Source organism: Sneathiella sp. D3-11, assembly GCF_055809395.1.
The window spans coordinates 1,619,943-1,677,613 of the sequence record NZ_CM147911.1 but is presented as its reverse complement, the minus strand read 5'-3'; the positions used below and the strand labels follow the sequence as shown (position 1 = coordinate 1,677,613).

The following is a 57,671-nucleotide window of genomic DNA, read 5'->3' as shown; positions in this document are numbered from 1 at the left end:
GAGTAACGGACAAGTAGAAATTACGCTCCCCGACGGGAGCAAACGAGTTTTTGATAATCCGGTTTCAGGCGCAGAGTTGGCGCAGGATATCGGACCGGGTCTTGCCAAGGCAGCTCTCGCCCTAAGAATTGATGGCGAGATGAAGGATCTGAAAATGATCCTTGATCAAGATACTGCCGTTGAGATTGTCACGTCGCGCAATGAAGACGAGGAAGTGTTGGAACTTTTGCGTCATGACGCCGCACATGTGATGGCAGAGGCTGTGAAGGAGCTTTATCCTGAAACTCAGGTAACGATTGGCCCGTCCATTGAGAACGGATTTTACTACGATTTTGCCCGCAAGGAACCCTTTACTCCAGACGATCTCGAGAAGATTGAAAAGCGGATGCATGAGATTGTCGATCGGGATGAGGAAATTACACGCGAGGAATGGGCGCGCAGTGAAGCAGTCGAGTTCTTTAAGAATAACGGCGAGCATTACAAGGCAGACATTATTCACGAAATCCCGGAAGATCAGCCAATTGGTATTTATCGCCAGGGCGATTTTCAGGATTTGTGTCGGGGTCCACATCTTCCCTCGACCAAGAAGCTTGGCCATGCTTTCAAGCTGATGAAGCTTGCGGGGGCCTATTGGCGCGGTGATTCCCGAAATGAGATGCTGCAGCGAATATATGGCACCGCTTGGCGCAGCGAGAAGGAACTGAAAGCATATCTCCACCGGCTGGAAGAGGCAGAACGACGCGATCATCGTAAGCTCGGCCGTGAAATGGACCTGTTCCACTTGCAGGAAGAAGCTGTCGGCATGGTGTTTTGGCATGAAAAGGGTTGGACCCTTTACCGCACGCTGGAAAATTACATTCGCCATAAGCTGGAGATTGCCGACTACAAGGAAGTGAAAACCCCGCAACTTGTCGATCGTAAGCTTTGGGAGGCTTCAGGGCATTGGGAGAAATTCGGGGAACATATGTACACCGCCGAATCGGAAGAGCGTACTTTGGCGCTTAAACCGATGAATTGCCCATGTCATGTGCAGATCTTCAACCAGGGCATTACCAGCTATCGGGATTTGCCTCTCCGGATGGCGGAGTTTGGTTCCTGCCATCGGTATGAGCCTTCTGGAGCCTTGCACGGCATTATGCGGGTACGTGGATTTACGCAGGATGATGCGCATATTTTCTGCACCGAAGATCAGATCATGTCGGAAACAGAGGTTTTCTGTGAGCTTCTGTTGGAGATTTACAAGGATTTCGGTTTTACTGAGGTGAAAGTAAAATTCTCTGATCGTCCAGAAGTCCGCGCTGGAGAGGATGCTATTTGGGATAAGGCGGAGGGCGCCCTTCGCGACGCGATTGAGGCGACCAATATTGCTTACACTATGAACCCCGGTGAAGGTGCTTTCTATGGACCGAAACTGGAATTCGTGCTGACGGATGCCATTGGTCGGGATTGGCAGTGCGGAACTTTGCAGGTTGACTTTGTGTTACCGGAACGTCTGAACGCCAATTATATTGGTGAGGATGGCGCGAAGCATCGCCCGGTTATGTTGCACCGGGCCATTTTCGGGTCAATGGAGCGCTTTATAGGCATCCTGATCGAGGAGTATGCAGGACGCTTCCCGCTCTGGCTTGCGCCGGAGCAGGTTGTGGTTGCCACTATTACCGACGAGGCCGATGATTATGCCCGCGAGGTTTTGACGGCCCTTAAAGCGAAGGGGATTCGCGCGAGCCTTGATCTTCGAAACGAAAAAATCAATTACAAGGTCCGGGAGCACAGTCTCGCAAAGGTGCCGGCCTTGCTTGTAGCCGGAAAGCGTGAATCGGAGGAGAAGACAATATCTGTCCGCCGGTTGGGGGAAAAACACCAGAAAGTGTTACCGCTTGATGATGCAATTGCCGCACTTGTCGAGGAAGCAAAGGTGCCCGGGCGATGAATTGCGCGGGTTCCTGAAACTAGCTGTGGCAATAAATTATTAAAAAATATAAAATATCATGCCTAAACCCTTCCAGGAGGAGGGGGACTGGATCAACTATTTAAGGAGAAAGTAAATAGCTCGCCCACAAAGAAACACCGTTCCAACAAAGGACGGACCGCGCACGAATGAAGATATCAATGTTGCCAATGTACGTTTGATCAACGACGAAGGCGATAATATCGGTCTGGTTTCCATTCAGGCCGCGATGGGTCTGGCTGATGAAGCAGGGCTGGACTTGGTGGAAGTTTCCCCGGGGGAAACGCCTGTCTGTAAGCTTATGGATTTTGGACGGGCCCGATTTGAGGCACAGAAAAAAGCCGCGAAGGCCCGCAAAAAGCAGAAGACCTTTGAAATCAAGGAAATCAAGATGCGCCCTAACATCGACCAGCATGACTATGATGTCAAAATGCGGGCGGTGAACAAGTTTTTGGAAACGGGTGACAAGGTGAAGGTCACGATGCGTTTCCGTGGCCGCGAAATGGCTCATCAGGAACTCGGCATGAAACTGCTGCATAAGGTTCGTGATGAGACGGAAGAATTAGCGAAAGTCGAGCAGCACCCCAAAATGGAAGGCCGTCAGATGACAATGGTCATCGCGCCGACGAAATAGGGCTACTCTAAGTTTGTAATTATAAGGCCTGCATCTGTTCTCGGACAATGCGGGCTTTTTATTGTTCAGAACGCGCCATTTATTGACTGGAGTCAATGTTTCGTCACGGCGAGAAGTTATTTTGTGAAATCTCATCCCATTGAATTTCATAAAAGAGGTGTAATCATGTCTAAAAATGTTCCTGTGCATCGCACCACTGACTGGTGGCCGGATATTTTTGAGCCATTTCGTTCTTTCGGATATCGCGTTCAAGATTTTTCTCACCCACGGCAGAAGCTGGCTCGACAGAGAATGACTATGATATTTCCATTGAATTGCCGGGCGTTAAGGAAAAGGATGTGGATATTTCTCTTGATGACAACATGCTCACAATCAAGGGGGAGAAGCATTCTAAAAAGGAAGAAAAAGACGAAACCAGATATTTTTCGGAAAGAACTTATGGGTCATTCCAGAGAACTTTTCGGTTGCCGGCGGAGGTCAAGGCCGAAGCTATTGAAGCGCATTTTGATGACGGGGTTTTGCATATTAAAGTACCGAAGTTAAAAGGATCGGCCAGTTCAATAAAAAAATTCCAATCGGCAAGAAAAGTTGAAATTTTGAGTGTCAGGGCCGCCTTGAAGCAAATTTCAAGGCGGCCCTTTTTATATGCGAGATCACAGGCATCATATCCAGATTAACAAACATGGTCAGGGGGGCTCTTTTCTGTAAGGGAGGTGAAATGGAAGGGGGTTGGTATATACGACGGATCAACGGTTATCACAGCGGCGTCAATTAGTCCGTAATCCCCTGTTGAGTTAAATCGCCACAGGTTTGGTGCGGCGATCCCGCCAAAGCCTTTATCCAGACAGTAGGGGTTGGTGTCTCCATGCATCAGGAGAACAGGCTTTGCATATTTCGCCGATAAATACCTCAGGCGCAGGCTAATTGCAGCGAAGGCGTTGCATTTCTGGCGAACTTCTGTCGTGCAGGGCGTCTGATATTTATGACGCGTTACATCAGCTTGGGTCGCTATGACTATTGCGGTAGCGCCAATTCTTGCTGCCTCGGCAAAGGCGCTGTCCAGCCAGATCAGGTTCGCCCTGTCCCGTGCATCAGTGAGCGTCAGCGCGAGTCGCGTATCATCAAGCAGTATCTCATCGCGCCCGTTGTTGGTGGAGACAAGATGCACCGTCGCAAAAAGTACATTTTTGTATACCCAGCGCATATTCTCCGGGAACAGAGATTGCCGGGCGTAAGACCACTCGGGCGGTAGTTCCATAGGCTTATTGAAGAAAAGCCGCCGCAAGAGGTCGAGACGGTTCAGTTCAGAAAAACGCTGGCGGATTTGTCGGCGGTCACAGTCCGTCCAGTCATTGTCTCCCGGTGTGTAGAAGACGCGCCCTGGATGCAGGCCCAGAATCTGATCGCGGCGCCGGGTCATCAGAGCGGCCGTACAGGGAAGCTTGGCGTTCTTGAAATCTCCCATGAAAATAACAAAGGGGAATTCGCTGGCTTCGATTGCGGGGCGTGTGCGTTGGCGCAAGGTGTAATCTTCCTGTGCTGTGTAGGGCATATCGGAAATGGCGAGGAACGAAAATGCCTCAGCCGATTGAGCAACTGCTTTATTGTTGGTTGCGCTGGCCTGTATCAGGAAGGCTAGACTGCCTATAGTCGCATAGAATCCAAATCTCGATAAAATAATCCTCATTTTCTCCTCGCGTTGCTGTTAAATCGGCCGCCTGAAAAAGGTTGTTTGAGTGCATGGGAGACGACGGGGAAACTCGTTTGTGACAACGGCGGAAATAAAGCCATTCAAAGGGCTTGAATTTGGCATAAAGCAAAGGTATAACCCTCGCTTCGCTGAGCATTCCGGCCAATTGGGGCTGCCGAGTTTGCTCAATCGCTTCAACGGTTATTTTAGAGGAAGCCAAAATGCCCAAGTTAAAAACAAAGAGCAGCGTGAAAAAGCGTTTCTCTCTCACGGCGTCCGGGAAGGTTCGTGCCAACCAGGCTGGTAAACAGCATGGTATGATCAAGCGAACCAAGAAACAGATCCGTAATCAGCGTGGCACGACCATTCTTGCTGATCAGGATGCCCGCATCGTCAAAAAATTTATGCCTTACGGCTAAGGAGAGAGAACCATGGCACGTGTAAAACGCGGCGTCACGACGCACGCCCGCCACAGAAAAGTTATCAAGGCAGCCAAGGGTTACTATGGCCGCCGCAAGAATACGTTCCGCGCCGCGGTACAAGCGGTTGAAAAAGCCGGTCAGTATGCATACCGGGATCGCCGGACCAAGAAGCGGAATTTCCGCGGCCTGTGGATTCAACGCATCAACGCAGCTTCGCGCGAGTTGGGCATGACTTACGGAAACTTTATGCACGGCCTCAAGCTGGCTGGCATTGAAGTGGACCGCAAGGTTCTTGCCGATATTGCCGTACGCGAGCCTGAGGCCTTCAAGGCATTGGTTGATGCAGCACAGCAGGCTGCCGCCAAAGCCTGATAATCCGGGCCCTCGAAAACCTAGACATTTTCGTAGACCACTTTATTAAAAGGGGGCCCAGTTTGTGGCCCCTTTTTTATTGCGAGTTGTAATGCAGGATATTGAAAAGCTTGAACAGGAATTGCTGACAGAGATTGGCAATGTAACCGATTTGGATGCGCTGGAAACATTGCGGATTTCCGCGTTAGGCAAGAAGGGCAGTGTCAGTCTGATGATGCGCGGACTTGGCCAGATGGATCCGTCGGAACGTCAAGTGGTCGCGCCAAAACTCAACAAGCTGAAGAATACTGTTGGCGAGGCGATTGAAAACGCTAAGGCGGGGCTTCATGCGGCAACGCTGGATGCAAAGCTGACGGAAGAACGAATTGATATCACTTTGCCGGTGCGGCCCGAGACAATCGGCCGAATTCACCCCATAAGCCAGGTGATGGATGAAATTACCGAGATTTTTGCCGGCATGGGCTTCGATGTCGCGGAAGGTCCGGATATTGAAAATGACTTCAATAATTTCACGGCGCTGAATATCCCGCCCGAACATCCGGCGCGGCAAATGCATGACACATTCTATCTGCCAGAGAAGGAGGATGGCTCACGGCAGCTGCTCCGGACCCACACTTCAACGGTGCAAATTCGGACCATGATGTCGCAAAAGCCTCCTCATCGCATCGTTGTGCCCGGCCGGACCTTTCGCAGTGATTCCGATCAGACCCATACCCCCATGTTCCACCAGATTGAGGGGCTGGTTATTGATAAGACGAGCCATATGGGACATCTCAAGGGCGTGTTGGCGGAGTTCTGCAAGGCATTTTTCGAGTTGGACGAAGTTACTATGCGGTTCCGCCCGTCCTATTTCCCCTTCACCGAACCGTCGGCGGAAATGGATATCCGCTGCACGTTCGCAGGCGACCATGTGAAGGTTGGTGAAGGCGATGACTGGCTGGAAATTCTCGGTTGCGGCATGGTCAACCCGAAGGTTTTGGAGCATTGCGGCCTTGATCCGGCGGAATATCAGGGGTTTGCGTGGGGCATGGGCATTGACCGGATTGCTATGCTGAAATATGGCATCCCGGATTTGCGTGCCTTCTTTGATTCAGATTTGCGCTGGCTTAAACATTACGGATTTGTCCCACTGGATGTTCCGACTTTGGGCGGAGGGCTGTCACGATGAAATTTACAGTATCCTGGCTGAAAGAGCATCTTGAGTATAATGCTTCGTTGGAAGATTTGTCTGACCGTTTGACGGCAATCGGTCTTGAAGTTGAAGAAATCACTGACCGTGCGAAGGATTTGGCTGTCTTCCGTGTCGCCCATGTGATTGAGGCAATTCAGCACCCGGATGCGGACCGGCTGCGCGTTTGCAAGGTCGATACGGGTGAGGGCGTGGTTCAGGTCGTGTGCGGTGCGCCGAATGCGCATACTGGTATGAAGGGCGTGTTTGCGCCATCTGGCGCCTATGTGCCGGGCACGGACCTCTGGCTGAAACCAACAAAGATCCGCGGTGTTGAAAGCAATGGCATGCTTGTTTCCGAACGGGAAATGGGCATCTCAGATGAGCATGACGGTATTATTGAAATGCCGGAGGATACAGAGATTGGCGCGTCGTTCGCGGCTCTTGCCGGTCTGGATGATCCGGTTGTGGAAATTGCGATTACGCCTAACCATCAGGATGCACTCGGTGTTTATGGTATTGCGCGTGATCTCGCCGCGAGCGGTTTCGGTACGCTGAAATCGCTGGACACCAGTGCGGTTGCCGGAGCGTTTGAAAGCCCGATCAAGGTCAAACTCAATTTTGATAATGCTGACCCGCTGCCCTGCTCGAAATTTGTTGGACGCTATGTGCGCGGCGTTAAAAACGGACCGAGCCCGAAATGGCTACAGGATAAATTGCGGGCAATTGGATTGCGCCCTATTTCGGCGCTGGTCGATATTACGAATCTCGTCACATTTGATCTGGGCCGTCCGCTCCATGTGTTCGATGCGGACAAGATAAACGGCAGTATTCAGGCCCGGCTGGCCAAGGACGGGGAAAAACTGCTGGCGCTTGATGGCGAGGAATACAAACTCGATGGAGATGCCTGCGTCATTGCTGATGATGACAGTACTTTGGGCCTTGGCGGTATCATGGGCGGTGAATTGAGCGGCTGTTCCGAGGTGACCACTAATGTCTTTATTGAGGCGGCGTTGTTCGATCCGATCAGTATTGCAACAACGGGACGCAAGCTCGGTATTGAATCAGATGCGCGCTATCGTTTCGAACGCGGTGTCGATCCGGCCTTTGTCGAACCGGCTATGGAAATTGCGACCCGCCTCGTCCTTGAGCTTTGTGGTGGCGAGCCAAGCGAAGTCGTAATCGCGGGCGATGGTCCAGATTGGCAGAAATCGGTGGAACTCCGCAAGTCCCGTGTCAAGGAGCTTGGCGGGATTGAAATTCCCGTGCAGGAGATGGTGACAATCCTGGATAAGTTGGGATTTGCTCCTGAAGACTCTGGTGACGTGATCCGAACTGAAGTGCCGTCATGGCGCATGGATGTGGAAGGAGAAGCTGATCTGGTTGAGGAAGTCCTCCGGATGCATGGATATGATAATATCGAGCCGGTAGCCCTGCCGCTTGAAAATGTTGTCGCAAAGCCTGCGGTGACGGCAAAGCAGCGTCGGGTCCGTATCGCAAAAAGAGCGTTGGCTGCCCGGGGTATGATGGAGGCGGTGACATGGTCCTTTCTGCCAAGGGCCCATGCGGATCTTTTCGGCGGCGTTCCGGATGAGATTGTTCTCGTTAATCCGATCAGTGCCGATTTGGACGCAATGCGGCCGTCACTATTGCCGAACCTGATTGCGGCAGCAGGGCGCAACCACGCGCGTGGTTTCTCGGATATCTCCCTTTTCGAAGTGGGATCAGAGTATCATTCCGATCAGCCTGAAGGCCAAGTGATGGTCGCGGGCGGTATTCGCGGCGGGCAAACGTCATCACGCCATTGGGCTGGCAGCGGGCGTAAGTTTGATGCCTATGACGCGAAGGCGGATGCTCTTGCTCTGCTGGAGGCTGTGGGTGGCCCCGCAAGTTCTGTTCAGGTCGTGACAGGTGCGCCGGAATGGTATCATCCCGGCCGCTCCGGTGTGATGCAGCTCGGCCCAAAAAACCGTCTTGCTTCTTTCGGGGAAATTCATCCTCGTGTTCTAGAGGCCATGAAGGTGAAGGGGCCCATAGTGGGCTTTGAGATTTATCTTGATAATATACCGCTTCCGAAGTCGACAGAGACTGCGCGGCCGCCGCTGGTTGTTTCCGATTATCAGTTTGTCGAGCGTGATTTCGCTTTTGAGGTGGACGTGGATGTTGCCGCCGATACGATTATCCGTGCAGCACGCGGTAGTGACAAGAAGCTGATCACGGATGTGTCAATTTTTGATATCTACCAAGGGGATAAAATAACAGCGGGCCGGAAATCCGTCGCCCTTTCAGTTCGCCTCCAACCAATGGACAGGACCTTGACGGAAGAAGAAATTGATGCTGTGGCGGCGAAGGTGATTGGGAATATTGAGAAAGCAACAGGCGGCAGCTTACGTCAATAGTGCACACTAAACTCAGACATGAAGGGGAGCCTAGTGTGCTCCCCTTGTTCTGTTTCTGGAGAAGAAGAAATGACACTGAATATACCAGAAGGGTTTAAGAAATTCGAAGGGCATGTCGGCTTTGTTGAGCTAACTGGTCCGCTATGGATAAAAAGAACGGAAGACGCGGCCTATCTCGGCCTTCGGGTGGAAGAAAAACATTGCAATATTGGCGGCATTTGTCACGGCGGCCTGCTGATGTATTTTGCCGATATGCAGCTTGGCGTCGGGGCACAGGCGGCATCGGAGTTGCGGAAATTTATCCCAACGATCCAAATGTCCTGCGATTTTGTATCTGCGGTGTCCGAAGGTTCCTGGCTGGAAGGGCGCACCGAGCTTATTAAGCAAACCCGGAATTTGCTATTTGCAACCTGCATCCTGACTGCAGATGGCAAGAACGCTTTCAGTGGCTCCGGAATCATGAAAATCCCGTCAGATAAGGGGTGTTATTCCGATGTCTTTCTTCCGCGGGAAAGTTAGCAATTGTATTTACCGGCAAACCTGTTAGTTGGAAGATCAGAATTCCAGAATTAAAAGGGCTTCAATGACCGATCTCGATAAAATTCGCAATTTCTCGATCATCGCCCATATCGACCATGGGAAATCGACGCTCGCGGATCGTCTGATCCAGATGTGCGGTGGGCTGGATGATCGCGAGATGCATCAGCAAGTGCTGGATAGCATGGATATCGAGCGTGAGCGGGGCATCACTATCAAGGCACAGACGGTGCGGCTGCTTTATAATGCCAAGGACGGTGAGACCTATACCCTTAATCTGATTGATACGCCTGGCCATGTGGACTTCGCCTATGAGGTGAACCGTTCTCTTTCCGCCTGCGAAGGGTCGGTACTTGTCGTTGATGCTAGTCAGGGTGTTGAAGCCCAAACGCTTGCCAACGTTTATCAGGCGATTGAAGTTAATCACGAGATTATCCCGGTTCTGAACAAAGTTGATTTACCCGCGGCGGACGTTGACCGCGTGGTTGAGCAGATTGAGGAGGTTATCGGCATCGATGCAAGTGGTGCACTTCCAATTTCCGCAAAAACCGGCAAAGGCGTGGATGAAGTACTGGAGGCTGTAGTCGCCCATATTCCTCCGCCCGTTGGTGATCGAAATGCGCCACTGCGCGCCCTGCTGATTGATAGTTGGTATGATGCCTATCTCGGTGTTGTTGTCCTTTTCCGGGTGCGCGAAGGCGTCATTAAGAAGGGCCAGAAAATCCGCATGATGGAGACAAGGGCGAGCTATCTTGTCGATCGTGTCGGTGTTTTCACGCCAAAGGGACTGGTTGTGGATGAGCTTGGTCCCGGTGAAATCGGTTTTATGACGGCGGCGATCAAGGAAGTTGCGGATACCAAAGTCGGGGATACCATCACGGATGAGCGTAAACCCGCGACGGAGCCTCTGCCGGGTTTCAAGCCGAATCAGCCGGTTGTTTTTTGCGGTCTTTTCCCGATTGATGCGGCGGACTTTACGGAACTTAAATCAAGCCTAGGCAAGCTGCGCCTGAATGATGCAAGCTTTTCGTTTGAAGCGGAGACCTCTGCTGCCCTAGGGTTCGGTTTTCGATGTGGTTTCCTTGGACTGCTACATCTTGAAATTATTCAGGAGCGGCTGGAGCGTGAGTTTGACCTCGACCTGATCACGACGGCCCCGTCGGTTGTCTATCACCTCTATATGCGCAATGGCACATTGGTTGAAATGCACAATCCTGCGGATATGCCGGATGTGATGCAGATTGATCGGATTGAGGAGCCTTGGATTAAGGCGACGATCATGGTGCCGGATGAATATCTGGGGCAGGTCCTGAAGCTCTGTGAGGACAAGCGCGGAGTGCAGGCTGACTTGACCTATGCCGGTTCCCGGGCGATGGTTGTCTATAAACTACCGCTCAATGAAGTCGTGTTCGACTTTTATGACCGTCTTAAATCGGTCACGCGTGGGTATGCGAGTTTCGACTATGAAATGGACAGCTATGTCGAGAGCGATCTCGTCAAGCTCTCCATTCTTGTGAACTCAGAGCCTGTCGATGCCATGGCGATGATTGTCCATCGCGATCAGGCTGAGGCGCGCGGTCGACAGCTCTGTGAACGGCTGAAGGACCTGATCCCGCGCCAGCTATTTAAAATCGCACTGCAGGCGGCCATTGGCGGCAAAGTGGTGGCACGGGAGACAATCTCCGCACTTCGAAAAGATGTGACGGCGAAATGTTACGGAGGCGATATCACTCGAAAGAAGAAGCTGCTGGAAAAGCAGAAAAAAGGCAAGAAACGGATGCGCTCTGTCGGTAATGTCGACATCCCACAGGAAGCTTTTCTGGCCGCGCTTAAAATGGGCGACGACTAGGAGGACAGAAAGCGTCCCTCCGCTTTTCGTCTTTTACGGAAGAGGACAAGTAGCACCAAGCCGAGCACCAAAAAGACTAGCCAAGCGGGCCAGAGCAGAAGATTCAAGATCACCGGATCCCACAGTGTCGGGGAAATATAGCGCTGGACAATGGCTTGAGTCAGGTTCAACCCTTCGGGGTTAATCATGAACCAAAGCTCTCCAAGCAGGATGGAATGCCAGACTTCGCTATCCAGATATTGCAGAAGATCATGACCCAGCACCAGAAAAGCGCTGCCGGTCATGATCCACCCGAGAATACGTCCTATGATCACTTTATCGCCCACTTCATGTTTGATCTGGACATGTTACGGTCAAACTGTGAGTAGTTCAAAGCTTCTCTCGGTTATTTACCGGAAAGTCATATGGGCGTGATTAAATTGGGTCTGATACGGTTTGCCCCCTTGCATTCTCTCGCCTCTCAAGTATATTCGCCGCGCGCCTTAGGTGAAACAAGGCGCACCCTGCGGAGGGGTGGCCGAGTGGCTGAAGGCGCACGCCTGGAAAGTGTGTATACGGGGAACCGTATCGGGGGTTCGAATCCCCCTCCCTCCGCCATTTGCCTGTTTTCTGACATTCTCTGAAATTCCCCGACATTCCTACAATCCCTTTCTAGCAAGGGGTTTTTGAAGAAAAATTGTTATCCAAGGTTCGCTTGCGTTCGCCCGCAGCCGCTGTTACGGTGTAGGTAGAAATGTAGGTAGATATTATGAGTAGAACAACTAACAAGTTATCAGCGGTACAGATCAAGGCGCTTTCCGAACGTGGCCGGTATGCGGACGGTGGAAATCTTTATTTCCAGATTAGCAAGTTTGGGACAAAGGCTTGGATTTTCCGATTTACGCGAAACAATAAGCCACGCAGCATGGGGCTTGGAGGCTACCCCGACGTTTCATTGGCCAAGGCCAGAGAAATGGCTCAGGAATGCCGTGACAAGATTCGGGATGGCCTTGACCCCATAGAAGAACGCAAGGCGGCTAGACAGGCGCTATATGCCGATACAGCGAAGACCATGACGTTCCGGGAATGTGCGGAAAAGTATATTGATGCCCATTCTCCAAGCTGGAAAAATATCAAGCATTTGCGGCAATGGTCCGCCACCCTCGAAAAATATGCCTTCCCTTTCTTTGGCGCCCTTCCGGTACAGGACGTTGATATGGGGTTGGTACTCAAGGCGCTTGATCCAATATGGACAACAAAGACTGAAACCGCCTCACGCGTTCGGCAGCGAATTGAAAAAATTCTCGATTGGGCAAAAGTTCGTAAATACCGAGAAGGTGAAAACCCCGCAAGATGGCTTGGTAACCTTGATATGGTGCTGCCTTCACCATCCAAAATCCAAAAGGTAGAACATCACAAAGCACTTCCATATGAGGATGTCGCGGCATTCGTGTCCCTGCTGCGTAAAAAGAACAGTTACTCGGCGATGGGGCTGGAGTTAATTATTCTTACGGCTTGCCGGACCGGGTCGTTGATTTCCGCGAAATGGGAAGATTTTAACCTCGACAAAAAAGAATGGATCATTCCAGCGGAAAACATGAAGGCGGGCAAGGAGCATCGGGTGCCGTTATCAGTGGCGGCGCTTGAGGTGTTGAAAAAATTGCGGGCGTTGCGACAAAATGAATATGTGCTGCCGGGAGCCAAGGGTAAAGGGCATGCCAGCAACATGGCCTTTCTTCAGCTAATCAAGCGCATGGGCTATAAGGAGAAAGTAACCCCCCACGGATTCCGATCCTCCTTCAAAGACTGGGCATCTGAGCAAACGGCGTATCCCAATGAAGTTTCTGAAATGGCGCTTGCCCATAGCATCGGTAATAAGGTCGAAGAGGCCTACCGCCGAGGCGACCTTTTTGATAAGCGAAAACGAGATCATGGACGACTGGGCGGAGTATTGTTCCGAAGGTAAAAGTAAAAATGGAGATAATGTCGTTCCAATTATGGATAGACAAAGATAGACGAAGATAAACAAGGATACTTTAGGATACGAATATTTGATTCTAAGAAGATTTATTTTCCAAATGGACTGGACGTGCATGTAGGCGAACGCATAAATTCGTGATTGTTCCGGTTGGAGCGTCATTTCAATAATTATGAAAGTTTGACCATATGCTTAATCAACCAATCATCCCCGCCAACGATAATCAGGTCGCCGCCATTAGTGTCGCTGACTTTTGCCGTTCAGTCGGTATCGGTCGCACAAAATTCTATAGAGAACTAGAGGCCGGTCGTATCAAAGCCAAGAAATGCGGGCGACGAACGCTTGTTTCTGCGTCAGAGGTCGGCGTTTGGTTCGAAAATCTTCCAGCTGTAGGGGGTGAATAATGCAAAGAAAAAGCCCCAATCTGGAAATTGAGGCCCCTTCAGATAACACTTTATCTTCACAAAAAAAGTATACCTCTGGCCAGCCCGAAATTCAAGACATTGCAGCCAATGAAAACGACGTAAATTGTGGTTATTCGGCGTCGCAAGCCCGCATTGATTGCCCTCGCCTGACACGACGACAGGTCGAGCTATTATGTGCCGCCGTAAACTACGCGTCGCAAGGATGGCCAGTATTCCCCGTTCATTCGATGAATGAACAAGGCAACTGTTCATGTGACACTCAGGATTGTAAAAATGCGGGGAAGCATCCGAAAACACTTAAAGGCCACAAAGCAGCGACTACTGATATTGAAACGGTAAAACGCTGGTGGGGTGATATGCACGTCGGGGCCAATATAGGATGTTGGTGCAAGGTTAATTTTTGGGTGTTGGATATTGATCCTAGGGACGGTGGCGATAAGAAGCTGGCTGCTCTTGAAGAAAAATACGGCAAGCTACCTAGTACGGTAACGAGCCTAACTGGCGGCAACGGCCTACATTATTTTTTTGGGAAGAACCTTGACGGCGAATACAGAGGCAAAGTCGTCGACGTAGACGGCCATAGTCTGACTGGCTTGGATATAAAGGCCGACAGTGGATACGTTGTCTTGCCGCCGTCAAATCATGTGTCCGGCGGAGAATACCGCTGGAAAGAAGTCCATGGCCTAGGCGAAACAGGCATTGCACGAGCCCCCCAATGGTTGGAGGACCTTTGTATTAAAGTAAAACCGGTGTCGCCTTCGCCTGAGCCGCAAAATGCCGGTGGCCATGGCCACAGAAGCAGTCTAGCGGATGATGAGCTGCCGGATTTGTTGTCTTACATAAATCCAGGCTGTAGCTATGATGAATGGATTACCGTTGGCATGGCCCTTCACAGCGACGGACGCAGTTTTGAGTTATGGGATACATGGTCAAGCAAGGACGAAGATTATCCCGGCGTAGATAAATGCCAAAAAAAATGGAATAGCTTTATCTCAAATGGTGGTATTAAATTGGGTACGATAATTAAAATGGCCCAAAAAAGGGGCTGGGTACATCCATGGCAACGAGATTTACCAACTCCGGTAAACGTAAACATCCCGAAATACCAAAATGAGTTTATCGAGAAACCGGCCAATCTTTTGAATCCTCCCGGTATTGCAAGGACGATAGCAGAATATTTGACTAATGTAGGTGTAATGCCACAGCCGATTTTTGGCGTTGCTGGTGCTCTATGCCTCATGTCAGTAACGTTGGGCAATGGCTATGCAAATGAAACCGGCATTCGTCCAAATATTATGACGATCGCCGTTGGTCCAACTTCTTGTGGTAAGGATGCTGCACGAAAAGGCATAAAAGAATTGCTTAGTAGGGCCGGTAAATTGAACTTAATAGCAGCAGAAGACGTTACGTCTGGAACTGCAATAGAAACCGCGCTTTCTCGTGAACCAAACAGTCTAGGCCTGTTTGATGAATTTGGTATGATGTTAAAAGCCATCAATGATCCAAACGGTGCAGGACATTTGAAAGACATTTCATCGACCTTGATGAAAATGTTTTCGTCGTCGGGTAGCCGTTACATTGGAAAAGCCTATGCAGATCGTGACACTAAAACGAGTACTCGGCGCGACATCGATTATCCATGTTTTTCAATTTATGGGACTACTACCGGCGAAATGCTGGACAAGGCGCTAGGCTCAGCCGACGCCCAGAGCGGCTATCTAAATAGGCTTTTAGTCGTGGAAACCGATACACCGATACCAGAGCAAAAAAATCCTCGACCTCTGAATGATGTACCTGAAGAAGTCGTAAATTGGATTGAAGAAGTTGCTAATAAAGCGGCGACAGGGGAGCCTAGCAGGCCCAATATAGTTGGCAAGACGGACACCGCTCGGGAAGCCATGGGGGCTTACAGTCGAAAAATTCTATCACGTAGAAGGTCGTTGGCGGAAGACTGGGAGCAAGCCTTGTGGGGGCGCAGCATCGAACAAGCGGAGAAAATTGCTATGATCCTTGCCGTTGGTGTGGACCAAGCAAACCCAAAAGATACGGGAGGGCTTGTTCAAAAGGCGTCATGCCCCACAGTAAGGCGCTAATCCTAAGCAAACTAGATAAACAGGACTTTGACCGGGTTGCTGTGACGGCTGTGGCCAGAGATGAAGTTCAGATAGTAGAAATGTCCAAAGAGGTTCATGGTTTGACAGGTGCCGCGTATATCGCCCTTTAACTATATTCTCTATAGTTCTCACCCTATTTTCCACGGTTGGAAAATCGCGGAGCCCGCACCCTGATTGGCTTACAGGTATTTTTTGGTCGGATTTTTCCTTTTTCTTTAGCCCTTATATACGCGGTAGGAAGACAGCAATGGGGTAACGAAAACCCCACCTAAGAAAAAAGAGAAAACTATAGATATAATGACCTTAACATCAGCAATTCGGCGGTGTGCTTAATTCTCGTGTGACAGAAAAAAAGTGGAGAAAAGGGAAAACATATAGCCTAGCTATATGTGCGAAGTAGTTGAGACAACAGCTGGTGGTATAGATCGAATTTGAGGTCTTTGGAATGGCTGGGCTTCGTGGTCAGGCGTTGGTTCTGTGGGAACTGGCCTGTAGGGAGTGGTCTAAGGATGAGGCTACAACACAACATAGCTGTCAGCCTGTCCTGATCCGTACGACTACTGCATTAACAATTATAGACGATGCAGGATGCCGGGTACCCACCCGTGGGGGGATGATTGAGAAAGGGTCCCCCCGCCGCTCATATTTTCTTTCACCTAGAGAAAAAATGATTTTGATTTCGGAAAGTCCCTTGGGACCGGTAGGAGAATATAGCTGCGGTTATCGAACTGGCCAGCAGTTGGAGTGGTGTCTGACAAATATTTCCTCAATAACGGACATTTATGAGCCCAATATGGAGACGGTTAATACTTCCGTTATGTGCCATAAGCAGTCATTAAGTTAAATTTGCAGCGAACAACAACTCTGAGCCTTTTTAAGGCCTTCGGTATGGTTACTCGCATTGACACTTTCGGCCCAAAGCTGCTTTTCGGAGGATTAAGGCCTAATGGTCATTTCCAGCTAAAAGCGGACATAGCCTATTCATCGTTTGAAGTTTGGGCAGGCGCAGCCGGATTGTCGAGAGAGTGTGTGAGGTCATAAGTGACATCGTCCCCTTCGGCGCACGATATTTCTGCGAGCCGAGCTGGCGAAGTCTCTGGACTGAAACCGAAACCGAGGACACCACCTACGATCAGTATCGAACCGATCAGCAATCCGTAGAAGATGTCCATTTTGGTCTTAGAATGGATAGGCTTTCCAAAAAACCAAAGGGTGAACGGGCTCTTCTCAGATATCTTCGTTCCTAAATCCACCTTATAGCCGAGATCTTTCAACGCACTCTCAGCCTCAATGCCAGCCAGCACTGAACCGTCGAGCAAGCGATGATACCAGAGCCGATCCATGAAGTAGAAGGCGAGCAACGGGATGATCGCGGAAACGACAACTATACCGGCAATAGAAATCTCCAATCCAAGGACACTGATCGTGTAGCCTTCCTTGATCGCGTAGCCGCCAATGCCGAGAAACGCACCAGTAACTACCAGAGCAAAATTGCGTATCCGGAGTTCCAAATCGTTGAAATGCTGCTGCACATCGACGATTTTCTTCCAGATTTCGATTTGGCCCGCATCGAGCGGTGGTGTAGGCACGGGCTTAATCACGAACTCACCCCAAAAAGCGGTAATATCTGAGCGAAATTTTCTTCGAGAACGTATGTTGGTTTCAGCCCACCAGGCTTTAGAGCAATACGCTCGCGCTCCACCATTTCAGGCGTCCAGTGGGTCACTTTTCGTAACAGCTCATACTCGGGCTTGTGCTGGCTCGCACCGTAGAGTGCGTGGGCATCAGTAACTTTAGCTTTTTGAGCCATAAAGATATCCTTCAATATGTTATCACCGACGTAGACGACCTCGTCGATAGACGCACCCAAATCAGCAATAATATTAACTAGTATATGTGGATTAGGCTTCAGTTCTCCTTCAGGAGTGTAGTGGTGGGCAGTATGCTTAAACTCGTAGGTTTCAGGGGCGTAGAACCGGGTACTTTCAAAGTCGTCCGGCATCGCGTGATCTGGAGGTGAGTAAAGACAATCAACCAGACCGTCGAGGCCTAGTTTACGGAAGCGGTAATTGGTGTAGAATGCTTGAGACTCAGTGTACGCGGCAATGAAAATTCCGGCGGTCTTAAGCCTTTTTAGTGTCTCCTCTACAGTTGGGTAGAGACTTAAAACTTGGCGGCGAGCCTCTCGAAATGCATCGATGGCCGGCTTCATGACCGTGACAGCGTCATCGCCATAGAGTTCGCGAAGGCAAGGCAACTCCTCAAGCAGACGCGAACATTCGCTTGTGCCATACTTCTGGTGAACCACGCTACATTGCGCGTAAAGCACTTCAGGATCTACGCCCGATATCTCTATGACCTTGCCGATCATTGCCGAAAAAGTCTGGTACCAGAGTTCCTGCCAATCAAGCAGAGTATTGTCTACGTCTGTAATTAGTACTCGCTTCTTCAAAAGTCTCTAGTGCCTCAACAAATTTCAGCGAAGTTCAGTCTCCGCTTTGGTGTCTACTAACTTAGGTGAACTTGGTCGGATCGACAAGTGGAGAAACCACACTCGATACCGACATGCTCTGTCCGCCTGAAGGGCACTGTCAGAGGAAAATTGGGCTTTGACCATATCTTAGCTATTCCATAAAATTCTGGAATGAAAAATCATAATCCATTCCGCTATTTCAAGACATCGCCCGAGATCATCCGCTTGGCGGTGATGATGTATGTCAGATTTCCTCTTTCACTTCGCAATGTCGAAGACCTTCTTCATGAACGGGGCATCGATATCTGCCACGAAACCATTCGCTATTGGTGGAACAAATTTGGTCCATTGTTTGCGCGCGAGGTCCGGAAGAAACGGATTCATCCGTCTCAGAATTATTCAAACTGGAAATGGCATCTGGACGAAGTATTTGTTAAGATCAATGGCGAAACACATTACCTGTGGCGCGCCGTCGACCTCGAGGGAGAAGTGCTGGAAGTCTTTGTTTCTAAGCGCCGTGATCGCAAGGCAGCCCTGGTTTTTCTTAAGAAACTTATGAAGCGGTATGGACGCCCGCATAAAATAGTAACGGACAGATTACATTCCTATCGCGCCGCCATGAAGACGCTCGGAAATGCCGAGGTACAAGAGGTTGGGCGTTGGAAGAACAATCGCTGTGAAAATTCTCATCTCCCATTTCGACGGCGAGAATACGCAATGCTTAAATTCAGACGCTTGCGAAGTTTACAGAAATTCGTTTCTATTCACGCATCATTCCATAACCACTTCAATCATGAGCGCCACCTAAACAACAGAGAAACATTCAAGCTTCAACGAAATGCTGCGCTGGCCGAGTGGCAGCAGCTTAGCGTGGCATAATTGGGGTGCTTTATTGGCAAATTGCGTCAAATAGAGACGAGGTCGCATTAGTCTGACAGCACCTAGCGCAGCGTAATCGGGACGTCATATTGGTAAATTTCGTCAAACAGAAACGAGTTCGCATTCGCTTGATAGAACCTGACCGGTTCATTTTTGTCGGATAGAGTCATTTATGTGGGCCATGGATTCCAAGTTCCTTGCAGATAACTTGAAGCATAACCTCGTTTGCTCCGCCACCAACGGCCGTTTGACGAGCTTCCCGATATATGCGAGAGATGAAACTTTCATTCATGAAGCCTTGGCCACCCCAGAATTGGGTGAGTTCTACCGGGATTTCCATGGAAAGCCGCCCGATCAGATATTTGGCCATGCTAGCAAGCTTGGTGACATTTTCTCCGGCGACATATTTCTCGGTCGCCTGATAGAGAAGGGCACGGACTGATTCTATTTTTGCCTGGAATTCGGCAATCTTGAAATGAATAAACTGATTGTCCAGCAAAGGTTTGCCAAAGGCGATACGCTGTCCAAGATATGTGACAGTTTCCTCGATGGCGAGCTCCAGAAAGCGGATGGAACGGGCGACGACAAAGAGACGTTCTTCCTGGAATTGCTGCATTTGATAGATAAAGCCCTTTCCTTCCTCGCCGATTATATTCCGTTTGGGAACCCGGACATCATCAAAGAAAAGCAGGGCCGTATCTGAAGAGCGATAACCAACCTTGTCGAGTTTCTTTCCGACGGAAACGCCCTTTGTGTCCAGCGGGACAACGATCAGTGATTTGTTACGATGCGGCCCATTCTCCGTGGAGGTATTGACGAGTAGGCATATCCAGTCGCCTTGTACACCATTGGTAATCCACATTTTGCTGCCGTTGATTACATAATCATCCCCGTCCGCTATGGCAGTGGTTTTGATATTGGCGACATCGGATCCGGCGCCGGCTTCACTGACACCGATACAGCCGACCAGGTCGCCCGCGATGGTTGGGGCCAGAAACTCGCGTTTCAGCTCTTCCGATCCATAATTCGTGAGCGCCGGGGTGCACATGTTGGTCTGTACACCTATCGCGGAGCAAATTCCCATTGTGTGCAAGTTGCCGAGTTCTTCCGCAAAGGCGACCTCATAGGAAAAATCGAGATCAGATCCGCCATATTCGGTGGGCTTGCCAATGCCGAGAAGTCCCGCATCGCCTAGCCTTTTCATAACCTGATGGGCAGGGAAGATGCCTTCTTCCTCCCATTGATCAACATGCGGGTTGATATGTTCGTCGATTATTTTACGGGTGACCCGACGAAGTTCGTCATGCTCATGGTTCCAAATCACCGTTCTCTCCTCATTTGGTGTTGCGGGAGTATTATTATTCTTTCGGCTGGGTTACAGCTCCAGCCAGCCCTTGATCACAAGATCGCCGTTCTGTGTTTTGACGAATACGTCATACCGGTTTTCCTGATCCGCGGTTTGTGTGCCTCCCGCGGTAACAATATCGCCATTCCGCACGGGCGCGGAGAAGCGGATATTCAGCTTGGCAGAGGACACGGCCTCCTTGCCGAAGGTCCGGGTAGCCGACTGCCAGATCAGGGACAGGGACATCGTGCCGTGGGCAATCACATCGCCAAAAGGCGTTTTGCGGGCGAATTCCGGATCGGTATGGATTGGGTTGAAGTCATCCGTGATTTCGGCGTATTTCTGAATGGCAGCCTGATCGACCGAGAGGCTGCTCTCAACAAGATTTTGACCCATTTCCCTCAGCCTCCCCAGATAATGCCCATGAAACCGGTGAACAGCAGATCGCCGTTCTGGTCATGGGATTTCGTTTCAAAGTAAACCCAGTTGTTGTTCTTGCGGGTTTCCTTTTCCCGGCAATAGCTCGTGGTTGTAATCTCATCGCCAACTTGCGGAAGTTTGTGGACTTTAAACTCCTGCGTGCCGTGAATATTGCCTTTGGGGCGCGGTTGTACCGTGGCGAGAAAGGCGCGCATGGTAATGGCTGAAATCATGCTCGGCGGTAGATCAGGCAGCAGCTCTTTATCTGCCGGAAATAGTTCGCACCACTGTTCGGCCGACGCATCATTGAACGTCTGGGCGTTGGTTCCGAGGTTATTACCCGGCTGTAGTTTGTCGAAGGTAAGCATGATTACCCTTTGCTGACTGGTTTTGCCTGCGGGATGTACTGCTCACCGCGACGTTCAAAGGTAAGCTCGACATCCATACCGATATGAACATCGGCCACGTCGCAATCGAGGATATTCATCATGGCTCTGACACCCTCTTCCAGGTCGATCAAGGCAAGTACATAGGGCAAGTCTGCCTTAAAGGCCGGGCTAGGCGCGTGATTGACGACGGTGAAGGTTTTGACCTTTCCGCGGCCACTAACTTCTTGCCATTCAAGGTCTTTCGAGTGACAACTTTTGCAGAGTGCACGGGGGTAGAATTGCTTCTCGCCACAGGAATTGCAGCTTTGGATTAGGAACCGTTTTTCATTGCAGGCTTCCCAGAAGACTGCGGAATCGGGGTTGGCTACAGGAACTGGTTTGCCGGTCATATTTTAGGCCCTCCCAAGGACGAGTGAGCAATGAGCGGAGAGAATGCCGCCATCTCCGTGAACGAAGGCAAGTTGGCTATCCTCCACCTGACGGCCTTCTGCTTCGTGGCGCAGTTGCCGAACCGCTTCAACAACATGGAACATGCCGCCTGCCGCCCCGGAATGACCATAACTCATCAGGCCGCCGTGAGTATTGCAGGGAAGGCGACCGCCGATTTTGAGGGCGCCGTCAAGGCAGGCGGGACCGGCCTCGCCACGTTCAAAAAAGCCGATTGATTCCAGTTCGACCAGCAGCGTAATCGTGAAGGAATCATAGATTTCCGCAACGTCGATGTCCTTCGCGGTAACGCCGGCGCGTTCAAATGCCGTGCGGGCGGCCTGTTTGCAGCCGAAATCGCTGAGGGACGGGGCCGCCATAATATGTTCATGAGTGTGACCCTGACCGGTACCCATAATCTCGATAGAGGTTTTAGGCCGATCGCCGCCCGAATCCGCGGCACTCACTACGATGGCTGCGCCGCCATCAGAAATCAGACAGCAATCCAGGACATGCAGGGGGCTCGCGATCATCCGGCTGTTCAGCACATCTTCAATGGTGATTGGCGTTTGCCGATGGGCTTTCGAATTCATCATCGCATGTTCGCGCGCGGTGACGGAGATTGATGCAAGCTGCTCGGACGTCACGCCATATTCATTCATATAATGCGTCGCGACGAGGGCGTAGGCAGCCGGGACGGACATTCCGTAGGGATGTTCAAACTGGCCATGCCCAACCTTGGCAAGCGTCGCGACCGCGCCGCCCTTGGCCATGCCGGTTAGGCGGTTATCACCCGTGACGACTAAAACATTTCGGCATTGTCCGCTTTCCACGAGGGAGGCTGCCTGCATGACCATGATGCAGGCCGTGGCTCCGCCAACCACGATGGCGGCGTTAAACTTTGGTTGCAGGCCCATATATTCACAGAAAACGGAACTCAGCATCAGATGAGGTTCCGTGAAGGAATAGGCGCAGAGAACGCCGTCTATGTCAGATTTGTTCAGTCCTGCATCAGCAATGGCACCAAGGGCTGCATCGGCATGTAGGCCCATACAGCTGCTGCCGGGAAGCTCCCCGACATCTGTATCATATGCACCGGTGATAATCGCTTTTTTCATAGAGAAGCCTCTTTACTTGATTTTTTCTTTGTCCCAGTTGAACGCCAGAGGCTGCTTCGCGAGGAACCGCGCAACCGCATCATGGTGATAGTCCGTCTCCAGCGCAGATTGCCTGCGCGTAATTTTCCATTTCTGAAAGGGCGCGCTGGTCGAGTTCGGAAGACTTGTTGAGGATAGTTTTGGCCATACCGATTGCCGGACGGGACGCATTGGCAAATTGCTTGGCAAAGGCGAGAGCATGGGTGACGAGATCTTCATGCGGTACAATATCCCGGATCATGCCAAGGGATTTCGCCTCTTCGGGTTCTACTGTCCGGGCCGTGAATACAATGTCTTTTGCCGCCTGTAACCCGACAAGGCGCGGCAACAGGAAGAAGCCGCCCAGATCCGGCACTAGTCCGATGCGACCGAATACCGCGCAGAAGCGGGCGCGGGGGGAGGCGAAGATGAAATCAGCCGCTAGCGCAAGGTTCAATCCGGCACCGAATGCAGGGCCGTCAACGGCGGCAATCACGGGCAGTTCCAGATCAACCAATTCACGGAACCAGAGATGCAAATCCTGTACTCGCTTGCGATTGACTATGGTGGGGCGGCGGGCCTCGCTCAATGATTTCAGATCGCCGCCCGCGCAAAAAGACCCACCCGATCCGGTAATGACAAGAGCCACAATATCCTGATCCTCGCGGACATGAAGGATGACTTTTGTGAGATCGGTCCGCATCTGCAGATCGAGGGCATTTTTGCTGTCTGGCCGGTTCAGCGTAATCAGGCCAATATTGTCATTTACCTCGAAAGTGAGGGTTTCAAGATCTGAAATCGGCTCAGACATGATTATAGCTCCAGACTGCGGGCGATCAGATTTCTTTGGATCTCGCTCGTTCCCTCGCCAATAACATAGACCAAGGCATCCCGATGATAGCGGCCGACCGGATATTCCCGCATGATACCGGCGCCGCCATGAATACGAATGGCGTTTTCTGTAGCTCTCAAGGCGACTTCCGATGAAATCAGTTTGGCCTTGGAGGCAACCGCGTGGGTCAAAGTATCCTGATCTACACACCATGCGGCATAATAAACGAGCCATTTGGCGGCTTCAATTTCCGCACTCATATCCGCAAGCTTATGGGCAATTGCCTGGAAGTCACCGACTTTCTTGCTGCCGATCTTGCGATCACGCGCATATTCGAGGGAGGCGTCAAGAGCGGCCCGCGCAATGCCGAGGGAGTTGGCGGCAACACCAACCCGGTTCTCCATCAGGGAATCAAGAATAATGGGGTAGGTGCCTGTTTCGCCGCCCAGTAGGCAGTCGTCAGGAACAAAGGCGTCGCTGATATAGATCAATCCCGTTTCCGAACTGCGGATACCTTCTTTCTTGAGTTTCGAAATTTCGAATCCATCATTCGGCATTTCAACGATAAACAGGCTGATAGCATCGGCAGTTGGTTCCGGGCTGGTTCGTGCGGCCAGCAGGATGAAATCGGCGAAGGGCGCGTTGGTGATATACATTTTCGCGCCATTGACGCGCCAGCCACCATCGACTTTCTCCGCCCGGGTTTTAAGGCCGCGCACGTTAGAGCCCACGTCGGGTTCGCTCAGGCCAAAGGCGGCAATTTTATCTCCGTCGACGGCCGGCTTGAAGAACCGTTCTTTCTGATCTTCGGTTCCGGCTTTCCATATGGGCCAGATGCCAAGGTGCGAATGTGCGGACATGCTGGAAGCGAAGGCCTGGCTTACGTAACTTAGCTCTTCGCGGATGATGCAGTCCGAAATCTTGTCCATGCCCGTGCCGCCGCTTTCAACAGGATAACGGGTACCAAGGATGCCAAGCTCACCCCACTTTTTAAACATCTCTTTCGGGAAGGATTCTGTCTCTTCCGACTCAAATACAAGGGGGCGCATTTCTGACTCACAAAAACGCTTGATTGTTTCACGAATTTGTTGTTGTTCCTCAGTGAAGGTGAAGTCCATCAAATGGTTCCCTGCTGTTGCTAATTAGGTTTCAGAATTTGTATTGAATTATTGCAATCCAAAAACATATTGCATTCTTTATAAAAAACAATATTCTGTAAAGAGAATTTTTGAGACGCTGGGGCAACTGATGAATCAGTGTCCTGATAATAAATAATATTCTATTCGGGAGGATAGATGATAAAGCGGTTTCTCGATCGAATTACCTCGAGTTTTACAATGCTCTCCGGCATAGCGCTGATCTTTATGCTGTTGCAGATCAGTGTGGATGTGTTTTGTAAATATGTTTTCAATACTCCGTTGCTTTGGACAATGGATGTGGTTGCGTCCTATATGATGGTAGCGATCGTGTTCCTGCCACTGGCGGAAGTAGAGCGTAAGAATAGCCATATTCGAGTTGAATTGCTGATCCAGGGTATGAGTTATCCGGTTCGGCGCGTGATGGTGGCATTCTCGACAGTTGCCACGATTGTGTATTTCAGCGCGCTGACATGGCGCGCCTGGGGCGACGCAGTCGAAAAATATGAAATTGGCGAATATGTGATGGGTGAAGCGCAAGTAACTGTCTGGCCCGGGCGGTTTTTTGTGCCTTTTGGCTGTGCCGTTCTGGTGCTTTTGCTGATCTACAAGCTATGGCGCTACATCACGGATAAAGAATTTCTAGAATCCGAAGAAAAACTTGCAGCCTCCGGAGAACTTTTCGATGAGTGATATTCAGATTGGTTTTGCCGGGCTGGCCATTATGGTTGTGCTCATGCTGCTTTACGTCCCTGTTGGCGTTGCGTTGGGGCTTGTCGGTGCGCTTGGCATCTTTTTTGTGCTGGGCAGTGGTGCCATGTGGGGGATTATTACGGCAATCCCTTATGATTTTGCTGCACACTGGACGCTCAGCTCCGTCCCGATGTTCCTTCTGATGGGCTATGTTGCCTATCATGCGAAGCTGACGGATGGTTTGTTCCGTATGGCCCGACTGTGGCTGTCGGCACTGCCGGGTGGGCTTGCTATTGCTTCCATCGGCGGTGCGGCGGGCTTTTCGGCCGTGACGGGCTCCAGCCTTGCCTGCGCGGCTGCCATGGGGCGGATCGCGGTACCGGAAATGCTACGTTACAACTATGACAAGGGGCTCGCTTCCGGCGTGGTAGCGGCGGCTGGTACAATTGGCTCAATGATCCCACCAAGCATTATGCTGCTTATCTACGGTGTTTTTGCTGAAGTTCCGATTGGCAAGCTGTTTGTAGCGGGTGTCATTCCGGGCATTCTGACCGCATTTATGTTCGCCTTGATGGTTGTTGCCCGCGTCAAAATAAATCCGTCGCTCGCGCCCTCACTTGATGCACGACCGACTTGGAGTGAACGGTTTGTGTCGCTTGGTGAAACATGGCCGATCATGGTGATCATCATATCGGTGATCGGTGGCCTTTTCCTCGGCGTCTTCACACCAACGGAAGCCGGTGCGGTCGGTGCCTTCATGTCCTTTGTTGTCGCTGGTTTGCGCCGCAAACTGAATTTCGACCTGATCAAAAAATCTGTATCGGAAACACTTGTCAGCACGGCATCTATCTTCGTGATTGCAATTGGTGCCGCCATACTGACGCGTTTTCTGGCTTTGACCGGGGTGCCTGACTTCTTGTCAGACTTTGTTTTGGAGGCGGCTGTCAACCCGCTGACAATCCTTTTGGGAATGGCGGTAGTCTATATCATCCTCGGAATGTTCCTGGATCCGATTGGCATCATGCTTTTAACATTGCCGATCTTCCTGCCGGTTGTCGAAGCTGCGGATATCAACCTGGTCTGGTTTGGTATTTTGATCGCGAAATTCCTGGAGATTGCTTTAATCACTCCGCCAGTTGGACTGAATGTGTTCGTTATCAAGGGCATAGTGGGCGATGCAATATCCACAGTTACGATCTTCAAGGGGATCGTGTGGTTCTTGGTCGCGGATTTGATCACCATGACCTTACTTATCGTGTTCCCGCAACTAAGCCTCTGGTTACCGGCTCTGATGAATTAGTTCGGTGGCGGAATAATAAGAAGAATATGCCTGCAGGATGCGTATTACCACACTGCCACACAGTTATCGCGCAGGCTTAAAATGAAGGAAAAAAGAGAGGAAAAATAAAATGAAAATCGAACTTTCTAAAATTTCACTGGTTGCAGGGGTAGCACTTGCCGCGTCGGTTTCCTTCGCCAGTGTATCTTCTGCAGATCAAGGACGTTTTGCTTCCTTTGTCTCCCCGAAGAACCCGGTCGTTGAATTCGGTGCCGAGCCATTCATTGAACGGGTTGCCGAGGAAACTAACGGCGAACTGACCTACAAGATGTTCGCGGGCGGTTCTCTGCTCGGTGGTAAAAACATGGTTCAGGGTCTGCGAGACGGCGTTGCTGACATCGGCCAGATCGTTTTTGGCTACTATCCGGCTGAGTTTCCTTATGCCAGCCTAGTTGCCGACATGGCCATTTATGGTGAGTATCCGCCAGCTGTGGCGGCTGCCGTGACAGAATTCAATTTCCTGAACTGCACGGGTTGCCTTGAAGATTACAAGCGGAATGGCATTGTTGTTCTGGGGACAACCAGCACATCCGCCTATCAGCTGCTGGCTGCTGAGGATATGAGCACGGTTGAGGCTCTGAAGGGTAAGAAGATCCGTACGGCCGGTGCCCTGTGGTCTCGTTGGGCAGTTTCTGTTGGTGCGATTCCGGTTTCCGCTCCGTCCAGCGAAATGTATGAGCAGATGTCCCGTGGTCAGGTTGAAGTTGCTATTCAGCCGACAGGCGCCCTGAAGAGCCATAGCATCTGGGATGTTGCTCGCAAGGTTACCAAACTGAATCTTGGCACTTACCGCTCATGGGGTATCTTCTCCGTTAGCTCCAAGCATTGGGCTACGCTTAACACTGATCAGCGGACGATCCTGATGAAGAACGCATCGATCGGCCTGATTGATGCGGCGCTCGGCTATATGGCGAAAGATGATGAAGTCGAAGCCGTTGCTGAAGAAAAGCAGGTCGAAATTATCGAACCTTCTGAAGCGCTGAAGAAATCCGTTACAGACTTCCTAAAAACCGACCGGGCGACCGTGATCGAATTGGCAAAAACCAAGTATAAGATCGCAGATCCTGAGCCGCTGATGGACAAGTTTGTTGAACTCATCAACAAGTGGGAAGATCTGTATAAGCCGATTCAGGGTGACCGGGATGCAATGTCACAGATGCTTTGGGACGAAGTGATGTCCAAGGTTGATGTAGCAACACTGGGCAATTAATCTGGTCTGGATATTTTATAAAGACGGAATGAGCGGGAATTTTCCCGCTCATTTTTTTGATTAACTGGTCTGTTTCGGGATACCCTGAATGGCCGCCGTAATCTTGGTTGCGGCGTTTTTTACTGCAATGGCTATATTGTTCAGTTTTTCGGGATCAAGCTGTGCGCTAATTCCAACGGCACTGATTGTCATTTCCGGCTGCCCTTCAATATCAAACACCGGCGCAGAAACTGTCGTAAATCCGCGCGAGAAATTTCCTTCGTCGATTGCGCAATAGTTATTGCGAACCTCCGTTAGACTTTCATACCATTCCTCGAAAGGAGCGGGGTTTTCTATCCGAATGCCTGAATAGGCTGCTTTCAGCTGTTTTTTCGGAAGGCCGGAAAAGGCGGCGAAGCAACGCCCGAGAGCACCGACAAAGCAAGGAAGCCTTTGACCGATGTTCATATGGATACTGATTACAGCGCCGGATTCTGTAATGGCAATTAGCATGACCCGGTCATCCCGTACCTTTTGCCATAATGTAACAGTGACTTGATATTCCGTTGATATTTGGTCAAGCAGCGGCTGAATCATTCGGACCAAACTGGCACTGTTGAGCGCCGAATGGGCTATCTCGACCAAGCCCAGCCCGATTTGATATGTTTTCGTATCCGGATTAAAGACCACTAGTCCTTCATGAACCAGAGTACGTAATAGGTTGAAGCAGGTGCTCGGGTTTATCTTCAAGTCGCGGGCAACTTGTGTAACGCCGAGGGGGCTATTGCTGGCACTAAGGTATCTCAACACGCTGATACCGCCGACCAATGCACCGACGAGTTTTGTTTGTGGAATAGTCTCGCTTTCCATATTGCTCCACTACTCTGCTTTTCTGAAATGTAACAAAATCATTCTAAACGAACCTGTTCTCCGGGCAAGCCGGTATTTAATAGAATCTATTTTCTCAGTTCCAGAGAAAAGTAGATAATTGGATGATTACTATTCTCTTGTTTTGAATAATCGATTTATCTTCTGTCCTAGCAAGGCAGACAAGTACCTCTACGTCTTGTAACCGAAAGTAACTCCTTGCCTCAAACTCCCAGGAACGTCACCTATACTCTATGCTGAAGGGAAGATACTTTTATCGCCCTAAATGACCTCACGATCTGTTGCTTTTATCGAGCAAATTCTGCAAAACCAAAGAAGTTGAGGCAAGCATCAATTGAAATTCTTGTATTCTCTTGACAGAAAATTATTCTCATATAGGAATATATTCAAGAAGTTTTTTTGCCCACGCAAATCAGGCGAATGCATATGTCACCAGCGAAATCGGACAATTCGGTGCCTAAATCCCGGCTATTGGAATTCTATGAACAGATGCTTCTGGTAAGGGAGGCAGAGAACCGGCTAAGCAAATTGTTTGCGGATGGTGAGGTTCCGGGATTTATCCATCTAAGCGTAGGACAGGAGGCCGTGTGTGTTGGCGTGACCTCGGCGCTTAAGAGGGAAGATACACTTGCTTCCAATCATCGGGGGCATGGGCATGCCCTTTCCAAGGGGGTAGAATTAAACAGCTTCTTTCTGGAGATTATGGGCAAGGAAGAAGGGATTTGCGGCGGCCGGGGCGGATCGATGCATGTGGCGGATATGTCTGTCGGGATGCTTGGGGCGAATGGCATTGTCGGTGCCGGTATTCCACTCGCGGTGGGTAGTGCCCTTGCGCATCAGGTGCGGGAAAATGGGGCGATAGCCGCCGCCTTTTTCGGGGATGGAGCGCTGGCAGAGGGCGTGCTGCATGAATCTTTTAATCTCGCGGCGCTCTGGAAGTTGCCCATTCTCTTTGTGTGTGAAAACAATGGCTGGTCGGAATTCTCTCCGACGGACCGTCAGTTTGGCGCCAATGTGAGGGAACTCGCCGGGGTGTTCGGAATTCCTTCAGATTACGTAGATGGAGATGACGTGCTCGATGTCCATGACGCGGCATCCGATCTTGTAACCGCGATCCGCGCGGGTGAGGGTCCGCGCGTTCTGGAATGCGTCACCCACCGGGTGAGAGGGCATTTTGAGGGAGACTCCCAGAAATATCGCGCGGAAGATGAGATGAATTCGCTGTCCAATCATGATCCGATTGCGAAACTTGAATCCGTCATATCGAAGCGACGCATTCCTAAGAAAGAAGTTGCGGCAATCCGGGAGAAAATTGACGCCAAGATCAATGCGGCGGTGGAGGCTGGTCGCGCCGGCAACGCCCCGGATTTTGACCGGGCGCAGGCGGATGTCTACACCGCAGTGAGAGGGGGTTGAAATGGCGGAAGTCAGATTTGCAAAGGCCGTAAACATGGCCCTTGATGACGCACTGGCAACTGATCCGACAGTTATCCTCTTCGGTGAAGATGTGGCGGAAGCAGGTGGTCCCTTCGGTGTAACGCGCGGCCTGCTGGAGAAATATGGTGATCGCCGGGTACGGGACACGCCAATCTCTGAGGCAACCATTGTCGGTGCGGCCGTTGGTGCAGCGATGAGCGGATTGAAGCCGGTCGTCGAGATCATGTTCATGGATTTTGTCGCCATCGCGATGGACGCGATAGTCAATCAGGCGGCGAAGGCGCGCTTCATGTTTGGCGGGCAATGCTCGGTTCCGATGGTGCTGCGCACACCTCATGGGGGCGGTGTAAATGCAGGCCCGCAACATTCGCAGTGTCTGGAGGCATGGTTCGCGCATATCCCAGGTCTCAAGGTTGTCGTGCCCAGCAATCCGTCCGATGCCAACCGTCTATTGAAAGCGGCGATCGCCGATCCGGATCCGGTCGTGTTTGTCGAGAACAAGGCGATGTATTCCCAGAAAGGGGAGTTTGACGAAAGTGGTGAACCGATCGAGATTGGCAAGGCCCATGTGGCACGACCGGGGGACGATGTCACAATTGTCAGCTATGGCGCCGCCGTGAACACGGCTTTGCGGGCCGCCGAAACACTGGCATCGCGGAATATTTCTGTTGAGGTGGTTGATTTGCGATCCATACAGCCTTGGGATGAAGCGGCGGTTCTAGCCTCTCTCTCACGGACGCACCGTCTCGTCGTCCTACATGAAGCGGTCACCGCCTTTGGCGTCGGGGCGGAGATTGTCGCGCGCATGTCGGATATCGGGTTCGATGAACTGGATGCCCCGATCAAGCGAGTCGGTGCCCCCTTTATGCCAACACCTTTTGCGAAGTCCCTTGAAAGCCAATACCTGCCGAATGCGGAAGACGTGATCACCGCTGTTGAGCAGGTGCTCGCCTAAGCCGGAGATAAAAATGACTGAAAACGCTATCCTAATCGAGCAGGACGGACCTGTTGCAACCCTGACCATCAACCGCCCGGAGACGCTCAATGCTCTGGATGTGCCAACCCTGCTGGAGATGGAGAAGGCGCTAACAAAACTGGAAAATGACGATAGTGTGCGGGTGATCGTGTTCACCGGTGCCGGCGATCGCGCCTTTGTCGCTGGCGGGGATATCAGCGATCTCAACTCGCGGGAAGGGCTCGCCCATTATGAGGAATTTGCCGAGATCATCCATCGGGTTTTTCGCCGGATCGAAAGCTGTGACAAGCCGACAATCGCTGCCGTAAACGGCTGGGCGCTTGGCGGAGGAACAGAACTGATCCTGGCGCTGGATATCAGGATCCTTTCCGATAAGTCGAAACTGGGCCTGCCGGAAATCACGCTGGGACTGTTTCCCGGCGCGGGTGGAACGCAGCGGATCATCCGGCAGATTCCGCTTTGCCGCGCGAAGGAAATTATGTTCACCGGGGATCGCATCGACCCGGAGGAGGCTGTTAGTCTCGGCCTCGCCAACAAAGTAGTTCCGGCGGATCAATTGATGGATCATGTGAAGGAACTGGCGGAGAAGATTGCCCATAAATCGCCGCTCGTCCTCAAGCTGCTGAAACGCGGCTTGCTGAATGGCGCGGATATGCCACTTTCCGCGGCCCTGCCGTATGAACATAGCCTGATCGGGCTCGTGCTGGATTCCAAAGACGCCCATGAAGGATGCAGCGCGTTTCTTGAAAAACGGCCGGCGAGCTTCGAAGGAAAGTAAACATGTCACAAGTGACCAACCTGAACATGCCGAAGCTCGGGCTGACCATGACGGAGGGGACAGTCTCTGAATGGATTGTTTCATCGGGGGCCAGCTTCAAGAAGGGTGATATTGTTCTGGTTGTTGAAACGGAAAAAATAGCGAATGAGATCGAGGCGCCCGCCGATGGTGTCTTGCATGACATCCTTGTAGAGGTGGGGGAAACCGTAGCGGTCGGGACGCCGCTTGCGAAATGGGATGTCGGCGCTGACGTAATGTCCGAGGCCGCAGCCGAAGCAGTGGAAGCCGCTGCAACGACGCCCGAACCCGCAAAGGAAATTGCAGCCGCTACTACTTCCATAGAGGTGACAAAAATCACGGCGCGTGGAGTAGAAAGCAAGCGTATTATCGCGACGCCACTTGCCAGACGCATTGCCCGCCAGAATGACATTGACCTGGCGGACATTTCAGGTTCCGGCCCCAAAGGACGGATCAAGGCAGAGGATGTGCACGCCGCAATAGCGGGCGGCACGTCCCGCGCTGCGCAAAGTTCCGGCGTGACGGTTACGTCACCTGATGTCCTCCCAGACCGTCGCGCCGCGACCTCCTATGAGACTGCGGCCGCCCGCCGACTGACCGAGGCGAAGCGCGATACGCCGCATTTCTACCTCTCGACAGAGGTGGATGCGGCCGCGCTGCTCGCACTGCGTCAGCAGTTGAACGCCGACAATGAGGGGCTGCGGATCAGTGTGAACCATCTGATCATCGCGGCGGTAGCCCGCGCGCTTCAGGAAAATGAGACTGCCAACTGCGTATGGCGCGATGGCGAGATTATGACCTACGGCACCACCGATATCGGGATGGCGGTCAATACAGAGAAGGGCCTCTTCGCCCCGGTTTTGAAGAATATCGGGAACTTTGGCATTGCTTCCATCGCCGAGGCAGCGAGGGAACTTGCGGAGCGGGCGCGGAGTGGCCAGCTCTCCTCCGATGATCTGAGTGGTGGTGCGGCAACGATTTCAAACGCGGGGATGTTCGACGTCACCTATATGGGATCGATCATTAATCCGGGCCAATCCTCCATTCTGGGCGTGGGAAGCATTCGCGAAATCTTCCGGCCCGATGAAGACGGGCAGCCTGAGTTGAAACAGGAAATGGGGCTGGTGCTGTCCTGTGATCACCGAATTTTCGATGGCGTCAGCGGGCTTACATTTTTGAATTCCATAAAAGCAAATCTGGAAAAACCGCTCCGGTTGCTGGTCAACTAGAATAAGGGACAAAGAGATGGACTTTCGTTTAACCGACGAGCAGAAAATGATCGCCAACACCGCCTATCAGGTGGGCGCAGAATTCGGTGTTGATTACTGGCGCGCGCAGGATGCGAAAAAAGAATTCCCGAAAGAGCTTTGGCAGGCGGTTTGTGATGCGGGCCTCGCCGGTGTTGCCCTGCCGGAGGAGTATGGCGGTGCAGGCGCGGGAATGCTTGAAATGGCGTTGATTGTTGAAAATCTGTCGGCAAGCGGTGGTGGATCGACACTCGGCCAGCTGTTTATGATCAATCCCATCTTTGGCGGGGTTACGATTTCCAAATATGGCACGGACAAGATGAAGCGGGAGCTTCTACCCAAGCTGATTTCGGGGGAGATCAACTTCTGCATGGCCCTGACGGAAGCGCGGGCGGGAAGTAACAGTCTGGAGCTAAAAACCTTCGCGCGCGAGGATGGCGACGGCTGGCGGCTGAATGGGGAAAAACTCTGGATCACTGCAGTTGATAATGCGCAGAAAATGCTGGTGATCGCCCGGACCAAGAAAGTGGAAGATGTCCAGAAGAGAACGGAAGGCCTTTCCATGTTCATGATCGATGTCGAGCGGGATGGCCTGACCTATCACCCCATCGATAAAGTTGGAACCAAGACTCTTTCTTCCTGCTCCGTCTTTTTTGATGATGTCCGTATCGAGCCAGAGGAACTTGTTGGCACCTTGCATGGTGGTTGGAAAGAGTTGCTTGATACGCTCAATACCGAGCGGATCGTGACGACAGCAGGACTCGTGGGCGCGGGTGATCTTGCACTGCGCCTGGCGATTGACTATGCGAACGAACGGAAAGTCTTTGGTGACAAGCCAGTCAGTGCTTATCAGGGAATCCAGTTCCCACTCGCTCAAGCAAAGGCAGAAATCGAATGCGCCCGGCTGATGAACTACAAGGCGGCGGCGCAATTCGATATCGGGGAGCCTTTCGGAAGCGAGGCAAATGCGGCGAAACTGATCGCGGCGCAGGCGGTGGCATCGGCAACCGAAAAGGCGATGCAGGCCATGGGCGGTATGGGTTACGCGACGGAATCGCATCTGGAGCGGCTGTGGCGGGATGCGCGATTGTTCCGTTTCGCGCCGGTATCCGAGGAAATGATCCTTAATTTTATTGCCGTGCATGACCTCGGGATGCCACGCTCCTACTAAGACAAATAATATGACGTCGAGGCGATAGTGATGATCAATCTCAGCAGTTTCCTGAAATATCATGCAGAGCGGTGGCCTGATAAAATCGCCATTGTCTATGAGGATCGCCGCATCAGCTATGCCGAGCTATGGCAACATGTCCGACAACTCGCGCGCTATATGACAGAGCAGGGGATCGGACGCGGGGATGTCGTGGCAGCATTCATGAAGAATAGCCCGGCTTTTTTGGAAATCTCCTTCGCAAGCAGCTATCTGGGGGCGGTCTTCCTGCCCATAAACTACCGGCTCGCGACTGATGAGATTGCTTATATCGTCGGAAATGCCGAGGCCTCAATCCTTTTCGGGGATGAGGAGTTCGCGGATATTCTCAAACTTGATGTGCCGGTCCGGCTTCTGGATGAAGAGATGCAGAAAGATATTTCCATCCTGACGGGGTGGGGGAGGCTATTCCCCCGCAAGCCTATGTGAAGCCCGATGATCTGTTCCGGCTCATGTATACTTCCGGGACGACGGATCGACCGAAAGGCGTGATGCATAGCTACCAGAATTTCTACTGGAAAAGCATGGAACATGTGGTCGTCCTCGGTCTCAGCCGGGAGACCCGTTTGCTCGTCACCGGTCCGCTATATCATGTTGGGGCTTATGATCTTCCAGGTGTGGCGGTTCTTTGGCTCGGTGGAATGTTGAAAATCCATCGGGAATATGATCCGCTTGAGGTCCTCGCCGGGATTGAAGCGGAAAAACTCAACGGGGCTTGGCTTGCGCCGGTCATGCTCTCCGGTATTCTGGGGCATCCCGAGCGAGAGAAGTATGAGGTGAGCAGTCTTGAGTGGTGCATCGGTGGCGGCGAGAAAACGCCGGAAGGCCGTATCCGGGAGTTTCAGGATTATTTCAAAAACGGGCGTTATATCGATGCTTATGGCCTCACGGAATCCTGCAGCGGTGATACCTTTATGGAGCCGGGCTGGGAGATAAAGAAAATCGGCTCGACTGGACGGGCAACACCACATGTCTCCATCCGTATCACGGATGAGGAAGGGGCCTCCCTGAATGCCGGGGAGGAGGGGGAAATCTGCCTCCTCGGGCCGAAGGTGGCGGAAGGGTATTGGAAAGATCCGGATAAGACAGCCGAGACGCGACATGGCGACTGGTTCCGGACAGGGGATGTCGGCTATCTTGATGACGACGGGTTCCTCTATCTGACTGATCGTATGAAGGACATGATCATTTCCGGCGGTGAAAACATTGCCTCCTCCGAGATTGAGCGGGTCATCTATCAGATGCCGGGCGTTCTCGAAACGGCAGTCATCGGCATACCTGATTCCCGTTGGGGGGAAGTGCCAATCGCAGTGGTTGTGATGGAGAATGAGGAAAAACTGAACGAGCAGGAATTGGAAGCACACTGCAGAGAACATCTTGCAGGTTTTAAGGTGCCAAAACATTTTATCTTGAGAGAGACCTTACCACGGAATCCTTCAGGCAAGATTTTGAAACGTGTTTTGCGGGACCAAATTTCAGTTTGCAGCCTTGTAAATGGAAAGTGAGACATTGTTGCAAGAAAACAGTTTGATGGGTATTCGCACAGCATTGTCAGATAAAAATAGCTTGTCCCCAATATATGGATTCTTAATCTCTCTGTATGACAGGACATAATCCATTTCGCTATTTTAAGACCTCACCTGAGATCATCCGCTTGGCGGTGATGATGTATGTCAGTTTTCCTCTTTCACTTCGCAATGTCGAAGACCTTCTTCATGAGCGCGGCATCGATATCTGTCATGAAACAGTATGCTATTGGTGGGGCAGATTTGGCCCACTGTTCGTCGGCGAACTCCGTAAGAAGCGGACCCATCCGTTTCACAGTTACTCAAATTGGAAATGGCATCTCGATGAGGTCATTGTAAAGATAAATGGAGAGACACATTACCTTTGGCGTGCCGTTGACCACGAGGGGGAAGTGCTGGAAGCCTATGTTTCTAAACGCCGCGATCGCAAAGCAGCAATGGTTTTTCTTAAGAAACTTATGAAACGGTATGGACGCCCGCGCAAAATAGTGACGGATAAATTACGTTCATATCGTGCCGCAATGAAAACCATCGAAAATGCTGAGATACAAGAAGTCGGGCGGTGGAAGAACAATCGCTGTGAAAACTCCCATCTCCCGTTCCAACAAAGAGGGCAGGCGATGCTGCAATTCAGGCGCCGGTGTTGTTTGCAGAAATTTGCCTCAATCCACGCATCAGCCCATAACCACTTCAACCTTGAGCGCCACTTAGCCAACCGAGAAAAATTCAAGCTTCAGAGAAATGCCGCACGGGCCCAGTGGCAGCAACTTAGCGCGGTATAATGGAGGCACTTTTGTGCTATTCTACGTCATACAGAGACGAGGTCGCATTAGTCTGACAGCACCTCTTTTCCCCCTGCCAGGTCATGCTTTTTTTGAAGGCACAGTTCCGGCGTTTGCTCGGCAACTCAATTCAGTTTCTTGCTTGAAGACAACGCCCACAACCGTTCAATTTCGGTACGGCTTCTCTCTATCGAGCGGTGTAGTTTTACTGATAAACTTGTTTCCTGGTCGTAAGAGCTAATTCGTATCAACCTCCCGTCTTTAAGTTCGTTTTTAATGCCGATCGAAGGGAGCCATGCGACGCCAAGACCTTCAACACATGCAGCCTTTAAAGCTTCCGATACCGAGTTTTCATATCGAAACTCCGCATATTCAGTGAGGTTTGATTTTTCGAGAACATAGCTCGTAACACGACCTAACAGGCTTTCCGCAGTATAGGCCAGGTAAGGAAAATTCCCCCACTGTTGATGGTATGTTTCGGGTTTCCAGCTGCATCTGGTGCACTAACAGCAATCAGTCGGTCTTCAGCCAGTTTAATCGAGGGATAACGGTCATCGTCGAACGTGGTGGGCACGATAGAATGCTGGTAACACAGCATGAAGTCGCTGGAATCCGAGAGAAGTGATCTCGACACAACTGGAAAAATTCTCAGCATTAATCCGAACTTTCAGTGCCCCCAGGGAGCGCTCGATTTCGGATATCCAGACTGGATAATAGGATATTGCGAGAGTATGAAGCGCGACAATGTCGATGATTTCACCATGTCGTGATGCCAGATCCCGTGCTTCTTCCTTGGCTATCGAAAGTGATTTTATCACTTCATGAGCCGTTGGCTTGAACACTTCTCCGGCAGGGGTAAGCCGAACGGGATGTACGCTTCGATCAAACAATGGTGTCCCAATCCAGTACTCAAGGTTCTTAATTCGGCGTGTGAAGGCCGGCTGACTTACATTGCGCGCCTCCGCTGCACGGGAAAAAATCCTGAGGGATGACAATGCCAAAAAATCTTCAAGCCAGGCCAATTCCATGCTGTTCTCCATTTTTACGTTGTAACGGTAAACCAGATTTCAGGAATTACATGATGCAAATGTTGCATAGCCCTTGCGGTTTTTGCAATGGAAAGAGTTCGACTATTATGCGTTTATATTATTGCTTTCGCATGAAGTGACGTGTTCAATAGCGATTATCATTCGCATTCGATTGTTTGGGAGAAGGATAAAAAATACGACAAATTCCAATTGAAAATATTGAGTTCGTTTAATTGGTAGATAGTGGCGTGCGTTAAGAAAAATTTGTGGAGAATTAAACCGCATAGATTCTCAAAATTTGCGTAATTGTTGCGGATATAAACTAGGGAGACTGAATCAATGAAGACAACTATCAAATGCATCATTGGCACTTTATGCTTGGGCGCAGCCGCCCTTTCAGGTCAGGTCGCGAATGCAGAGGCGCTGGATGACATCAAAGCGGCAGGCGTAATAAAAGTTGGCGTGAAAGCCGATTACAAGCCGTATGGCTTTTTGGATTCTTCCGGTGCGTCCATTGGAATCGAACCAGAACTCGCACAAGATGTTGCAGACAAACTCGGTGTGGAAATTGAATTTGTGCCAGTTGTCAGCTCAAACCGGATGCAATTCCTCGAGCAGGGCAAGATCGACCTCATGATTGCCACGATGACGGATAAGCCAGATCGCCGGAAGGTCGTCGGCATTGTTGATCCAAATTATTATTCATCAGGTACAAATATCCTGGCACCCAAAAAATATGGCTTTAAGAAATGGGAAGATTTGAACGGTAAGCCTGTTTGCGGTATCCAAGGCGCTTTTTATAATAAGCGGACATCCGAAAATTACGGTGCGACAATCGTCGCCTTTAAAGGCACAGCGGAAGCCTATGCAGCATTGCAGGCAGGTAGCTGTGTCGCGTTTGTCTATGATGATTCTGCGATCGTTGCGAAAGCCAAGGAAGCTGGCTTCGAAGAATATGAGATGCCTTTGCCAACCATTGATGATGCCCCATGGGGCCTGGCGGTTCCGTTGGGCGAAGAAAAATTCAAGGACTTCATGAGCGAAATGACGATCGACTGGCACAAGTCAGGCCGCATTCTGGAGCTTGAGACAAAATGGGGCGTTGCCAACACGCCATTCGCCATAGCAATGCACGAAAAGTACAAATAGGCTGCACATTCCTCCCAAGGTGTTGCGTCGTAGGGCGCAACACCCACCATTTGTGAATTCGGTAATACCCAGGGGCAGGTAATATGCAGGAATATTTTGAATGGTTCCGGATCCTTTATGAAGAGACGGGGATAAACCTTCCCTTCTTATATGATTCCTATGACCGTAACCGGATGTTCCAAGGCTTTCTGATGACGATTAAATTATCCGTCGTCTGTCTTTTCTTCTCGGTCATCATCGGCATTATCGGCGCCTGGCTGCAAGGCTCCTCACTTAAATGGACGCGCCGAATTGTCGATGCCTATATTCAGCTGTTTAGAAATACGCCGCCGTTGGTCCAGCTCTATTTCTTCTATTTTGCCATCGGTTCGTTAATGCCGAAAGTCGCGACGGAGTGGGGGCGAAGCGCCGCTTCTGGGTAATTTTGCATGGGCCGTGATTTCGCTTTCCTTTTTTGCCGGTGCCTTCAACGTGGAAATTTTTCGGTCCGGTATCGAAGCTGTTCCTAACTCCACGGTTGAGGCGGCGGAAGCCTTGGGGTTTTCCAAATTTCAAATTTATAAAGACATTACTCTGCCGCTTGCCTTCCGGGTGTGTCTTCCCTCCCTCAACAACAATCTCGTAAACCTAGTGAAAACGACCACGCTTGCATATGCGATTGCTGTGCCGGAAATGCTGTATGAGGCTAATCAAATCTGGTCGGACAATGTTAATGTTACCGAAATGATGCTGTTCTTGCTGTTTGCCTATTTCATTCTCGTCGGGGCGTTGGTGTGGTGCACGAACCGGTGGGAACGGGCTTTAAGAATTCCGGGGTATGGATCATGAGAACAACGACTCTGAAATCTGTCCTGCCTGTATTACTGCCTGCCAAGGCTAAATCAGGCAGTTTATTCAGTTTCCGATTGAAGCTGTGGCACGGGATTATCCTGCTTTGCATTTGCCTGCTGACCTCGACAGCCGGATTTGCGCAATCGGATCCGATCAAAGCGTCCGTATTCGAAATTCTACTACGTTGGATGCCGTTGTTACTGACGGCATTTATTTTCAACATCGCCATTTCCATGCTGGCAATGGGGATTGGTACAGCGGCGGGAACCGTTCTTGGTCTTGGCCAGATCTCTCCGAACGCTGGGTTGCGCAAGTTCTGCTGGTTTATCACTCAATTCTTCCGCAACTCACCTTGGTTGGTTCTATTGTTTTTTGCGATGTTCCTTCTGCCTTTCGAATTTAGCATTGGCGGAATAGATATTCCGCTCCCTGACTGGCTGAAGGCAACGATTGGTCTGTCATTGCCGGTTATGGCCAATATGTCGGAGATTGTCCGGGGGCGGTCAATTCATTGCCAAGTGGACAATGGGAGGCTGCGGAAAGCCTTGCTTATTCGCGTCGGCAGACCCTGTGGCTGGTTATATTGCCCCAATGTGTAAAACGCATGCTGCCGCCCTGGATGAACCTTTATTCCATATTGACGATGGCTACTGTACTTGCCTCGGTGGTTGGTGTTTCAGAGGTGATGACGACCACGGGTCGGGCTTTGGCGTCCGAAGGAGGCCGCCCGGATCTGCTTGCTCCTTTTTACTCATTCGTGCTCCTGATTTTCTTCATCTACTGCTATCCGATCGCGCGGTGGACAGTTTATTTGGAAAAGAAATTTGCGGTGAAAGGTTAGAATTTGATGACTTGGACAATAAACGAACCCATGGTTTCCATCCGTGATGTCTATAAGTCCTTTGGAGCCTTTGAAGTACTCAAAGGCATTTCGCTCGATGTCATGAAAGGTGAAGTTATCTGCATCATAGGGCCTTCCGGTTCCGGAAAATCCACACTTATACGCTGCATCAATGCCCTCAATGATATTCAGAAGGGCTCCATACTGGTTGAGGGACAGGAAGTAAATGACCCCAAGCTGGATAAACTGGAGCTTCGAAAGAAAGTTGGCATGGTTTTCCAGCAGTATAATCTTTTCCCTCATAAAACGGCCTTACAAAATATCATGATGGCGCCTGTCAGGGTGCTGAAACAGGATAAGGCAGAAGTTGAAAAAATTGCACGGGAACTGATTAGAAAGGTACGCCTCGAGGGGAAAGAAGACGCCTATCCGGGAGAACTATCCGGTGGGCAGCAACAGCGCGTTGCGATTGCCCGTTCGTTGGCCATGAATCCGGATGTTATCCTGTTCGATGAAGTGACAGCGGCTCTCGACCCGGAAACTGTTGGCGAGGTTCTGCAAACGATCAAGCTTTTAGCGGAAGAAGGGATGACGTGTATTCTTGTAACGCATGAAATGGCCTTTGCGCGTGAAGTTGCGGACCACATCTATTTTACGGATCGTGGTGTCATTGTTGAGCACGGTCCACCGGAGACTTTTTTCTCCGAGGCCAAGGATCCGAGAACGAAAGAGTTTCTAAGTCAGATTTTATAATCCCTGAAATTCCTGATTCAAATTGGAAAAGCCAAATTGCGGAGGCTTTTGGTAACATCGTCGCTTAAGACAGCCCGCGATAAGTTGCTCTTCTTACGGAGATGAAGTTTAAGATGACATCTGGCAGGCACTTAAAGCTGGGCATTGTTGGAGGACTAGGTGCGCGCGCGGGTGCTGACATTCTCAATCAAATAGTTCGGCTGACGCCTATCAGATCTGAAGGGGATCATCGAGAGATCTCCTTCGAACAAAAGCCGCTGATGGAAAGTATCTCCGCCGCAGACAAAGATTATGTCCCGACCCACCGCAAGTTCTATGTGTATGATACCCTGGCCCGCATGGAAAAAAACATGTGCGATGCTGCGCTTTTGCCATGTTTCATCACTCACACCTTTATCGAAGAATTGCGCGTGGAACTCGGAATTAAGCTAATTTCCATGATGGAAGCCATTGGCGAGTATATTCACGATCATTATTCCGGGGTTCATCGAATAGGTGTTCTGACAACACCTTATGTACGAGATAAAAGACTCTTTGATAATTTGTTGGGGCCGCAAATTGAGGTGATCTATCCTGATAAGGAAGCCCAATCGGAAATGCTGCAAGCCATCTATGGCACGGCGGGTTTTAAGGCCGGTCACAGCGGAAATGAAGTAAATGACCGCATTGCAAATGTTATTGCCAATCTTGTAAAAAATGATGCTGAAATCATCGTCCCGGGTATGACGGAAATACCCTTGATGAATATTAATATGAGTCGCCACAGGAACATTCCGCTCATCAACACCAACGAAGTCTATGCGCAATTCGCGTTGAGCCAAACTTCTGAAGTATATGGCAAACCGTTCAAGATCGGAATTGTCGGAGGTGTTGGACCCGCCGCGACAATAGATTTCATGTCCAAGCTCATTGCTGCGACTGAAGCGGAGCGCGATCAGGATCACATCAAACTTATGGTCGAGCAAAACCCGCAGATTCCAGATCGGACGTCTAATCTATTATCAGACGGGACGGATCCCACTCTCGCGCTGTATTCCACCTGCAAAAAACTGGAAAGTGGTGGCGCGGATATAATCGCAATTCCCTGCAATACTGCGCATGCGTATGTCGATCGCATTCAGCGTCATTTGAATATACCAATTGTCAATATTCTGACGGAAACCGTCGACCATATTCGCAAGAGTCATCCGAAAATACGAAAGGTTGGGATTTTGGCGACATCAGGAACGATCGCTAGCTGTCTCTATCAGGAAGCTCTTCGCGCCGAAAATCTGGTGCCGGTCGTTCTTCAGTCAGATGTCCAGGCGAAGGTTATGGATGCGATTTACGGTGAGATGGGCGTCAAGGCGGGACATAGAGAAGGTCTATGTCGGCAGCATATGATCGAAGCCATTTCGGCACTTGCGGATAATGGTGCCGAAGCTGTCATCATGGGTTGCACGGAACTACCACTCATCGCGCCCGAACAATGCGATACTCAATCTCTAATACTTTTTGATCCAACCCAAATTCTCGCTCGAAAATGCGTCGATTTTTCTGGAAAGCAAAAACTCCCGGCTTTGTAAAAAGAAAATGGCTTGTTGTCCTATTATTCATTTTCTACTCTTCCTGAATGAAAAGAACATAACCTATTTCGCTATTTCAAAACATCACCAGAAATCATCCGCCTTGCCGTGATGATGTATGTCCGATTTCCTCTTTCGCTACGCAACTTTGAGGATTTGCTTCATGAACGCGGCATCGATATTTGCCATGAAACAGTATGCTATTGGTGGGGCAGATTTGGCCCACTGTTCGTCGGCGAACTCCGTAAGAAGCGGACCCATCCGTTTCACAGTTATTCAAATTGGAAATGGCATCTCGATGAGGTCATTGTGAAGATAAATGGAGAGACACATTACCTTTGGCGTGCCGTTGACCATGAGGGGGAAGTCCTGGAAGCCTATGTTTCTAAACGCCGCGATTGCAAGGCAGCAATGGTTTTTCTTAAGAAACTTATGAAACGATGTGGAAAACCTCATGTGATTGTAACGGCCTGACTACGTTCATATCGTGCCGCGATGAAGACCATCGGAAATGCCGAGGTTCAAGAGTTTGGTCAGCGGAAGAACAATCGCTGTGAAAACTCCCATCTCCCATTTCGACGAAGAGAGCAGGCGATGCTGCAATTCAAGCTTCAACGAAATGCCGCACTGTCTGACTGGCGGCAACTTAGCGCGGCATAATAGTGGGACCTTTGTGCCGTTCTGCGCCATACGGAGACGAGGCCGCATTCGTCTGACAGCACCAAATATACTATTATGGGAAATTAAATTGGCCCGTTTAATCAACGGGCCAATTCAACTTACAGAAAGAATAATATATTGAGAACGATAAATATTGATTGATTACAGCTTAGATTTAATCTTATGTTCCTTGTTAATCTTATGTTCCTTGTTAATCTTATGTTCCTTGCGGAGCGTTTGTTGTGGTTTCGGTTTTTCGCCAATCGGCAGTGAAAAATCAATCATTGGCCGGAAGTCATTGTCACGGTATAGCGGCACTTGGTTGTCGGTAAACTTTGTTTTGTCTCCACGATACTCGCGAACTCCGCCGGGAATGGCATTATAGGCTGTCACTTTTTCTCTACTATCAAACGCGACAATATGGTTTTGAGCCCCGCGATTGCGGAAATAAGGTATGCTGAGCGTTGGCTTCCGACGGCTAGTTGTTGCTTTTTCCGCCATTCTAGTTGAAATGCCATAATAGCTCCGGTACGCCGCCGGAATATTTCCATTACTGTCCTTTACTTCGGAATACATTTTTTCGAATTGACTATTGGCCATTTTCAAAGCAGTAGCCATCATCATAAGCGCCTTCTTCTGCGACGTTTTCTTATTAATATTATCAGAATTATTGCCACCGATGATGTCGTAAGCATTTGGGTCGGCATACTGCACATTTCCAAAAATGAAATGCAGGTTGTTGAGCATAATGCGGCCAATCGGATGAATGTTGGAACTTGTATCAAAAGTTAGCTTGCGTTTTGTACCATTAGAAAACTTCGGCTGTTTCAACTTGGAAAAGTTTGCGGTCCAGGCTCTTGCCAGACCTTCACGCGCCTCTTTTTCGCCCGCAAGAACAGGAATTTGGAACAAATTCGCAAATTCCTGCAACCAGAGCTGGAAAAGAACCTGACCGCCATTCACCCACCTATCTTCATCATAGCGCGTCAAATTATTCGCATCATCACGATATCCATTCCATGTGAGAATTTTTTTAAGTGCTTTGCGTTGATCGCCGTTTAACGAATTGACATCCAGTGTTTCCAGAAATTGTTTGAACTGACCGTAATAAACGTCCTTTAACGACAAAACTCCATTCGTCAAAGCCGTCGACAATACCGATGGCCGCGTGTTTTTCAGGGCGTCAACGATATACAGCGAACGATCCCACTGGAACCAGTGCGGAATGGATATAGTCCGGATCCTGCATCATCAGGTAAGGTTTATGATTCCAACTCGTGATCGCGCCGTCATCTGTGGCATAATTAAGTTTATAATACTGAGGAGATTCTTTGCGCCAACCCTTGGTAGGAGACATTGGAATTGGCATGCGAAGATCAAATTTGGTCAAGAAGTTCATTGGATCGAAGGGATTCTTCGATTTGTCAACATTCGTACCGATGCGAGGCGGAATAACACCTGTCAAACGGAAGAGAATAATGCCGGATTTATGGGCCGCCACGACATTCAAGTTACCCCCGAAGGAATCATGCGCCTTTTGAAGTTCTTTTATTGTTTTCGCCTGACTTGCCTCAATGCCGGCGGCGAATGAGCGGATCGTCTGTCCTTCCCAACTCAGGCGCTTAACAAAGGCAACCGCTTTACTACCATTTTCGTTTTTATCCAACAAGACGACCGGCCAGTTGGTACCCCTAATATAATATCCTGTTACGCCAATTTCCCTAAGATCAGGGTTTTGCGCCAGTTCTAGACCTTCGGCGGATTTGTAATTCCCATTTGGGCTCATCGCAACATCTATACAGAAAAGATCGGAACTCCCGTTATTGGCGGCAGTCACCCCAATTGCAAGATTTCCATTTTGGCCGGTGAGAGGTGAAAAAGTACCGGGGAAAGTAGTGCCAGCATACCTGAAACCTTCTTCGCTGCTCAGATTAATCGGATAGAATAAGCTCGGATCAAGTGCGCCGGTCTGAGGACCGTTGATCAACAGGCTTTTCAAATTAGGGTCGACGCTTTTTCCGGCAACAGCCCAGAAGTTACTTGCCGTTGTCGGATACATTTCCGCGGCAGCAAGCTTTTGATCCGGGCGACCATTAACTTTTTTCACAAAGTCGGTTGCGGACGAATAAATATGGCATTGCGCACTCTTATCTGACTCAAGAAACGCCCCTTCCATCATGTCGCGATATTGCGCCATCATTTTGCGCATTTTCGCGCCCTCTTCGTCGTTGGGCACCGGAATCTCCGTGGCTGCATTTGGATCAGCTACCCATTTACTCGTATTGAAGAGACGGCGGGCTCTTTCAAGATCGTTTGGGTTTGCGCTTTCCAGAGCTTTATAGAAGGCGAGACCGTTCAGCTGATCGTTTCTTGCTGAAAACATATCCATAATTCTATTATGGAAAACGTGGAATATGTCGAATCTCGTCCACTTCCCAGGGAACTCCCAATGATCTAGCGCGAGTTTAATTTCTTTGATTTCACCTTCATCCAAGGCATCTCCAAAAGAAAGTTGCGAGCGAATTTTTTTCTGCAACGGACCTGAATAGCAGGAGTTCTTTACCGCTTCTTTGCCATCTACAGAAGGCTTCGAATTAAGATCGGTCAAAAACTGGTTAATACCGGCGGCCATACAATCTGCAACGGCAAGGGGAAGCGTCGTTATATTGTCCTCCAAATTACCAAAGTTCTCTATTTCTTTATTTAGCTGACTATGGATGTTTGGATACCGGCTTCTAATAATAACGTTGTAGGGGAAAACATTTTCATCTTTTTTTGAGTTTCCGTTAGCGAGGCGCAAAAGGGCGGCCATTTGACCTATTCTGTCTCGCGCCATGGAATAACCCAGCCCGTAGAACAATTCCTTATTAGTGGTAGCCCGGATGGCAGGGACACCAAATTCATCTCTATTTATCGAGAGCTCCGCAAACGCAGCACTTGGCAAAATAAATGTTGTAAAAAGGAAAGTGCATAGGGATCTTTTTGATATTCTACGCATTATTTTTCATCTCCTTGGTTAAAAAAAGAAGACGTAAAAATTTTCTACTTTGTGAAAAGTAAAATTAAATATCGATCCGATAGTATTTTAATATTTGGAATTAATAATTCTACGTTCGGATTTGCATAAATTTTGTATTTGCAGTGCTGTTATTGCATATTCGATAACAGTAACATCGAGTCGCGTAACGAACGAATGTAAAGGTCATCGACAGCCCGATTTGCTGCACCTGCATTTCGAATAGCTTGTACTCTAACGCTAATATCGACGGATAATGGTATTGCCTTTATGTCAATATGCGCGCTTGCAGCAGCTGTCAGGCTGTCTGAAATCCCGCAACAGCCAAGTGCTTCGGCCAACCGCGGTACAATTGCTGGGGAAACTGCGGTCATCAATCTTTTCGCTGAAATACCATGCTTTGTTAGTTCCCGGTCAATAAACCTGCCGACAGGCGCGCGGGTGAAAGGCATAACACAAGGGTATTCTTCCATAGCCGATATGGGGAAGACATCCTCCTGCGCCATGGGATGATTTTTCGGGACAATCATCACAATTTTCGTATGCCCTATGGTAGAAATCTTCAATTCTGGGGTTTCAGGTATTTCAGCGGCGAGGCCGACATCTATATTTCCCTCTCGAAGGGATTGTATTTGATTGGCGCTTGAGCCGACGTCCACCGATACATCAATTTCTGGGTATTCTTCCTTAACTCTTTTCAGGGCAACGGCGAGGAACGGGAACGAAAAGAAACTTGGAGCAGACATCAGGCGTAATGTTTGGCCTCGCCCCTCGCGAATTCCGGCAATGTCATTTTCAACCTGTCGTATTCTTTCGTATGCTCCTTCGCAAATTTGGAATAGGCGATGCGCTTCCCATGTCGGTTTTATTCTCCCGCTTTTATTAATGAAAAGGCTGAGTTTTAAAGCGGCCTCAAAATCCCTGATGTGCCGGCTGACGGTGGGTTGCGCCAGATTTAGGCGGCGTGCAGCCTCACTTATACTGTTAGTCTCGTAAATAGTTTTGAAAATTTCGAGACGCTGGAGAGTTAGTATTCGCATTAGTCGATACCCAGTTTTGTATGCCGCACAATCTATAGTAAAAAGCTATGGATAGGCAATATATTTTCTATTGTGTTATTGAGCGGTGATTGCCATTCTCCTTTAAACAGGGAAAATAAAATGACATTGATCTGGACACCCTTTCTATTTCTAGTGGTCGCATTGATTTCCGGGACAGCCATTGCCTACCTCGTTGGTGGGTCCGCGGTAATCGGCTTCATTGTGTCTGATAACTCACAATTTTTGGCGGCTTTGCCGCAGCGGGTTTTTAGCCAGCTTGATGTCTTTGCGTTTCTTGCGATGCCATTGTTCATATTCGTTGGTGAATTGATGAACAGAGGCGGAATAGCCGATGCGCTGATCCGTTTTTCCTTGACCATCCTCGGTCGCTTCAAGGGAGGGCTCGGTCACGTCAATATTCTCACGAGCGTTTTTTTGCAGGAGTATCAGGATCGGCAACGGCAGACGCTGCCGCACTCGGCAATACTCTGGTTCCGATTATGGAGAAAGAGGGCTATCCAAAGGAGTACGCAATCGCGATAACGGCGGCATCATCCATTATCGGGCCCATCATTCCACCCAGCATCATTTTAATTTTTTATGGTGCGCTGATGAACACTTCTGTCGTCGCATTGTTTGCTGCGGGTATTGTTCCCGGTTTGCTACTGGCCGTTATGCTTATGATTCTTAATAGTTTTTTTGCTGTTAAGTATGACCATCCTGGTGGCAGGGGGTCGGATATCCCCAAATTTTTCCCTGCGCTCTCGCATGCCCTTCCGGCCCTCAGTCTTCCGGTCATCATCTTGAGTGGAATTCTATTTGGTTTCATGACTCCGGCTGAGGCGGCCGCGTTGGCTGTTGTTGTTGCTGCCTTGGTCGGATTTATGTATCGGGAGCTTAATGTCACGAAAGTGATTGCCGCTGCCCATCGGACGATAATATTGACGGGTGCGATTTTCGTAATTCTCGTCGCCATTGCTACATTTGGGTATCTATCTTCTCTGGAGCAGATACCGCAATTGCTTGCTTCGTCGATAACGTCGATGGGGCTAGGGGCAACAGGATATATGTTAGTCCTCAACCTTATTTTGATTATTGCCGGAATGGTGATGGATGTTAAGGCTGCCGTCGCACTGCTTGCGCCTCTTCTTGTCCCACCGGCTCTCTTGATGGGGGTTGATCCGACGCATATGGGCATCGTCGTGGGCTTTAATCTGACAGTGGGCCTGTTGACACCTCCTCTGGGGGTGTGCTGCTAATCTTGTCGACGGTAACCAATTTCAATTACTGGAGTATTGTTCGCGCCATTATCCCATTCCTGGTGGCTGAACTGTTCTTCTTGGGCTTCCTGATCTTCGTTCCGGAGATCAGCTTAGCGCTGCCAAGAGCTCTCGGATACTTGGGCTAACTTCTACACCAAATCTCGACAGTGCACCTGTCATAGTAAACGATATTTTTAACTTTCAATGGAGATTGATATTCATGAAACGTTTATTAGGTATTTCGATGGCTTTACTTTTGACCTTCTCGTCTGCAGCGATTGCGCAGGAAGTCAAAATTGCTCTCGCGGGAACGGAAGATATCCAGAAGAATGGGGAATATGTTTTTATTAAAGCTTTCGCCGATCATCTGAATGCTAACGGTATGAAGACAAAAGTTTTTCCATCAGATACCCTCGGGAAGGAAAAAGAGCGGTTCGACCAGGTTTCCCAAGGCCTGATTCAAGTCGACATGGCTAATTCAGCCGTCCTGTTCAAGCTCGCCCCTATTAGCAAGGGTATTTTTCTGCCTTTCCTGTTTTCTGGCAATGACCATTTCGATACAGCGATGAAAAGAGGGAAAATTATTGAAAAAATTAACAAGCAGATCGAACCGCACGGTGTGCGCCTCGCCGGATTTCCTATGCGAGGTGGTAGCGCGGGTCTCTTTAACACTAAGGTGCCGGTAAGCAAACTAGATGACGTTAAAGCGCTTCGAATTCGAGGTAAGGACGGCGAGCAAATTAAGTTGTTTGAGGCGTGGGGTACAAAAGGGACGGTCGTCAGCTGGGCGGAGGTCGCCAACGCTCTTCAAACAGGTGTTGCTGACGGCTACTTTAACCCTCCCGCATCGGCACTTCTTTATGGGCATACAGCAATTTTGAAGCATTTTACCCCTCTCGACAGTGGTGTTTCAGCTCGCGTTGCGCTGCTTTCCGAGGATTGGTACAGCGGCCTGGATGACAAAGATAAATCTGTCGTTGATGAAGCCGTCGCAAAGGGCATTGCCGCGAACCGTAAGTGGACTGAAGAGTGGAGTAAAAACGCTTTGAATATGCTTAAGGGTGAAGGCGTAACTATAACCGAATTGGAGCCTGGCGAGAGGGATCTCTTTGTCCAGGCAAGTCAGGCGATTTGGGAAGATATAGTTTCGAAAGATGATCTCGAAATTCTCATAGATGCTTCACAGTACCAAGGGAACTAATAATTTCTGGAAAGGCGAGTACCATGACGTCCATAACGAAGGCCATTACCAAGATAAGTAACGGTTGCGACCGAGTGGTTACAATTGCCGCCATAGCATTCCTCGGGGCGATGGTGTTTGCTATCGCCCTGCAGGTTGTGGCGAGGTATGTCTTTGACTCGCCTCCACCCTGGACAGAAGAAGTTGCCCGTTATGCAATGGTATGGGTCGGCTTGTTAGGGGCAACCGTGTCGTTTAAGGCCGGTTTCGACCCGGTTCTTGCCCGCGTACCCGATAATCTGCCAATCTTCTTGAAACGATGTGCCGGCCTGGTCCGGTGGGCTGCCGTGCTCATATTCTTACTGCCCATACTTTGGTACTCGTTTTTTGGTCCAGGCACTAACTTTGTCCGCGGATTTCTGGCAAGGCACTGGTATCTGGAGGCAGAGACTTTCGAAATATCGACCTTCTACGTTGCGATCGGAGTTCCGATATTCATTGTAGTGATACTTCTACATGGGCTTAGCCTTTCGCTCCTTCCAATAACGAAAAGAAATGAAGAAGAAAATGACTCTGTATAGTGATTTGGGTTTGGAAGCTGACCCTGAATTTTTTGAAGAGCTGGTAACGTTGCGCCGGGATATTCACAAATATCCGGAAACAGCATTTCAGGAAACACGAACAGCAGCAATCGTTGCCGCCGAGCTCGAAAAAGCAGGTATTTCGGTAAACTGCGGTCTGGCGGCAACAGGTGTCGTTGGTACTCTAAAAGGAAAGACCGCGAGCTCCCGAACTATCGGCCTGAGAGCAGACATGGACGCACTCTTCATCCATGAAAAAAACGAATTTGAATATAAATCGGTAAATGCTGGAAAAATGCATGCTTGTGGCCATGACGGACATACGGCAATGCTTCTGGGAGCGGCTAAGTATCTTGCGAAACATCGTAATTTTTCTGGAACCGTTCATTTTATATTCCAGCCCGCCGAAGAAAGTGAAGGCGGTGCCCGCGTAATGATCGAGCAAGGCTTGTTTGATAAATTTCCTTGTGACGTTGTTTATGGGATGCATAACATGCCGGGGCTTGGCGTTGGAAAATTTGTCATCAAATCTGGGCCGATGATGGCGGCCGGGGATACATGGCAGGTTGAGTTTGTCGGCACGGGTGGTCATGGAGCCGCTCCGCATCTGGCAACAGATCCGACGATGGCATCCGCCATGTTTATGAGCAATATTTCCACTGTTGTTGCCCGTAACGTCCCTGCTGTTGATTCTGCAGTGATTAGTATTGGACATATCGCAGCGGGTGAATTCAACTCGCCAAATATTATTCCATCCACTGTCCTGGTTCGGGGGACGGCGCGAAGCTATACGCCTGAAACGCGTGACAATATAGAGGCAAGACTGTCAGTTCTGGCGCAATCTTCAGCAAGCGCTTATGAGTGTCAGGCGAATTACAAATTCATCCGCCGTTATCCACCCTTGATTAATTGGCCGGACCAAACTGCTACTGCTATCGACGCGGCGACACTTACGACCGGGCATAAAAATGTCGACGGGAAAGGACAAGCTCTAGGTGGCTCTGAAGACTTCGCCTTCATGCTGGAAAAAGTGCCTGGAGCCTATATTCTGGTTGGGAACGGTGACAAGGAATCCAACAAATTTGTTCATAACTCTCTTTATGATTTCAACGATGAGGCATTGCCATACGGCGTGGCTTACTGGGTAAATCTTGTTGGTGTCGAGCTTGGTGGCGTTTCATGACAAAAGTCCCAGTCGCAAGCATATTCGCGGAATGGGCTGCAGATCTTCCGTCACCTAACTCGGATCTTAGTGATAGTCGGGCAAATAATGCCTTCATAGATACGTTGGCCTGTATTTTTGCAGGCAGTCAAGAAAAGGCGACGCTTTCCGTCCTCGATGCGGCACGTAAGATTCAAGGTGAAGGCAATCATACGATTTTCGGGCATGATGTGAAATTACCGCCCGCCGGAGCCGCCCTGGTCAATGGCATGGCCGCCCATGCGTTAGACTTTGATGACAATTTCCTACCCGGTTATACACATGCCAGCGCGGTCTTGGTGCCGACATTGATTGTCATCGGCGAGATGCAAAAACATTCGGGCGTACGATTGCGAGACGCTTATGTGGTTGGACTTGAATTGCAGGCCCGTGTTTCTTCGCTGCTAAATCCTGGTCACTACGGCGCCGGATGGCACTCTACATCCACGGTCGGCGTTATTGGTGCCGCGGGTGCTGCGGCGGCCTTAATGGGTTTGCCGCCTGAAAGTATTTGTTCCGCTATGAGCATTGGTTTCAGTCTTGCTGCTGGGTCAAAACTCCAGTTTGGGACTTCGACAAAGCCATTACACGCAGGTCTCGCGGCTCACAATGCGGTTTTGGCAGCCAGCATGGCGGCATCCGGTATCGGAGCTCAATCAGAGTTCCTGACAGGACGGTGGAGCTTTCAAGAGTTATATGGTCATGGGAAAAAGGTGGATGATCGCATAGCTCTCGAGGGCTTTGGAACGCATTGGGCTATTGAAGAGCACGGCTTGATGACGAAAAGATTTCCCTGTTGCGCTGCATCACATCTGGCGCTGGATGCCATTGAAATATTAAGGGAAAAATTGGGAGCGGATACCAGTGATCTTTGCAAGGTAACGGCGAGGCTCCCCAAGAGATTATATGATAACCTTCGCTTTGACCGTCCAACTACAGAAAATGAAGCAAGGTTTAGTTTTACCTATCCTGCAGCATGTCTGTTGCGTGAAGGCCATGTATCACTGCATCATTTCACGCCAGAAGCAATTCAAGATACGAAAAGAACGACACAATTGGAGTTATTCCGACGAGAGAGCGTTGATATGAGTCCGGACGACACCCCGATTTCGGTAACGCTTTTGGCCGAGTTTAAATCGGGCAGAAAAGAAGAGATCGTCGCAACGGACTTAATCGGCGGTTCAAACCAGCCTTTAAGTGAAGACGATCTGCAAAGGAAAATATCGGATTGTCTTGCTTGGTCTGGACTGGAGACGAAACGCTCCGTTATCGATAAATTTTCTGACCTCAAAAATATCCAAAGTCTCGAATGCTCCTAATGTCTGATTTGACGCCGTTGATGGCATATGAGGTATCTAGAGTTTTGGGCTGAAAAGGAGATATTTGGGCTGGGTTGCCACCTTTCTGATTCAGCTTTTTGATATCTCCCTGGAGGACGATGGCTGGCTCATCAGACTTATCCTCCTACTTAACCAATGCCCACAGTGGGAAATACACGTTGTCCCGCCATGGGCATTGGTTTTTTTGTTTGGGCAGTTTTTTTATCGAAGAGCTGCATGGGCTCTCTGTTTTTATTCTACTGCGGTCGCTGAGTGGTGAAGAAGCCACCGTATTCTTCTACCATGCAATCAAAATATCCTGCAGTCCCAACCACTGCCGCATTTCACATCGCGGTCAAAATAATCGATATATACAACTTTAAATAGTAATTATATTTTTTAAATACTCTCTATTAGTTCATCTAAGGAGAGAAAAATGTCTGATAAAGAGGTTTTAGCGGAAGAGAAAAAAACTGATGTTCAACAATTTAAAAAAGTCATTCTGTTAGCGGGTGGTGTTGGTCCTGCAGCGGGTGTTTCAGCGCACCATCAAATTGTCGGTCTGACGGATAACGGAAGTTGCAAGGATCAAGGGCATGCATCTGTCATTCATTTAAGTTTCTCGGGAAGTGTTCTGGACAGAACCGTTTGGTTATTTTCGGACCGAAAAGCGCCAAATCCAGGTGGTGAAATGGCAAAGGCTGTGAATCGAGCAATGGACGGCTTTATGAAACAAAATTGTAAAGTGGTGCTGGGGGTTCCCTGCAATACCTTTCATGCGCCGGCTATCTGGGATGTGTTTATAAAAAATCTTAATTTTGTAAATCGGATAAAAATCGTCCACATGATTGAAGAAACGGCTCAAGCAATCAAGAAAGTTAAAAAGAACAACGGTAAAGTACTTAAAGTTGGCCTTATGGCGACGGACGGAACGCGAAAATCAAAAGTTTACGATAACATCTTTAAGAAATACGGCGATCTGCAACTCGTTTTTCCAGAGGTTTTCGATCAAAAAAACATTATGGATGCCATTTACAACTCGAATTATGGGGTCAAGGGTCAGACGCCCGACATGCAAAAAGACCTTAAGTTAATTAATGGCGTTATCGACAAACTTCGCCAAAAAGGTGCAACCGCCTTTATCCTCGGTTGTACGGAACTTCCGCTTCCATTCCAGGCTGTCAATGGCAAGATTCCTAACGACTGTTTCGATCCAGCAAATATCCTTGTCAGAACTTTAATTACCCAAAGCGGGCATACTTTGAAGGGGCTTTTGAATATGAAGAAAGATGGCGAAAAGGACCCGATAACAGGGAACGATTTCCTCAATATACCGACCTCTGGGAAGTTTTTTGAGCGAATATATAGACCCTCGAAACTCTGAGGTTAGAGGATTTATAAGATGCATGGATGGCTTTGTCAGGAGAAAATTGCTTGATGGCTATTTACGCGTGGACTAGCCTCCGCGCATGACAAAAAAGGATACCTTCTGGAGTTTTAAAACCTTACCTGAGATTATCCGCCTCGCGATGATGATGTATGTCCGATTTCCGCTTTCTCTGCGAAATGTCGAAGACCTTCTTCATGAGCTCGGCATTGATATCAGCCACAAGACTGTGCGCTATTGGTGGAACAGATTTGGCCCCTGTTTGCGCGCGAGATCCGCAAGAATGTTGTAGAGGAGAATGCTCTCGATTATGTCGCGGGATACTTCATTGTCAATGAACTCTCTGAACGCGAATGGCAGGCTGAGCGTGAAGGACAGTGGACCAAAGGAAAAAGTCACGACACATTCGCCCCGCTTGGGCCTTGGTTTGTCACCGCAGATGACATTGCAGATCCCGGTGACGTGAACTTAAAGCTTACGGTGAATGGGGGGCCGGCAGGATGGATCAACAAAAACCATGATATTTGGGGTCGCGAAGGTCTTGAGCTATATTAGTGGTTTCATGACCTTGGAACCAGGTGATATCATCTCTACCGGGACGCCGCCTGGGGTAGGGCTGGGCATGAAACCGCCGCTCTATTTGAAAGAAGGGGATCGTATGCGCCTGCAAATCAATGGTCTTGGCCATCAAGAGCAGCTTGTCGTCAAGAAGGCAGATTGACTTCATCATGGCGAATTCGAACAATCCCGCAGTTTATGGTGAATTTGATATTGTCATAGTTGGCGCCGGATCTGCGGGGTGCGTGCTCGCGAATAGATTAAGCGCCGATGCGGACACCCGTGTTTTGCTGATTGAGGCAGGGGGAAGTGATAATCGGTTCTGGATCCATGTCCCTGTTGGGTATCTCTATTGCATGGGGAATCCCAAGACGGATTGGTGCTATAAGACCGAGCCGGAAGAAGGACTAAATGGGCGCTCCCTCGCCTATCCTCGAGGTAAGGTGCTTGGCGGCTGTTCCTCCATCAATGGCATGATTTACATGCGCGGGCAGGCGCGCGATTATGATATATGGCGTCAGCAGGGCAATATCGGTTGGGGGTGGGATGACTTACTGCCCTATTTCAAAAAATCTGAACATCATTATGGCGCGGCGGACGAGTTTCACGGCACGGATGGGGAGCTGTTGGTTGAAAAACAGCGTCTGGCTTGGCCCGCTCTGGACGCAGTGCGTGAAGCGGCAGAAGAACTTGATATTGCGCGGACTGATGATTTTAATTCGGGTGACAATGAAGGATCTGGCTACTTTCCGGTGAACCAGAAAAAAGGCATCCGATGGAATGCCCGAAAGGCATTTATTGATCCAGTCCGTAATCGTAGCAATCTCACGATATTAAAAAATGCCCAAGTGGAGAAACTGATATTCGAGGGCAAGCGGGTTGTTGGACTGGAATTCAGACGCAATAATGTGGTTGAACAGGTTACAGCCCGGAAAGAAGTTATTCTTTCTGCGGGCTCCATTGGTACACCGCAAATTCTCCAGCTTTCAGGAATTGGCCCGTCGCAAGTTCTGAAGGATAAATCTATCCCGGTCATTCATGAACTCAAAGGCGTCGGCGAGAACCTGCAGGATCATTTGCAGATCAGGACAATTTTCGGAATTGAAGGGGCCGCCACGTTGAATGAACGCTCCAATAGCCTTTTTGGCAAATTGTCGATTGCCGCGGAGTATTTTCTTAAGCAGTCGGGTCCGATGGCGATGGCACCCAGTCAGCTTGGCATATTTACAAAATCGTCAGATGAATATGACACGGCGAATATCGAATATCATGTTCAGCCTTTGTCACTGGACGCTTTCGGAGAACCCTTACATAAGTTTCCGGCCATTACTGTCTCTGTCTGTAACTTGCGACCGGAAAGCCGTGGCACATGCCATATTCGAAGCAATGACCCGAGTGATTTTCCTGTAATCAAACCCAATTACCTTTCAACGGTGACGGACCGAAACGTCGCGGTGGACAGTATTCTGCATGCCCGAAAATTGATGGCGACAAAAAGAATGACTGAGTTTTCACCTGTCGAGCTCAAGCCCGGCGCGGATATTTGCACCGCGGAGGAATTGGCGAAAGCAGCGGGAGACATTTCGACGACGATATTCCATCCTGTGGGAACAGCTAAGATGGGTAATGATGAAAATGCCGTCGTAGATGACCAACTCCGCGTTCACGGCGTCGGTGGGTTGAGAATTGTTGATGCGTCTATCATGCCGACCATAACTTCCGGCAATACTCACGCTCCGGTCACCATGATAGCTGAAAAAGCGGCGGATCTGATCGCATTAACACGTTAGTCGATCTATTTACTAACGCGGCATTATAATATGACGTTTTCTTAATGGATTATTGCGCGTCAATGCCTTTTCGGACTGTCATATCGCGAAAAAAACTAACCGCTAGTTATGAAGATCCCTACTTGCTAATACGGCTAGCTGATGGCTATCAGTCACAGTAATTTTCTTTCGGCTGCTCTTAACTATTCCCTTGTTTTCCCACGCACTTAGGAGTCGGGAAACGGTATGTAGTGTCGTGCCGGTCATTTCTGAAATATCCTGCCGTGATATGGGAAAAGAGATCAAAATGCCGTCGTCGGTTTTTTGTCCTGTCTGATTGGCGAGTTTTGAAATGGCCTTGGCGACACGTTGTTCGACCCGTTCCGTCGCCATCTCCACCATTTTGTTCTGTGCCTCCTGAAGACGCGCGCCGACTGTTTTGTATGTGTTGGTCGCAAATGTTGGATACCTGTCAGTGATAGTTTGCCAATATGATCCGGGCCAAGATAACGCTATGCAGTCTACTGCGGCCACGGCGTTGGCCGGATAGCTATCGAGGCTAAGCGCTTGCGCAATCCCGAAGAGTTCACCGCTTGATATATAGCGGGCGATCATCTGGTCTCCATCGGGGGTAACTCTGATAACGCGAATATGTCCGTCCAGCAGCAGGAAAAAAGAATGCGCTTCTTCCCCCTGACGGAAAATTGTTCTGCCCATTTCATATCGTTCCGACCTTGCTTTTGAGAGCAATTCAACAAGATTTTGACGCTCTATACCGCGAAAAGGCGGGACATCGGCGATGAGAGAGGCGTCCAGCAAAGACATAGAAAAATCCTGTTCAATATTTGTCGAAACGCAAATCAATAGTGGCGCTGGCTTGATATACTAAGGCAACAT

48 protein-coding genes, 1 tRNA gene and 6 pseudogenes (1 of these 55 only partly in view) are annotated in these 57,671 nt (G+C 49.8%); 38 read left to right on the top strand and 17 right to left on the bottom strand.

Annotated elements, in window-relative coordinates; translation table 11 throughout:
• The 3 genes from thrS to AC0L73_RS08575 all read left to right on the top strand — a co-directional run.
• Positions 1-1,930, top strand: partial view of a threonine--tRNA ligase gene (gene thrS / locus AC0L73_RS08585; RefSeq protein WP_473655332.1) — the 3' portion only. The gene continues 2 nt to the left of window position 1, outside the view; the window shows 1,930 of its 1,932 coding nt (coding positions 3-1,932); only part of the start codon is in view: it crosses the left edge, with 1 base visible at position 1; it ends in the stop codon at positions 1,928-1,930.
• 115 nt (positions 1,931-2,045) lie between these two features.
• Entirely contained in the window at positions 2,046-2,582 is a 537-nt protein-coding gene (gene infC, locus AC0L73_RS08580; RefSeq protein ID WP_227948877.1) for a translation initiation factor IF-3, read from the top strand.
• A 224-nt stretch (positions 2,583-2,806) separates the two neighbouring features.
• The gene (locus AC0L73_RS08575; protein WP_473655429.1) at positions 2,807-3,259 is read left to right on the top strand and encodes an Hsp20/alpha crystallin family protein; all 453 of its coding nucleotides are present in this window, start codon (positions 2,807-2,809) and stop codon (positions 3,257-3,259) included.
• Here AC0L73_RS08575 and AC0L73_RS08570 read toward each other — a convergent pair.
• Positions 3,256-4,269 (bottom strand): hypothetical protein, encoded by a 1,014-nt coding sequence (locus AC0L73_RS08570; RefSeq protein WP_473655331.1) that lies wholly within the window; start codon positions 4,267-4,269, stop codon positions 3,256-3,258. The two genes, AC0L73_RS08575 and AC0L73_RS08570, sit on opposite strands and share 4 nt — an antisense overlap.
• A gap of 224 nt (positions 4,270-4,493) precedes the next feature.
• Between AC0L73_RS08570 and rpmI the strand changes: the two genes are divergently transcribed.
• The 6 genes from rpmI (at position 4,494) to lepA (ending at position 11,019) form a co-directional block, all read left to right on the top strand.
• Complete coding sequence (rpmI, locus tag AC0L73_RS08565; protein WP_227948815.1) at positions 4,494-4,691, top strand: 50S ribosomal protein L35; 198 nt, start codon at positions 4,494-4,496, stop codon at positions 4,689-4,691.
• 12 nt (positions 4,692-4,703) lie between these two features.
• Complete coding sequence (gene rplT, locus AC0L73_RS08560) at positions 4,704-5,066, top strand: 50S ribosomal protein L20 (RefSeq protein WP_207042899.1); 363 nt, start codon at positions 4,704-4,706, stop codon at positions 5,064-5,066.
• 91 nt (positions 5,067-5,157) lie between these two features.
• Complete coding sequence (pheS, locus tag AC0L73_RS08555) at positions 5,158-6,234, top strand: phenylalanine--tRNA ligase subunit alpha (RefSeq protein ID WP_227948817.1); 1,077 nt, start codon at positions 5,158-5,160, stop codon at positions 6,232-6,234.
• Entirely contained in the window at positions 6,231-8,633 is a 2,403-nt protein-coding gene (gene pheT / locus AC0L73_RS08550; protein WP_227948820.1) for a phenylalanine--tRNA ligase subunit beta, read from the top strand. Before pheS ends, pheT begins: the two co-directional genes overlap by 4 nt.
• A gap of 69 nt (positions 8,634-8,702) precedes the next feature.
• A complete protein-coding gene (locus tag AC0L73_RS08545) occupies positions 8,703-9,152 on the top strand; it encodes a PaaI family thioesterase (RefSeq protein WP_227948822.1) in 450 nt (149 codons plus the stop codon).
• 64 nt (positions 9,153-9,216) lie between these two features.
• The gene (gene lepA, locus AC0L73_RS08540; protein ID WP_473655330.1) at positions 9,217-11,019 is read left to right on the top strand and encodes a translation elongation factor 4; all 1,803 of its coding nucleotides are present in this window, start codon (positions 9,217-9,219) and stop codon (positions 11,017-11,019) included.
• Here the strand turns inward: lepA and AC0L73_RS08535 are convergent.
• Positions 11,016-11,333 carry a hypothetical protein gene (locus AC0L73_RS08535; protein ID WP_227948826.1) on the bottom strand — a complete coding sequence of 106 codons (318 nt, stop codon included), beginning with the start codon at positions 11,331-11,333 and terminating at the stop codon, positions 11,016-11,018. The genes lepA and AC0L73_RS08535 overlap by 4 nt on opposite strands.
• Before the next feature lie 193 nt (positions 11,334-11,526).
• Here AC0L73_RS08535 and AC0L73_RS08530 point away from each other — a divergent pair.
• The 3 genes from AC0L73_RS08530 (at position 11,527) to AC0L73_RS08520 (ending at position 15,494) form a co-directional block, all read left to right on the top strand.
• Positions 11,527-11,616, top strand: a tRNA-Ser gene (locus AC0L73_RS08530).
• A gap of 151 nt (positions 11,617-11,767) precedes the next feature.
• On the top strand, positions 11,768-12,964 hold the full coding sequence (locus AC0L73_RS08525) for a tyrosine-type recombinase/integrase (protein ID WP_473655329.1): 1,197 nt from the start codon (positions 11,768-11,770) through the stop codon (positions 12,962-12,964).
• A 415-nt stretch (positions 12,965-13,379) separates the two neighbouring features.
• Positions 13,380-15,494: a bifunctional DNA primase/polymerase gene (locus tag AC0L73_RS08520; protein ID WP_473655328.1), complete on the top strand. Its 2,115-nt coding sequence runs from the start codon at positions 13,380-13,382 to the stop codon at positions 15,492-15,494.
• A 998-nt stretch (positions 15,495-16,492) separates the two neighbouring features.
• Here the strand turns inward: AC0L73_RS08520 and AC0L73_RS08515 are convergent.
• Both AC0L73_RS08515 and AC0L73_RS08510 read right to left on the bottom strand, forming a co-directional pair.
• Positions 16,493-17,116 (bottom strand): hypothetical protein, encoded by a 624-nt coding sequence (locus AC0L73_RS08515; protein WP_473655327.1) that lies wholly within the window; start codon positions 17,114-17,116, stop codon positions 16,493-16,495.
• On the bottom strand, positions 17,113-17,967 hold the full coding sequence (locus tag AC0L73_RS08510) for an HAD family hydrolase (RefSeq protein ID WP_473655326.1): 855 nt from the start codon (positions 17,965-17,967) through the stop codon (positions 17,113-17,115). The genes AC0L73_RS08515 and AC0L73_RS08510 overlap by 4 nt, the downstream gene beginning before the upstream one ends.
• Before the next feature lie 192 nt (positions 17,968-18,159).
• Here AC0L73_RS08510 and AC0L73_RS08505 point away from each other — a divergent pair, with 192 nt between their 5' ends.
• Complete coding sequence (locus AC0L73_RS08505; protein WP_473654778.1) at positions 18,160-18,867, top strand: IS6 family transposase; 708 nt, start codon at positions 18,160-18,162, stop codon at positions 18,865-18,867.
• A gap of 166 nt (positions 18,868-19,033) precedes the next feature.
• Here AC0L73_RS08505 and AC0L73_RS08500 read toward each other — a convergent pair whose 3' ends face one another.
• The 7 genes and pseudogenes from AC0L73_RS08500 to AC0L73_RS08470 all read right to left on the bottom strand — a co-directional run bounded on the left by AC0L73_RS08500 (position 19,034) and on the right by AC0L73_RS08470 (position 24,533).
• Positions 19,034-20,191, bottom strand: coding sequence for an acyl-CoA dehydrogenase family protein (locus tag AC0L73_RS08500; RefSeq protein ID WP_227952438.1), 1,158 nt, complete (start codon positions 20,189-20,191; stop codon positions 19,034-19,036).
• A 51-nt stretch (positions 20,192-20,242) separates the two neighbouring features.
• Positions 20,243-20,608, bottom strand: coding sequence for a MaoC family dehydratase (locus tag AC0L73_RS08495; RefSeq protein WP_227952439.1), 366 nt, complete (start codon positions 20,606-20,608; stop codon positions 20,243-20,245).
• A gap of 5 nt (positions 20,609-20,613) precedes the next feature.
• Positions 20,614-21,000, bottom strand: a complete 387-nt coding sequence (locus tag AC0L73_RS08490; protein ID WP_473655325.1) for an FAS1-like dehydratase domain-containing protein — start codon at positions 20,998-21,000, stop codon at positions 20,614-20,616.
• 2 nt (positions 21,001-21,002) lie between these two features.
• Positions 21,003-21,410 carry a Zn-ribbon domain-containing OB-fold protein gene (locus AC0L73_RS08485; protein ID WP_473655324.1) on the bottom strand — a complete coding sequence of 136 codons (408 nt, stop codon included), beginning with the start codon at positions 21,408-21,410 and terminating at the stop codon, positions 21,003-21,005.
• A 3-nt stretch (positions 21,411-21,413) separates the two neighbouring features.
• Positions 21,414-22,565 (bottom strand): thiolase family protein, encoded by a 1,152-nt coding sequence (locus tag AC0L73_RS08480; protein WP_473655323.1) that lies wholly within the window; start codon positions 22,563-22,565, stop codon positions 21,414-21,416.
• Between the two features lie 12 nt (positions 22,566-22,577).
• Positions 22,578-23,394 (bottom strand): annotated as a pseudogene (locus AC0L73_RS08475) (enoyl-CoA hydratase/isomerase family protein).
• A gap of 2 nt (positions 23,395-23,396) precedes the next feature.
• Positions 23,397-24,533 (bottom strand): acyl-CoA dehydrogenase family protein, encoded by a 1,137-nt coding sequence (locus AC0L73_RS08470; RefSeq protein WP_227952444.1) that lies wholly within the window; start codon positions 24,531-24,533, stop codon positions 23,397-23,399.
• A 177-nt stretch (positions 24,534-24,710) separates the two neighbouring features.
• Here AC0L73_RS08470 and AC0L73_RS08465 point away from each other — a divergent pair, with 177 nt between their 5' ends.
• The 3 genes from AC0L73_RS08465 (at position 24,711) to AC0L73_RS08455 (ending at position 27,793) form a co-directional block, all read left to right on the top strand.
• On the top strand, positions 24,711-25,244 hold the full coding sequence (locus AC0L73_RS08465) for a TRAP transporter small permease (RefSeq protein WP_227952445.1): 534 nt from the start codon (positions 24,711-24,713) through the stop codon (positions 25,242-25,244).
• The gene (locus AC0L73_RS08460; protein WP_227952446.1) at positions 25,237-26,544 is read left to right on the top strand and encodes a TRAP transporter large permease; all 1,308 of its coding nucleotides are present in this window, start codon (positions 25,237-25,239) and stop codon (positions 26,542-26,544) included. Before AC0L73_RS08465 ends, AC0L73_RS08460 begins: the two co-directional genes overlap by 8 nt.
• 109 nt (positions 26,545-26,653) lie before the next feature.
• Positions 26,654-27,793, top strand: coding sequence for a C4-dicarboxylate TRAP transporter substrate-binding protein (locus tag AC0L73_RS08455; RefSeq protein ID WP_227952447.1), 1,140 nt, complete (start codon positions 26,654-26,656; stop codon positions 27,791-27,793).
• Positions 27,794-27,853: 60 nt separating this feature from the next.
• On the opposite strand, the gene AC0L73_RS08450 is transcribed toward AC0L73_RS08455, so the two are convergent.
• The gene (locus AC0L73_RS08450) at positions 27,854-28,642 is read right to left on the bottom strand and encodes an IclR family transcriptional regulator (protein ID WP_227952448.1); all 789 of its coding nucleotides are present in this window, start codon (positions 28,640-28,642) and stop codon (positions 27,854-27,856) included.
• A 444-nt stretch (positions 28,643-29,086) separates the two neighbouring features.
• Here AC0L73_RS08450 and AC0L73_RS08445 point away from each other — a divergent pair, with 444 nt between their 5' ends.
• From AC0L73_RS08445 to AC0L73_RS08415, 7 genes and pseudogenes are all read left to right on the top strand, one after another.
• Entirely contained in the window at positions 29,087-30,076 is a 990-nt protein-coding gene (locus AC0L73_RS08445; protein WP_473655322.1) for a thiamine pyrophosphate-dependent dehydrogenase E1 component subunit alpha, read from the top strand.
• A gap of 1 nt (position 30,077) precedes the next feature.
• Positions 30,078-31,052 carry an alpha-ketoacid dehydrogenase subunit beta gene (locus tag AC0L73_RS08440; RefSeq protein WP_473655321.1) on the top strand — a complete coding sequence of 325 codons (975 nt, stop codon included), beginning with the start codon at positions 30,078-30,080 and terminating at the stop codon, positions 31,050-31,052.
• A gap of 13 nt (positions 31,053-31,065) precedes the next feature.
• Positions 31,066-31,851, top strand: a complete 786-nt coding sequence (locus tag AC0L73_RS08435) for an enoyl-CoA hydratase/isomerase family protein (protein WP_473655320.1) — start codon at positions 31,066-31,068, stop codon at positions 31,849-31,851.
• Positions 31,852-31,853: 2 nt separating this feature from the next.
• Positions 31,854-33,098 (top strand): dihydrolipoamide acetyltransferase family protein, encoded by a 1,245-nt coding sequence (locus tag AC0L73_RS08430; protein WP_473655319.1) that lies wholly within the window; start codon positions 31,854-31,856, stop codon positions 33,096-33,098.
• Between the two features lie 16 nt (positions 33,099-33,114).
• Positions 33,115-34,287: an acyl-CoA dehydrogenase family protein gene (locus AC0L73_RS08425; protein ID WP_227952453.1), complete on the top strand. Its 1,173-nt coding sequence runs from the start codon at positions 33,115-33,117 to the stop codon at positions 34,285-34,287.
• A 30-nt stretch (positions 34,288-34,317) separates the two neighbouring features.
• Positions 34,318-35,831 (top strand): annotated as a pseudogene (locus AC0L73_RS08420) (AMP-binding protein).
• 95 nt (positions 35,832-35,926) lie between these two features.
• Positions 35,927-36,634, top strand: coding sequence for an IS6 family transposase (locus AC0L73_RS08415; protein WP_473655318.1), 708 nt, complete (start codon positions 35,927-35,929; stop codon positions 36,632-36,634).
• 551 nt (positions 36,635-37,185) lie between these two features.
• Here the strand turns inward: AC0L73_RS08415 and AC0L73_RS08410 are convergent.
• Positions 37,186-37,662: a LysR family transcriptional regulator gene (locus tag AC0L73_RS08410; protein ID WP_473655317.1), complete on the bottom strand. Its 477-nt coding sequence runs from the start codon at positions 37,660-37,662 to the stop codon at positions 37,186-37,188.
• Between the two features lie 339 nt (positions 37,663-38,001).
• Between AC0L73_RS08410 and AC0L73_RS08405 the strand changes: the two genes are divergently transcribed.
• From AC0L73_RS08405 to AC0L73_RS08375, 7 genes and pseudogenes are all read left to right on the top strand, one after another.
• A complete protein-coding gene (locus AC0L73_RS08405) occupies positions 38,002-38,811 on the top strand; it encodes a transporter substrate-binding domain-containing protein (RefSeq protein ID WP_227952457.1) in 810 nt (269 codons plus the stop codon).
• An 83-nt stretch (positions 38,812-38,894) separates the two neighbouring features.
• Positions 38,895-39,639: pseudogene (locus AC0L73_RS08400) on the top strand (amino acid ABC transporter permease).
• A complete protein-coding gene (locus AC0L73_RS08395) occupies positions 39,636-40,241 on the top strand; it encodes an ABC transporter permease subunit (protein WP_473655316.1) in 606 nt (201 codons plus the stop codon). The pseudogene AC0L73_RS08400 and the gene AC0L73_RS08395 overlap by 4 nt, the downstream one beginning before the upstream one ends.
• The gene (locus AC0L73_RS08390; RefSeq protein ID WP_473655315.1) at positions 40,154-40,483 is read left to right on the top strand and encodes an ABC transporter permease subunit; all 330 of its coding nucleotides are present in this window, start codon (positions 40,154-40,156) and stop codon (positions 40,481-40,483) included. Before AC0L73_RS08395 ends, AC0L73_RS08390 begins: the two co-directional genes overlap by 88 nt.
• Positions 40,484-40,489: 6 nt before the next feature.
• On the top strand, positions 40,490-41,236 hold the full coding sequence (locus AC0L73_RS08385; protein ID WP_321576150.1) for an amino acid ABC transporter ATP-binding protein: 747 nt from the start codon (positions 40,490-40,492) through the stop codon (positions 41,234-41,236).
• A 113-nt stretch (positions 41,237-41,349) separates the two neighbouring features.
• The gene (cuyB, locus tag AC0L73_RS08380) at positions 41,350-42,801 is read left to right on the top strand and encodes a cysteate racemase (RefSeq protein WP_473655314.1); all 1,452 of its coding nucleotides are present in this window, start codon (positions 41,350-41,352) and stop codon (positions 42,799-42,801) included.
• Between the two features lie 66 nt (positions 42,802-42,867).
• A pseudogene (locus AC0L73_RS08375) lies at positions 42,868-43,461 on the top strand (IS6 family transposase); the annotation flags it as partial.
• Between the two features lie 162 nt (positions 43,462-43,623).
• On the opposite strand, the gene AC0L73_RS08370 reads toward AC0L73_RS08375, so the two are convergent.
• The 3 genes from AC0L73_RS08370 to AC0L73_RS08360 form a co-directional block, all read right to left on the bottom strand.
• Positions 43,624-44,589 (bottom strand): hypothetical protein, encoded by a 966-nt coding sequence (locus AC0L73_RS08370; RefSeq protein ID WP_473655313.1) that lies wholly within the window; start codon positions 44,587-44,589, stop codon positions 43,624-43,626.
• 55 nt (positions 44,590-44,644) lie between these two features.
• Entirely contained in the window at positions 44,645-46,459 is a 1,815-nt protein-coding gene (locus AC0L73_RS08365) for a penicillin acylase family protein (protein WP_473655312.1), read from the bottom strand.
• A 149-nt stretch (positions 46,460-46,608) separates the two neighbouring features.
• The gene (locus AC0L73_RS08360) at positions 46,609-47,517 is read right to left on the bottom strand and encodes a LysR family transcriptional regulator (protein ID WP_473655311.1); all 909 of its coding nucleotides are present in this window, start codon (positions 47,515-47,517) and stop codon (positions 46,609-46,611) included.
• A gap of 120 nt (positions 47,518-47,637) precedes the next feature.
• Here AC0L73_RS08360 and AC0L73_RS08355 point away from each other — a divergent pair.
• From AC0L73_RS08355 to AC0L73_RS08320, 8 genes and pseudogenes are all read left to right on the top strand, one after another.
• Positions 47,638-48,776: pseudogene (locus tag AC0L73_RS08355) on the top strand (TRAP transporter large permease).
• A 223-nt stretch (positions 48,777-48,999) separates the two neighbouring features.
• Positions 49,000-49,980, top strand: coding sequence for a TRAP transporter substrate-binding protein (locus AC0L73_RS08350; RefSeq protein ID WP_227952469.1), 981 nt, complete (start codon positions 49,000-49,002; stop codon positions 49,978-49,980).
• A 23-nt stretch (positions 49,981-50,003) separates the two neighbouring features.
• Entirely contained in the window at positions 50,004-50,540 is a 537-nt protein-coding gene (locus tag AC0L73_RS08345; protein ID WP_227952478.1) for a TRAP transporter small permease, read from the top strand.
• The gene (locus AC0L73_RS08340; protein ID WP_227952479.1) at positions 50,527-51,723 is read left to right on the top strand and encodes a M20 aminoacylase family protein; all 1,197 of its coding nucleotides are present in this window, start codon (positions 50,527-50,529) and stop codon (positions 51,721-51,723) included. Before AC0L73_RS08345 ends, AC0L73_RS08340 begins: the two co-directional genes overlap by 14 nt.
• Positions 51,720-53,060, top strand: coding sequence for an MmgE/PrpD family protein (locus tag AC0L73_RS08335; protein WP_473655310.1), 1,341 nt, complete (start codon positions 51,720-51,722; stop codon positions 53,058-53,060). The genes AC0L73_RS08340 and AC0L73_RS08335 overlap by 4 nt, the downstream gene beginning before the upstream one ends.
• A 436-nt stretch (positions 53,061-53,496) precedes the next feature.
• Complete coding sequence (locus tag AC0L73_RS08330) at positions 53,497-54,444, top strand: aspartate/glutamate racemase family protein (protein WP_227952483.1); 948 nt, start codon at positions 53,497-53,499, stop codon at positions 54,442-54,444.
• A gap of 85 nt (positions 54,445-54,529) precedes the next feature.
• A pseudogene (locus AC0L73_RS08325) lies at positions 54,530-55,168 on the top strand (fumarylacetoacetate hydrolase family protein).
• A 7-nt stretch (positions 55,169-55,175) separates the two neighbouring features.
• A complete protein-coding gene (locus tag AC0L73_RS08320; protein ID WP_227952485.1) occupies positions 55,176-56,795 on the top strand; it encodes a GMC family oxidoreductase in 1,620 nt (539 codons plus the stop codon).
• A gap of 102 nt (positions 56,796-56,897) precedes the next feature.
• On the opposite strand, the gene AC0L73_RS08315 is transcribed toward AC0L73_RS08320, so the two are convergent.
• Entirely contained in the window at positions 56,898-57,599 is a 702-nt protein-coding gene (locus tag AC0L73_RS08315) for a Crp/Fnr family transcriptional regulator (RefSeq protein WP_473655309.1), read from the bottom strand.
• Between the last annotated feature and the right edge of the window lie 72 nt (positions 57,600-57,671).

Coding starts and splice junctions, on each gene's coding strand:
- AC0L73_RS08480 (WP_473655323.1), bottom strand. CDS start 22,565: ATGAAAAAAGCGATTATCACCGGTGCATATGATACAGATGTCGGGGAG.
- AC0L73_RS08415 (WP_473655318.1), top strand. CDS start 35,927: ATGACAGGACATAATCCATTTCGCTATTTTAAGACCTCACCTGAGATC.
- cuyB (WP_473655314.1), top strand. CDS start 41,350: ATGACATCTGGCAGGCACTTAAAGCTGGGCATTGTTGGAGGACTAGGT.
- AC0L73_RS08470 (WP_227952444.1), bottom strand. CDS start 24,533: ATGGACTTCACCTTCACTGAGGAACAACAACAAATTCGTGAAACAATC.
- lepA (WP_473655330.1), top strand. CDS start 9,217: ATGACCGATCTCGATAAAATTCGCAATTTCTCGATCATCGCCCATATC.
- AC0L73_RS08455 (WP_227952447.1), top strand. CDS start 26,654: ATGAAAATCGAACTTTCTAAAATTTCACTGGTTGCAGGGGTAGCACTT.
- AC0L73_RS08520 (WP_473655328.1), top strand. CDS start 13,380: ATGCAAAGAAAAAGCCCCAATCTGGAAATTGAGGCCCCTTCAGATAAC.
- AC0L73_RS08495 (WP_227952439.1), bottom strand. CDS start 20,608: ATGGGTCAAAATCTTGTTGAGAGCAGCCTCTCGGTCGATCAGGCTGCC.
- AC0L73_RS08525 (WP_473655329.1), top strand. CDS start 11,768: ATGAGTAGAACAACTAACAAGTTATCAGCGGTACAGATCAAGGCGCTT.
- pheT (WP_227948820.1), top strand. CDS start 6,231: ATGAAATTTACAGTATCCTGGCTGAAAGAGCATCTTGAGTATAATGCT.
- AC0L73_RS08335 (WP_473655310.1), top strand. CDS start 51,720: ATGACAAAAGTCCCAGTCGCAAGCATATTCGCGGAATGGGCTGCAGAT.
- AC0L73_RS08395 (WP_473655316.1), top strand. CDS start 39,636: ATGAGAACAACGACTCTGAAATCTGTCCTGCCTGTATTACTGCCTGCC.
- pheS (WP_227948817.1), top strand. CDS start 5,158: ATGCAGGATATTGAAAAGCTTGAACAGGAATTGCTGACAGAGATTGGC.
- AC0L73_RS08345 (WP_227952478.1), top strand. CDS start 50,004: ATGACGTCCATAACGAAGGCCATTACCAAGATAAGTAACGGTTGCGAC.
- AC0L73_RS08545 (WP_227948822.1), top strand. CDS start 8,703: ATGACACTGAATATACCAGAAGGGTTTAAGAAATTCGAAGGGCATGTC.
- AC0L73_RS08435 (WP_473655320.1), top strand. CDS start 31,066: ATGACTGAAAACGCTATCCTAATCGAGCAGGACGGACCTGTTGCAACC.
- AC0L73_RS08450 (WP_227952448.1), bottom strand. CDS start 28,642: ATGGAAAGCGAGACTATTCCACAAACAAAACTCGTCGGTGCATTGGTC.
- AC0L73_RS08360 (WP_473655311.1), bottom strand. CDS start 47,517: ATGCGAATACTAACTCTCCAGCGTCTCGAAATTTTCAAAACTATTTAC.
- rplT (WP_207042899.1), top strand. CDS start 4,704: ATGGCACGTGTAAAACGCGGCGTCACGACGCACGCCCGCCACAGAAAA.
- AC0L73_RS08570 (WP_473655331.1), bottom strand. CDS start 4,269: ATGAGGATTATTTTATCGAGATTTGGATTCTATGCGACTATAGGCAGT.
- AC0L73_RS08320 (WP_227952485.1), top strand. CDS start 55,176: ATGGCGAATTCGAACAATCCCGCAGTTTATGGTGAATTTGATATTGTC.
- AC0L73_RS08445 (WP_473655322.1), top strand. CDS start 29,087: ATGTCACCAGCGAAATCGGACAATTCGGTGCCTAAATCCCGGCTATTG.
- AC0L73_RS08365 (WP_473655312.1), bottom strand. CDS start 46,459: ATGCGTAGAATATCAAAAAGATCCCTATGCACTTTCCTTTTTACAACA.
- AC0L73_RS08425 (WP_227952453.1), top strand. CDS start 33,115: ATGGACTTTCGTTTAACCGACGAGCAGAAAATGATCGCCAACACCGCC.
- AC0L73_RS08440 (WP_473655321.1), top strand. CDS start 30,078: ATGGCGGAAGTCAGATTTGCAAAGGCCGTAAACATGGCCCTTGATGAC.
- AC0L73_RS08460 (WP_227952446.1), top strand. CDS start 25,237: ATGAGTGATATTCAGATTGGTTTTGCCGGGCTGGCCATTATGGTTGTG.
- AC0L73_RS08340 (WP_227952479.1), top strand. CDS start 50,527: ATGACTCTGTATAGTGATTTGGGTTTGGAAGCTGACCCTGAATTTTTT.
- AC0L73_RS08330 (WP_227952483.1), top strand. CDS start 53,497: ATGTCTGATAAAGAGGTTTTAGCGGAAGAGAAAAAAACTGATGTTCAA.
- AC0L73_RS08430 (WP_473655319.1), top strand. CDS start 31,854: ATGTCACAAGTGACCAACCTGAACATGCCGAAGCTCGGGCTGACCATG.
- AC0L73_RS08505 (WP_473654778.1), top strand. CDS start 18,160: ATGAAAAATCATAATCCATTCCGCTATTTCAAGACATCGCCCGAGATC.
- AC0L73_RS08315 (WP_473655309.1), bottom strand. CDS start 57,599: ATGTCTTTGCTGGACGCCTCTCTCATCGCCGATGTCCCGCCTTTTCGC.
- AC0L73_RS08465 (WP_227952445.1), top strand. CDS start 24,711: ATGATAAAGCGGTTTCTCGATCGAATTACCTCGAGTTTTACAATGCTC.
- rpmI (WP_227948815.1), top strand. CDS start 4,494: ATGCCCAAGTTAAAAACAAAGAGCAGCGTGAAAAAGCGTTTCTCTCTC.
- AC0L73_RS08490 (WP_473655325.1), bottom strand. CDS start 21,000: ATGCTTACCTTCGACAAACTACAGCCGGGTAATAACCTCGGAACCAAC.
- AC0L73_RS08350 (WP_227952469.1), top strand. CDS start 49,000: ATGAAACGTTTATTAGGTATTTCGATGGCTTTACTTTTGACCTTCTCG.
- AC0L73_RS08385 (WP_321576150.1), top strand. CDS start 40,490: ATGACTTGGACAATAAACGAACCCATGGTTTCCATCCGTGATGTCTAT.
- AC0L73_RS08410 (WP_473655317.1), bottom strand. CDS start 37,662: ATGGAATTGGCCTGGCTTGAAGATTTTTTGGCATTGTCATCCCTCAGG.
- AC0L73_RS08485 (WP_473655324.1), bottom strand. CDS start 21,410: ATGACCGGCAAACCAGTTCCTGTAGCCAACCCCGATTCCGCAGTCTTC.
- AC0L73_RS08405 (WP_227952457.1), top strand. CDS start 38,002: ATGAAGACAACTATCAAATGCATCATTGGCACTTTATGCTTGGGCGCA.